Raw genomic sequence first — 54,666 nt, 5'->3', positions numbered from 1 at the left:
GGAGGATGGCTGCCGGAAAGAGAATTGACCAGCACACGTTGACCAGTCGAGGGAAATTCAATTCACAATGGTCGATATTTCATCAACAGTGCGCCTGAAGAAGAATGGCCCAGGACACCGGAGGGATGAACGCCCCCTGCCGCCCCCGAAGCGCGTCGGCCAATGGCCCGGCGCGTCCACGCCGGCGAGGACACCGCCCGCGGTGTCCTCCACAAGTTCAACGAGATCGGGGTGGCCTGCCTGGACCTCGATGGGCGGGAGGCCGTCCCCGCCTGCTCACGGTTGACGACGAGGACTACGTCATTCAGACGGCTACCGCCCGCCCCATCAAGCTCGGCAAGCCCATCACCCGCTGGTCGATCAGGAAGCTCGCCGACCATCTGCGCCGCAACGCCACACGTCCGATACGGATCGGCCGCGAAGCCCCGCGGGGTCTGCTCGCCCGTCGCGGGATCACCTTCCAGCGCACCAGAACCTGGAGGGAATCGAGCGACCCGGGCTTCGACACCAAGCTGGACCGGATCGAGTACGCACTTCATGAGCGGCCCGATCGCACCTTCGCCCTCGATGAGTTCGGGCCCCGGCCGACTGCCGGCCACCTACCACCGCACCCACGGCACCACCTACTTCCATGGCTGTTGCTCGGTCGCCGACGATCACCCTGTGGGGCGTCAACCGGCGCAGCAAGGGCATCGGCGCGACCTGGGCCGCACTTCGCTCGATCCACGCGGCCCGTCCGGACGGCGCGCCGATCCACATGGCCCTGGACAACCTTTCTGCTCACGAGAACTGGCGTATCCCCCGCTGGCGGCGAAGAACAAGGTCGAGCTGTGCTTCACGCCGACCAGCACGCGTGGGCGAACCCGATCGAGGCCCACTTCGGGCCGCTGCGGCAGTTCACCCTCGCCAACTCGAACCGCGCCAACCGCGCAGTCCAGACAAGTGAGTTGCATCGCTGACCGGGCTGGCGGAACCAGAACGCCCGGCACCCCGACAGCCTGGCCGCACAACGCCGCGAACGAGCCCGCATCCGTAGCGAGAAAGGCATACGATTCGGCGGCAGTCCCATCGCCGGGGCGGCCTGACCGTCCTTCCGAATCACAGGACGCTGGGCAGGTCACGGACGAGTGGCCACCAGCAGATCAACCACGTAGGTCTCATCAACCGCCTCGTCGGGGAACATTTCTCCCAGTCGCCTGCGCTCCTTGCGGAGAAAGGCACGCTTGTCATTCTCGGCAAGGACAAGGAACGCCGAGCGGCTGCTGATGTTGGCAAGGTGCGTGTCGAGGGAGACCATACGGCTCCACCGCACCTGGCGGCGCGCCACCCGGAGCCCAGACAGGCCCGCGAGCCGGATAGCGTCGCTGTCATCGGGACGCGCCCGAGAAGTCGGCTTCACCCCGCAGTGTTGCGCGATCCGCTGATGCTGCCCACGTATCCAGGGCACGTCGAAGGCGGTGGTGTTCCACCAGATCGCGAGCGCACCGCCCGGAAGCAGGACCCGCAGCGCTTCCGGGACCGAGCGGGTGGTGTCGGTCCACTGCCAGGACTGCGCGTAGGTGATGAGGTCGTGGGAGGCGTCCGCGAGGGGGAGAGCGTTGCCGTCACCTCTAACGATCGGCACATCCGGGAGCACGGTGCGGAACTGGGCGGCCATGGCGCCGCCCGGCTCAACGCCGATCGCGTCAGCCCCGCGTTCACGCAGCAGAGCGGTGGCGATTCCGGTGCCCGCGCCGACATCGGCGACGCGGGTTCTCGCCAGGGGACGGTTCATGAACTGTTCGATGAAGTCGAAGAGCGCGGGAGGATACGAAGGCCGGCTGGCCGCGTACTGGTCAGCGGCCGCGTTGAACGAATGGGCGCGTGAGCTGGCGGTCATCCCCACATCATTGCCCCTCTGCCCCGCTGACCGCCCACCTCGTTGATCGCTTTCGGTCACAGCTAGCGGCGTGTACGCGCCCGGAGATCGCTCTGGCCCGGGCGCATGACGAAGTCCGCCTTCCGTCCGATCACCTGTTACTGATCAATTCAGAATGAGGTTCGGAGTTGTCGCAAGCAGATGACGCTGCAGGCGAGTTGGAGGAGTCCGAGGTGGAGGTCCGCTCGTATCCCGTAGCGGATCCGGAGGCGTTTGAACCGGTGGAGCCGGGCGAAGGTCCGCTCCACGACCCATCTGGTCTTGCCCAGGCCGGATCCGTGGGCGGCGCCCTTGCGGGCGGTCTTCGGTGTGATGCCACGGGCTCTGAGCAGACGTCGGTACTTGTCGTAGTCGTAGCCACGGTCGGCGAACAGGCACCGTGGCCGGTGACTGGGCCTGCCGACCAGGCCGCGAATGCGGGGGATGGTGTCCAGCAGGGGCACGAGCTGAGTGACGTCGTGCCGGTTTCCGCTGGTCAGCGAGATGGTGAGGGGTGTTCCGTGACGGTCGGTGATCAGGTGGTGCTTGCTGCCAGGCCTCGCGCGGTCGACCGGCGAAGTTCCGGGGTGAGCCCCCCTTTCAGAGCCCGGACGTGCGAGCCGTCGATCGCGGCGTCGTCCATGTCCAGCAGGCCTGCCTTGCGGAGTTCCGCGAGGAGAATGGCGTGCAGGCGGGGCCAGACGCCGGCCTCGGTCCAGCCCCGCAGACGCCGCCAGCATGTCACCCCGCTGCAGCCGATCGTCTCGGCCGGCACGTCCGCCCAGGTCACACCCGTGCGCAGAACGTAGACGATCCCGCGCGGAGCCGCACGGTCGTCCGCCGGCAGCCGGCCCGGATACCGCCGACGCCGCGGCGGTCGAGGCGGGAGCAACGGAGCAACGGAGCAACACGATCCCCCAGGTCATCAGGCACAAGATCATCCGCGTTGCGTCGTGAGGGTGCCGACTCCCCGGGCCGGGGCCGGCCGCGGAGGCTGTCGTTGGGGGACCGGGTGCTGCTGGTTGTCGCTTACTGGCGGACGAACTTGACGATGCGGCAACTGGCCCCGCTGTTCGGGGTGTCGAAGTCGGCCGCAGATCGCCTTATCGACGACCTCGGCCCGAGGTTTGCGCTGCGTCCCCGCCAGCGGTTTGCCAAGGACGCGGTGCTGATCGTGAACGGCACCCTGGTGCCTGCCCGGGACCATAGGGTGGCCGAGCAGTCGAAGAACTATCGCTATTCCACCAATCATCAGGTGGTCATCGACGCCGACACTCGCTTGGTCGTGGTGGTCGGCCGGGCCGTTGCCGGCAATCGCAACGACTGCCGGGCCCGGGCAGAGTCCGGTGCGAAGGCCGCCGTCGGCAACACGATGTCCATCGCCGATGGCGGCTACCCGGGTACCGGGCTCGTCATGCCGCACCGCCGCCGCAAGGGAGAGGATCTGCCCGACTGGAAACAGGCACACAACAAGTCCCACAAGCAGGTTCGCGCCCGTGTCGAGCACACACCTTCGCCCGGATGAAGACCTGGAAGATCCGCGCGACTGCCGCCCGAGAGGCGATGGAGTGCAGCACGCGATGCATGGCATCGCCCGCCTGCACAACCTCGCCCTCACCGGGTAGCCCCACCACGCAGCGGAGCGGGGTCGCGGGCGGCATCGGCCGTACTCGAATGGCGTCGCACGGTGACGGTCAGTAAAGTCGGCACTCCCAGGGCTCGATTTTCGGCTCCCCAGGAGGCAGCTTCCCGGTGCAGTAGCTGTAGAGATAGGTTGCAGCCCGGCGCTCCGCGTACTTCTCATTGACCGGCTCGCCCCGCGCGTCCAGTTCGAGGACGTTGGCGAAGATCGCGACGCAGATCTCCATCTGGGAGGGCGACTCGCGCAGCTCTTCCCAGTAGTCGATCCCGTCCAACATCGGATGGCCCACCGACCCTCGAGCAAGCCATCCGGCGAAGCGTCGCAGGGCTCCCGAAGCGCCATGGCTGAGATGCAAAGACATGCCAAGGAATCTAGTCCCAGTCTTCCCGGATTGATCCTTGGCCCCCCACCTCAGGAGGGCGCCGAGGTCCCTAGGGCGTGGCGTGGATGGTTACGGGACAGCCTTCAGACGGCGAACTCTCGGCTGCCGAACCCAAAAAACTCCGCTACCGGCTCCCGCACGTCGCCGCTTCGATCACCCGGGGCGGCCGCTGCCTCCACCTTCGGATATCGGCGATCTGGCCCTGACGACATGAGCTCACGGCCGCATTCCACCGTCTGGCCACACTGCCCCGCCCCGCCGGCTGACTCGCTGCCCCCGCCCGCCTCGGCTCAAGGACCTTGGAGAACCCGACCCCGCGTCGGGCCCTCACGATGACCACCGGCCGACGCAGCCTCTGAAACGCCGAGGTTAGCCATGGAGGGACGGCAGTGTGCAGGAAGTGTCCTCCCCGGTCCGAGCAGTACCGGCCCGGCGTCCTCGGGGGATGAACGGGCGGACCGGGCCACCTCCCTGGCACACGGTCATGGCGGAAGTGGGATCGCCTGCATCCGACCGGTGACGCACTGGCGCGCGCCCGCACCCTCGCGTCGATAATTGCGGCATGATGCACATTCGCAAAGGTCGCCACCCACCGACCCCACCTGGCGCTCCGTCAGAATACTCGGCAAAGAGTCAGCATCAATACCGCGCGGAACCGCTTCGAACCGCCATGAACCGCCAAGATCAATAATTCGACCCACTCATCCTGACCTGTGAAAACCGCGCTCAACAACTTGCCCGCCAAGCTCACCAGGAGGTACCCGTGAGGATGCTGATCAACGTCCCCGAAACCGTTGTCGCGGACGCACTGCGCGGTATGGCCGCTGCCCACCCCGAGCTGACCGTGGACATCGAGAACCGGGTCGTCGTACGGCGTGACGCGCCCGTGGCCGGGAAGGTGGCGCTGGTCTCCGGCGGCGGCTCCGGGCACGAGCCGCTGCACGCGGGGTTCGTCGGGCCCGGGATGCTCTCCGCGGCCTGCCCCGGAGAGGTCTTCACCTCGCCCGTTCCGGACCAGATGGTGCGGGCCGCCACCGCGGTCGACAGCGGGGCGGGGGTTCTGTTCGTCGTCAAGAACTACACGGGCGACGTGCTGAACTTCGAGATGGCCGCGGAGCTGGCCGAGGACGAGGGCGTTCGGGTCGCCCAGGTACTGGTCAATGACGACGTGGCCGTGACCGACAGTCTCTTCACGGCGGGGCGTCGGGGCACGGGCGCCACCCTGTTCGTCGAGAAGATCGCCGGGGCCGCGGCCGACGAGGGCGCCCCGCTGGAGCGGGTGGAGGCCATCGCCCGGCAGGTGAACGAGGCCTCGCGGAGTTTCGGGGTGGCTCTCGGCGCCGTCACCACACCGGCCAAGGGATCCCCCACGTTCGATCTGCCGCCGGATGAGCTGGAGCTCGGCATCGGCATCCACGGCGAGCCGGGGCGGGAGCGCCGGCCCATGATGACCTCGCGGGAGATCGCGGACTTCGCGGTGCACGCGGTGCTGGACGACCTGCGGCCGAGCGGACCGGTGATCGTGCTGGTCAACGGCATGGGCGCGACGCCGCTGCTGGAGCTCTACGGGTTCGCTGCCGAGGTCCAGCGAGTGCTGTCCGAGCGGAGCGTCGTCGCGGCTCGTACGCTCGTGGGGAACTATGTGACCTCGCTCGACATGGCGGGCTGTTCGGTGACGGTCTGCCAGGTGGACGAGGAGCTGCTGCGGCTCTGGGACGCGCCGGTGGAGACTCCGGCGCTGCGCTGGGGCCGCTGACCCGCCCGTACCGCACTCCGTCCTGCTGGAGCGACAAGGAGATCATGTGCTCGACGCCGAATTCTTCCACCGTTGGATGACCGCGGCCGCGGCTCTGGTGAGCCGTGAGGCGGACCGCCTCACCGACCTCGACTCCGCGATCGGGGACGCCGATCACGGCAGCAACATGCAGCGCGGGTTCGCGGCGGTGACCACCGTCCTGGACAAGGAGCCGCCGCAGACCCCGGGGGCCGTACTGATGCTGGCCGGAAGGCAGTTGATCTCGACGGTCGGCGGCGCTTCGGGCCCGTTGTACGGGACGCTGCTGCGACGTACCGGAAAAGCCCTGGGCGATGCCCCCGCCGTGACGCCGGAGCAACTGGCGGAGGCGCTCGGGGTGGGCGTCGCGGCCGTGGCGCAGCTCGGTGGGGCGCAGGCCGGGGACAAGACGATGCTCGACGCGCTGCTGCCGGCCGCCGAGGCGCTGGGCACCTCGTTCGCGGCGGCCCGGGAGGCGGCCGAGGCGGGGGCGCTGGCGACGGTGCCGATGCAGGCCCGGAAGGGCAGGGCAAGTTATCTGGGTGAGCGCAGCATCGGTCATCAGGATCCCGGGGCGACGTCCTCGGCCCTGCTGATCGCCGCGCTGGCCGATACGGCGGCGGCGGACGGGAGCGGCGCATGAGCGACGGGAATCAGGTCGGGATCGTGCTGGTCTCGCACAGCGGCCCGGTGGCCGAGTCCGTGGCCGAGCTGGCCCGGGGGCTCGCGGCGGGCGGCGCCACGGCACCGGTGGCCGCCGCCGGTGGCACCCCGGCGGGTGGTCTCGGGACGAGTGCGGAACTGATCGCCGAGGCCGCCAGGTCGGTGGACTCCGGCGCGGGCGTCGCGCTGCTGGTCGATCTGGGCAGTGCGGTGCTCACGGTCAAGTCGATGCTGGCCGAGGGTGACGAGTTGCCGGACGGCTCGCGGCTGGTGGACGCGCCGTTCGTGGAGGGTGCCGTGGCCGCCGTGGTCACCGCGTCGGCGGGCGGCGACATCGCGGCGGTGGAGGCCGCGGCGTCGGAGGCGTACGCGTACCGCAAGCTGTAGCCGGGCGGTGCCGCCCGCACCCGTGTCGGGGTGCGGGCGGCACCGGTCCGGTTTCCGGTCCGTCAGGCCGCCGACGCGGTCCCGGCCGCGCCGATCGTGATCCGTACCTGCTGTGTCGTGCCGTTGACCGTCACGGCGAGGGTGATCGTGCCCGGCCGGAGCGCGGTCAGGGTGCCGGTGGACGGGTCGAGGGCCGCGGTGTGGCGGTGGCGGACGCCGCCGCGGCCACCGATGTGCAGGTTCGGCGAGCCGGTCCAGTCCGCGGCCAGGGGGAAGCCGACGGGGACGCTGCGGGATCCCTGGGTGACGGTCGCGGTGACCTTCGTACGGCTTCCGGTGCCGAGCACCGGGGGTGCGTCGATCTTCAGCGCGTCCACGTGTGCGCGGGTCTGTACGGAGATCCAGTCGGGTCCGCCCTGCCACGGCCGTTGCCGCGCCGCGGCCTGTGCTCCGTGGCCGATGCGGTCGGCGCCGATCAGCGACCAGCCGGTGAAGCCGCCTTCGTCCGAGGGCCCGGCCGGTGCCTTGCCGGAGTTGCCGTTGATCAGATACGGCACTCCGTCGACGTGCGAGGCGTGGAAGACCCCGACGTGACCGCCGATGAAGGCCGCGCCCTTGCCCGTCGTACGGCGGAAGTCGGCGAGCCACTGTTCGACCAGGGCCGCCTCCTTGCGGTCCCCGAGCTGGCTGCCCTTCTGCACGGTCGGATCGCGCGGCGGCACGTGCTCGATGAGCATCAGCGAATCGACGGTCCGGTCCTTCGCCGCCGCGTCCAGCTGGGCGCGGAGCTGCTTGATCTGGGCGAAGCCGCCGCCGCGCAGGCTGAGGCCGGAGGTGTCGAGGGTGATGACGCGGGTGCCCTTGTGGTCGAACGTCCGCTGGGCGGGCCCGAATTCGGTGATGAAGTTGTCGATCCGGCCGCCCATCACTTCATGGTTGCCCGGTACGTAGTACCAGGGCAGCGAGTCGCCGAGTTCCTCGGTGAGGACGCGGCGGGCGAAGGCCAGGTCCGCGGGCGATCCCTCGTCGACGAGGTCGCCGTTGATGACCAGGAAGTCCGGGGCCGCCGCCTTGATCTCGCGCAGGGTGCGCCGGGCCTGGGCGACGATCGGGCTGTCCGGGTCGCGGGCGACGAACTGGGCGTCGGACATCACCGCGAACCGCCAGTCCCGGCGCCCGGTCACGGCCGCCGGGTCGATCAGCGGGTCGGCGGGGGCGGCCTGTCCGGGCAGCTCGACGGTGGGCGGAACCTGGGCGGTGAGGTCGTCGATCACGATCTCGCCCGTGTACTGCTGGGCCGCCGAGGTCTCCGCGAGGTAGAAGCGGGACACGGAGAGCGGCATGGCGGCTCCCGGCGGCACCGCGAAGCTGACCTGCCGCCAGCCGTTCCAGGTGACGTACGGTCCGCGCAGCAGTTGATCGGAGCCTGCGGCGTCCTTGAGGTGCAGGGTCGGCCAGGCGCCCCTGCCGTCGCCCTTGATCCACAGTTTGAACGACTGGGGCTGGCCGGGCACGGTGACCGGCTGGGGCGGGGCGGCGTAGGCGGCGCGGGTGGCGGTGGACCGGGTGAAGTCGTAGCCGATCTTCAGTCCGGTGCCGGTGTGCCCGTCGGGCGTGGCCGTCAGCGATCCGTCCGCCCGGGCCTGGCTGAACTTCCAGGACCCGGCGTCGTCGAAGGAGGAGACGGCCTGCTCGGTGAGGCCGACGCTGACGGCGAGGACGGTGCTGGTGCCCGCGACGGTCGCCCTGATCTGTCCGGCGCCGGAGCCGGTGCGTGAGGCGACGGTGAAGGATCCCTGTCCGTCGTCCCGGATGTCGAAGAGGGCGTGGTCGTAGTCGAGCGCGATGTCGCGCGGCTCGACGGGGGCGCTGGTGCCGTGGGCGTCGAGCCCGACGATGCCGAAGGTGCCGGTGGCCCCGGCGTCGGCGAGGCCCACCCGCGCGGTGGTGGGCTGGATCCGGGCCAGCGCGTCGAGGACGGTCACGGAGGTGGTGCCGCGGGCCGGTCCGTGCTCGGCGCGTACGTCGGTGGTGCCGCTGCGGCGTGCGGTGAAGAGCCCGTTGCCGTCGACCGTGCCGACCGATCCGTGTGCGGTGCGCCAGCGCGGGGTGCCCCGCGCGGGGCCGTACGTCTCGTCGTATCCGGTCGCGGTGAGGCGTCGGGTGAGGCCGGGGAAGACCCGGTCGGGGTGGCCGCCCTTGACGGGGTCGACGCCCGGCGCGGCGTCGGCGGGCGTGCGGGGCTGCACCCAGTAGCCCTTCAGCCGTCCGCTGCCGTCGGGGGCGGTGAGGGCGAGGCCGTTGGGGACGGTGCGTTCGCTGCCGTCGGACGGGCTGTTCTCCACCCGGAGCGCGTCGCTGCCGGGCCGACGGGCGACGAGGGTCGACGATCCGCCGCCGTCCAGGTTGAGTGCGCTGTACGAGCCGGCACGCCGCATCATCAGGGCGAGTTCGGTGAGGGTCACGCCGCCGCTGTCGGCCTGCCGTCCGTCGACGGTGAGGATCTGCATGGTCCGGCCGTCCTTGGAGAAGCCGACGGCGGTGCGGGGTGCGGCGGTGTTGTTGCCCTCGCCGTCGTGGTTCTGCGCGACTCCGTCGACGACGAGGAGTTCCCGTCCGCCGACGGCGGTGCGCGGCACGGTCCCGCTGTCGGTGCGTGCCCGGTAGCTCAGGGACACCGGGTCGCCGGGCTTCAGTGCGCCGAGTGCGACGGCGCCCGCCTCACGGCCGACCAGGACCGTGGTGCCTTCGGGGACGGCCCCCGAGCCGGGCGTGGACGAGACGGAGACCACCTTGCCGTCGCGTACGAGTGCTTCGGCGACCGGGGTCGCGCTGTCCACGGTCAGGGTGCGGTCGGCGGTGCCCCAGGCGGAGGTGTACGCGCCGACTCCGCCGGCCGGCACGTTGGCGGCGTTGTACGCGGCGAGCGGCCGCGGTCCGGCGGGCAGGGTGAGCGTGCCCTCGAAGTACAGGTTCAGGATGCGGCCCGCGCTGTCGGGGCCGATGCCGACGGCGCGGTTGATCCCGGGGGCGGGCGACTGGACGGTGGCCCCGTCCTTGATGCCTATCCCCTCGGGCGCGCCGGTCTGGTTGATGTCGAAGAAGTCGGCGTTGATCGCGGCGACGGTGCGGCGGCCGCGGCCCGCGTCGTGTCCGGCGGCGAGTTCGGAGACGGTGTGCCGCTCGGAGACCTTGCCGGAGGAGAGGTAGTCGGCGCGCACGCCGCTGCCGGCGAGGTCGACCGAGAGGTTGTCGACCCGCAGCCACTTGTCGGACTCCAGCCGGTCGTACGAGCTGAGGCGGACCCCGGGGGCGATCGGGCGGGAGGTGCGCGCCGTCTCGATGCCGTCGCCGTCCGCGACCGATCCGGTGGCCCCCGCCGGGTTGCTCGCCGGTGGTGGCGCGAGGGGTCTGAGGATCTCGGCAGAGGTGAGGGGTCGTGGGTCGGGGGTCGAATCGGCGAGCGCGGGAGAGATCGCACCGATGGTCAGGGCGGTCACCGTCGCGAGCAGTACGAGCGGGCGCGCGACCGTACCGCGTCCGCGCGCCGCCCTCCCGTGCGGTCCGGTTGTCCTGCCGACTATGCCAAGGCCCACAAGTCCTCCTGGATTCCCGATGGTTGCGTGGCCCGTTACGGGCGCAGGCGCTGTCGGCGGACAGCATGGCCGCGTGCGCGGGGGCGCACCAGGGGGCATCGGGAACCTCGCGGCGAACAGGACGCGTCGGCTCGATGACGGCGATGATCAGCGCGAAAGGGGTGTCGTCGGCGGTGGTGGGCCCGGGCCGGGACGCAGACTTGACGCCATGCCATCCCAGAAACGCGCCAGGCGCAGTGCGGGTCTTCTCCTGTTCCGACGGTTGAGCGAGCCCGGTTTCGAGGTACTCATCGGGCACATGGGTGGCCCGTTCTGGGCAGCTCGCGAGAGCGCGGCCTGGTCGATCCCCAAGGGTGAGTACGGCCCCGAGGAGGAACCGGAGGCCGCCGCCCGGCGCGAGTTCGAGGAGGAGTTCGGGCATCCGGTGCCGGACGGTGAGTGGGTCGCGCTGGGCGAGGCACGTCAGTCGGGCGGCAAGACCGTGACGGTGTGGGCGCTGGAGGCGGATCTCGACGCCGCGACGGCCGTCCCGGGGACGTTCACCATGGAGTGGCCGAGGGGGTCGGGGGTGCGGCGGGAATTCCCCGAGGTCGACCGGTTCGCCTGGTGCACGCCCCCGGAGGCGGCGGACCGGCTGGTCACGGGGCAGCGGGTCTTCCTCGACCGGCTGCGGGAACACCTGGCGGACGGTCGGGTGACGCCCGATCAGGAGGGGGCCTGAGCAGGCCGCCGGAAGACCGGGCGGCGGGGATCGGTCGGTCAGTGGTGCGTGTTCTCGCCCTGTGCCGCCTCGATGCTGCTGTGCAGATCGCTCGTCGCGTCGAGCGCGGCGGCTGAGGAGGCAACCAGGCAGACCAGCAGCGCCGCGGCCGCGGCACGGCCGGCCCGGGGCCGTACGGCGTCCCGGCCGAGCAACGCGGCGACGCGGCGCGGTACGGGGCCGGCAGCGGCGGCGAGCGCCACCCGTGGGCGGGGCCGCGGGGCGCCTTCGGCGGCGCGTGCGGCGAGGGCGGCCCGGCCGATGGCCCGGGCGGCGATCCGCCGGTCGCCGACCGCATCGGCTGCCGCCTCGTCTGCTCGGCGTTCCAGGGCGTAACACATGGGGGCGCGCAGGGAACGCAGCGCCGGATGGCAGAGCGCGGCGGCCTCGATCGCGGCGATGAACAGATGGTGGCGGCCCACGAGATGGGCGCGTTCGTGCGCCAGCAGGGCATCGCGTTCGGCGGGGTCGAGAGCGCGCAGCATTCCCGTGGTGACGACGATCCGGCCGGGAGTGCCGGGCCGGCCGGGCAACGCGTAGGCGTCGGGGCGGCTGTCGCGCAGCACGGCCAGCTCGCCGTCGGCGCGCCCTTCGAGCCGTCCGGCCCGGCGCAGCTCCGCCCAGTGGCGGCGGGCCGCGCGGACGACGGCGGCGGCGCAGCCCACCAGGAGGGCCAGTGCGGTGGCGGCCAGCGGCACGGTGGCCGCCGGGACGGCGTCGGAGAGCGGCCTGACCAGCTCGCCCAGGGCAAAGACCAGGGAGAACCGGGTCGCGCCGGGCACCACCAGCAGGGCCAGGGCGAGGATGCTGCACAGGGCCAGGCCGACACCCGTCGCGGCGAGCAGTCGTACGGCACGTACCGGCGAGAGCGCGTCCGCCATACGGCGGGCCGCGGGCACCACCAGGAACGGCATCAGCAGCGGCACCCACACGGCGTAGATCACGGGACCTCCCTGCACCCGGTGTGGATCATGAGGTCTCGCCGTGGCCTGCGGGGTTCATGAGGTCTCCCCGTCGAGGAGGTCCCGGAGGAGTTGTTCGTCCTCGTCGGTGAGCTGTGAGACGAAGCGGGCCAGGGCGGTGCTTCGGTCCTCCTGCTTCCGCAGCTCGCTGTGCATGCGGCGGGCGGTCAGTCCGGGCTCGTCCTCGGTGGGCGTGTAGGCGAATCCGCGGCCGGCCCGGGTGCGGTCGACCGCACCCTTCTCGTACAGGCGCGACAGGATCGTGGTGACGGTGGTGCGGGCGAGTTCCGCGCCGATCGCGCCCTGGACCTGGCCGGGGGTGAGCGGCGTTCCGGCGGCCCAGAGCGCCGCCAGGATCGTGGACTCCAGCTCGCCGGCGGGCCGGCGCTCCACTGCTGCGGGGTGTGGTGACGGACGGTGCGGGGCCGCTTCCGGTGCCGGTTCGTCGTGCGGGCGGGGGCCGGGTCCGCCGTTCGATATCCCCTTCACCTGGGACATGGGAACTCTCCTCCCCCTTCGGGCGTCTACAGTGATGTAGACCGTCTACATCACTGTAGTCAGTCCGGGCGTTCCGTCGGGCCGCCCGCTCACCATTATGGGAGACCTTCCACCGTGTCCGTATTCTCACTGGCGTCCGCGCCACAGGCGGTGAACCTGCTGGACGCCGGGTCGCTGCTCGGAGCGTTCGGCGCGCTCGGCATCGCCGTCGTGCTCTTCGCCGAGACGGGACTGCTCGTCGGCTTCTTCCTCCCCGGCGATTCACTGCTGTTCACGGCGGGCCTGCTCTGTGTGTCCGGCGCCGACGGTCCGGTGCGGCTGTCATTGCCGCAGGTGCTGGTCGCCGCCGTGGCCGGCGCACTGCTGGGCGCCCAGGCGGGCTACTGGATCGGTGAACGGGGCGGGAGGGCCCTGCTCGCCCGCAGCCGTTCCGGACGGCTTCGCGAGGGCGCCGCCCGCGCCGAGGAGCTCCTCGGCAGATACGGTCACGCGCGGGCGATCGTGCTGGCCCGTTTCGTACCCGTCGTGCGTACGGTGCTCAACCCGCTGGCCGGGGCACTCGGCGTCCCGGCCCGGGTGTTCACGCTCTGGCAGGCCGTCGGCGGCGTGGTCTGGACCGTCGGGCTGGTCCTCGCGGGGTACGCGCTGGGTTCCTCGGTGCCGAACGTCGACCGCTATCTGCTGCCGATCGTCGCCCTCGTGGTCGTGGTCTCCCTCGTCCCGCTCGCCGTCGAGCTGCTCCGCTCCCGGGGCCGTCGCACCACCGAAGGGGAGAACAGCTGATGCCGCTCGCCTCCGTCGCCACCTCGACCGACGGTGCTCTGTACACCTGGATCACCGAGCTGGCGCAACGCTCCCCCACCGCCGTGGACTCCGCCATCCGGATCTGGTCGGACTACGGGCTCCTCGTTTTCGCCGCGCTGATGCTCGCGTCCTGGTGGCGCTCCCGCTCCGGTGATCCCGCCCGCACCGCCACGGCGCTCTGCGCCCCGCTCGTCGTGGTGGCCGCGTACCTCGCCAATGACCTGGTGAAGTCGGTCTTCCACGAGCAGCGGCCGTGCCAGACCCTCCATGTCGTCACCGTGGAGGCGTGCCCGGCGCTCGGTGACTGGTCCTTCCCCAGCAACCACGCCGCCATCGCGGCGGCCGCGGCGACGGCGGTCTGGCTGACCGACCGCAGGCTCGGAGCGATCGCGGTGCCCGCCGCCGTGCTGATGGCGGCGTCCCGGGTGTGGATCGGTGTGCATTACCCGCACGATGCGCTGGTCGGGCTGGTGACCGGCGCGCTCGTCGGCCTGCTGCTGACGGTGGCGGCACGGCGCTGCGCCCCGGCGGTGGTCCGGCTGCGCGGCACTCCGCTGCGGCCGTTGGTGGCGACGCGGTGAGCAGGGACGCTCCTGAGAGGCGGGCAGGGGCTACCGGGTGGCGCCGCCGGGGAGGCGGATGACGGCACGGCCGCCGTCGAGGTCGACGGTGGAGCGGTGGGGCGGGGCGCCGTCCTCCTCGTCGTCGCGCATCAGCAGCGCGCTCTGGCGCTCCTTGAGCTCGCTCTGCTTGCCGGGCGAGAAGCTCGCGTGCAGCTGCTCGAACCCCGTCGCCGACACCTGCCCCTGCCGTGCGCCGTTGCGCCACGGCAGCAGGCCGGCCCGGCCCGCGCGCAGCATCAGCTGGTCGAGAAACGCGACCGCGGTCAGCGCGATCACGAGTCCGGGCAGGGTCATCAGCGCGACGAATTCCATCCGCCCAGTCTCCCGAACGGGCGGCGCGCCGCACATCGGTCGGGGGTATGACAATGCGGGCCGCCGCACCGTGCGACGGCCCGCATGGCCGTGAGCGAGAAGGAGTTCCCGGCCGGTCAGCCGTTGGGGAGGATGACCGCGCGGCCGTTGATCCTGCCGTGGTGGAGTCGCTCGTACGCCAACGGCGCCTCGTCCAGGGAGTACGTCTCCACATGGACCTCGACCGCTCCGGCGCGGGCGAGGTCGAGCACCTCGGCGAGCTCGGAGCGCGATCCCCAGTAGGGCGAGGTCACCGTCGTGTTGTACGGCAGCGAGCCGAAGCCGACCGGCAGCGCACCGCCGCCGAGGCCGACGATCGTGACGTCGGAGTCGATGGCGGCAGCGGCCCCGGCGGTGGCGACGGTGGGCGGCGCTCCGACGAAGTCGAGGATGACCTGTGCGCCGGTTCCGCCGGTGAGTTCGCGGACCTTCGCCGCGGCGTCCTTGTCGGACAGCACGGTCTCGTGTGCGCCGACGGTACGGGCGAAAGCGAGCTTGTCCTCGGTGACGTCGAGGGCGATGACCCGGACGGCCGTCATGGCGCGCAACAGCTGGATCGCGACATGGCCCAGGCCGCCGGTGCCGATGACCACGGCGGTGGCGCCCGGCACCAGCTTGGGCAGCGAGCGCTTGATCGCGTGGTACGGGGTCAGACCCGCATCGGTGAGGGGAACGGTCTGCACCGGGTCGAGGCCGGCGAGGGGCACCAGGTGGCGCGGGTCGTCGACGATCATGTATTCGGCCATGGCGCCGGGCGCGCCGAGTCCGGGCGGGGCGATGCCCAGCTCCTTGGCGCGCAGGCAGTAATTCTCCTTGCCCTCGGCGCACTTGACACAGGTGCCGCAGCCCCAGGGGCCGTAGACCGCGACGGAGTCTCCGACGGTGAGCCCGCTCACCCCGTCACCGAGGGCGGCGACGGTGCCCACGCCCTCGTGACCGAGGGTGAGCGGCAGCGGGAAGGGGATCTGGTCGGCGGGCCGGCTCATCACGGCGATGTCCGAGTGACAGACGCCCGCGGCGGTGACCTTCAGCATCACCTGGCCGGGGCCGGGCTCGGGGTCGGGCACGGTGACGACCTCGGGTGCGGCGCCCACGGTGCGGTACTGAACGGCCTTCATGGAATTCTCCTCACGTTCTTTGCTCCATTACTCGCCCCCGTTCCCCCGCCCGGCGGTCAGGAGGCGGAGTAGCCGCCGTCCACCAGGTGGTAGCTGCCGTGGATGAAGGAGGCTCGGTCGGAGAGCAGGAAGGCGGCGAGTTCGGCCACTTCCTCCGCCTTGCCGAGGCGTCCGGCCGGGTGCAGCGAGACCAGGTGGTCGCGGGCCGCGCTGTCGGTGTTGCGCAGCAGCGGGGTGTCGATGAAGCCGGGGCCGACGGCGTTGACCCGGACGTTGCGGGCCGCGTATTCGAGGGCCGCCGTCTTGGTGAGGCCGACGACGCCGTGCTTGGCGGCCACGTAGGCGGGCGATCCGGCGAAGCCGTTGGTGCCGAGGATCGACGACATGTTGACGACGGCGCCACCGCCGGCCGCGACGATGGCGGGAAGCTCGTAGCGCATCGAGTAGAAGACGCCGCTGAGATTGGTGGCGACGACCCGGTTCCAGTCGTCGATGCCGTACTCACCGGTGGGGTTGCTGGGGCCACCGATGCCCGCGTTGTTGACGGCCAGGTGCAGGGCGCCGAAGGTGTCGACGGCGAACTGCACGCCCGCTTCGACGGAGGCGGGGTCGGTCACGTCCATGGCGACCGCGGCGGCCCTGGCGCCGGCGCTCTCCAGTTCGGCGACCGCCTTGCGGGCACTGGCCTCGTCGTAGTCGGCGACGACGACGGACGCGCCGCCCGCGGCCAGCCGGTGGGCCAGGGCCAGTCCGATGCCGGAGGCGCCGCCGGTGATGAGGGCGGTCCTGCCGGCGAACTCCTGCTCGGCAGGGGTGGGGGTGGTGCTCATGATTCTGTGCTTCCTTCCGTGGTGCTGTGCGGCGCCTGCCCGGCGGGAGGCTGCGCGAGCAGTTCCCCGGCGAGGGCGTCGAAGGCCTGCCTGATCAGTCGGGGCAGGCCGTCCGGTTGCCCGGCGCGTGCCCACGCGGCCTGGGCCGCGAGGAGTGCTCCGGCGCCCGCGGCGACCGTGACGGCGGGGCGGATGTCCCGCCGCGGGTCGACCCCGAGCCGGTCCGCGACGATGGCGACCGACTCCTCCTGGGCGTCCACCCGGATGTGGTGGAACGCCGCGTAGAGGGTCGGTTCCTGTTCGGCGAGGACCAGCAGGTCGAAGATCCGCTCGCGCCGGTGCCAGGCGAGCGCGCCTGGGTCTTCGAGCCAGTCGAGTACGGCCCTGCGGTAGGCGATGAGCGGGGGCTCGTCGGCGGGGCGGGCCCGCAGGGCGTCGTTGATCCGGTCACCGTCCCCCCGGAGCGAGTCCAGGACCGCGGCTTCCTTGCTCGTGAAGTACCGGCTGAAGGTGCGCCGGTCGACGTCCGCGCGTTCCGCGATCTCCTCGACCGTCACATTCCGCAGGCCCCGGTCGAGTACGAGATCGAACGCGGCCTGCGCCAGTGTGTCCCGGGTTCTGCGGGCCTTGCGGCTCCGCCGCTCCGGGGTCTTCCGTTCCGGATTCATAAGTGCACCGTACACCTGAAAATGTCCCGACGCGACATGAGTCTCGTCGGGACATTCGATCCTCATCGGGGCCGTCCTCCCAGCCCGGTCACCGGCTGCTGAACGCCACGGCCGACCGGCGGGCGCCGTGGCCGGCCGTCCCGGTCCGGTGCGGGGTGCCGGCCGGGGCCCGGCGCAGTGCGAGCACGGCGATGTCGTCACGCCGTACGCCGCCGGAGAACGTCTCCAGGTCCGCGTGGAGCTCTTCCAGGAGCTCGACCTGCCCCAGCTCCGCCCAGTGGCCCAGCCGGGTGTCCAGCGGGTAGAAGGCGCCGGACGGGTCACGGGCCTCGGTCACCCCGTCGGTGCAGAGCAGGAGCGTGGCGTCGGCCGGGAAGTCGAGCAGTTCCGCGCCCCGCGCCTCGGGGCTGAGCTCCGCCATGCCCAGCGGGACAAAGGTGCGGCGCAGCGGGAGCGCGCGGACCGCTCCCCCGTGCAGCAGCCGGGGCGACAGGTGGCCGCAGTTGACGGCCTGGACCCGGTCGCCCCCGTCGAAGCCGAGCACCAGGGCGGTGACGAAGCGTTCGATCTCGCCGGTCTGGGCGGAGAACGTGTTGTGCCGGGCGACCGCGTCCTCCAGAGCGTCGACCACCCCGGTCAGTTCGGGCTCCCGGATGGCCGCTTCCCGGAACGCTCCGAGCACGGCGAAGCCCACGCCGATCGCGGCTAGTCCCTTGCCCTGTACGTCGCCGATGATCACCCGGGTTCCGTAGGGCGACTCGACGACCTCGTAGATGTCGCCGCCGACCAGGCGGTCCTCCTCGATCGGGGTGTAGATGCCATGGGTGAGGACCTGGTCGGTCAGGATGGGCAGCGGGCGCAGGATCTGGCGCTGGAGCGCTCCGGCGGCGGAGCGCAGCCGGGCGATCTGGGTGGCGTGGCGGATCCGCAGCACGCAGGCGCCCACCCCCAGGAAACAGGCCAGCACGGTGAAGGCGACGCTGGTGACGGTGTCCCAGAAGGTGCCGCCGTCCACCAGGCGTGAGCAGGCGACGACGACCGTGACCCAGCTGGCCACGCCGATGGTCTGCCGGACCGTGCCGAAGACGGAGACCAGGGCGGGGATGACCACCAGCAGGGGGATGAGGTGCAGGTCCTCCCCGGTCCGGAAGTCCAGGAGGCCGACCAGTGCGGTCAGGAGTGCCAGGCCGCCGAACAGCGCCGGGTTCCCGACCCGCTTCCTGCCCACGGCGGCCTCCCCCGGGTCCGTGGTGCCCGGAGGCGTCACTTCACACGTCACCCGTCGGCACTGAAGCCCGATGGTCACGGCCGACCACTCCCGTCCTCGGCCGACCCGGTGCCGGCGTCCGATTCCAGTCCACCCGGTTCGCGGGGGGCGGAACACGAGGCTTACGGCCCGATGGGCACGGCCGAAGGTCCCCCGTGCGGGGCGGGTGGGGACCTTCGGCCCGGGTGTTCCGGACCGAAGGTCCCGCACCGGGGCGCGGTGCCGGGGTCAGCGCGCGGCGGTCGCGCGGGGCTCGCGGTCGCCGCCGGGGGCCGGCAGGCGCGTCGACAACCGCTTCGGTGCGAGCGCCGAGAGGAAGGACGTCCGGCGGCGGAGCACGAATCCCAGGGACTCGTAGAGCCGGACGGCGTTGGTGTTGGAGGCGGCGGCGTGCAGGAACGGCGTCTCACCGCGCTGCCTGATCTCGTGGGCGACGGCGTGCACCAGTCCGGTGCCGAGCCCCTGGCCGCGTACGGACTCGTCGGTGCAGACGGCACTGATCTCGGACCAGCCCGGCAGGTGCAGCCGTTCGCCGGCCATCGCGACCAGCACCCCGTCGCGCCGTACCCCGAGGTAGGTGCCGAGTTCGACGGTACGGGGCAGGAACGGCCCCGGCCGGGTGCGCTCGACCAGTTCGAGCATTTCGGGCACGTCGGCGGGTCCGAGCCGTACGGCCCCGGGGAAGGGCGCTGCCGCGACTTCGGCGTCGACGAGCTGGACTCCGTCGGCCCGGAAGACGATCTCCCAGTCGTCGGGCGGCGGCTCGTGAAAGGCGGTGATGGTGACGGCGCCACCGGGTCCGACGAGCGCCGCCGCGTCGTCCCAGTCCCGGGCCAGTGGGGCGTCCGGGATCGCGACCCACGGGGCCACGTCCGCCCGGTAGCGCAGGATTCGGCCGCGGCGCTCGGCGAAGTGGGCGTGCGGGCCGGTCAGCGCGGCGCGGACCGGGCTGTCCAGCGGGTGCATCTCACCGGCGGGACGCTGCGCGCTCATGCGACGACCTCGATCACGATCTTGCCGAGGGTGTGGCCGCTCTCCACGGCACGCAACGCCTCTCCCGCCCCGGTGAGCGGGAAGGCCCGGTTCACATGGGTGCGCAGGGCGCCGGTGACGACGAGCTTCGCCACCTCGTCGAGGACCGCCGCGTTGCGGGCCCGCTCGACGGCCGCCCCGCCCAGCTCCACGGCCAGCGGCTTGTCCCCGGCGCTGATCAGCGCGGCCGGGTCCGCGAGCAGCGGGGCCACGGCCCTCAGCGTGTCGCCGCCGACCAGGTCGAAGACCGCGTCCGGTCCTTCGGGGGCCGCCGCCCGCACCCGGTCGGCGAGGTCGGGGCCGGACGCGACGTGCACCGCGCCCAGCGACTCGACGAAGTCCCGCTTGGCCGCTCCGGCGACTCCGATGACCTGGACGCCCGCGTGCCGGGCGAGCTGCACCGCCGCGGCTCCCACACCGCCCCCGGCGCCGGTCACCAGCAGGGTCGATCCGGGGGCGAGGCCGAGCTGGCGCACGCCGTCGTACGCGGTGGCCGCCGCGACCGGCAGTACCGCCGCGTCGGTGAACGACAGCTCGTCCGGCTTGTGCGCGGTCACGGCGACGGGCAGCAGTGTGTACTCGGAGTAGCCGCCGGTCACCGGGTTGCCGAAGACCGCGTCCCCGATCGCGAACCCTTCGACGCCCGGGCCGATGCCCTCGACCACTCCGGCGGCCTCGCTGCCGAAAACGGTGGGGAAGGGCTGCAATTCGCTGCCGGGCCTGATGTACCCCGTGCGCAGCTTCCAGTCGACCGGGTTGACCCCGGCCGCCCGCACCGCGACGAGCAGCTCACCCGGACCGGGCACGGGTACGTCCTGTTCGATGAGTGCCTCCACCTCCGGTCCGCCGTGGCGGGTGAACACGTACGCCTTGGGCATGAGCTCCCTCTCTCCTGCTGCACGGCACCGGCGGCCTGGCCGGTCGTCGGTCTCACAGCAGCAGGAAGGCCCTGGTCCGGGCACGTATTCCCGGCCGGGTGGAGCGTTCATCGGACCGCAATGAATCGATTTGCGTCCGCGTGACCCGGAGGCCGGTGATTCAGGGGTCAGTGCCTCAGGCCCGCCATCAGGTCGCGCATGTCGCTGATCATCGCGGACTGGAACGGGGAGAGATCGGAGATGTCCGGCCCGTCGTCGGACGGGGGTTCGCTCCCGTCACCGTCGTACTCCGTATAGGCGTCGAGACTCAGCGAGAAGACCGCGCCGCCTTCCCGTACCCGTAGTTCCGCGGTGCCGCCGTACTGCGTCAGCAGGTACGCGCTGTCGCCGAGGTTCGGCACCTTCTCCACCTTCGCCTCGTCGCCGGCGGCGGATTCGGTCACCCCGCGCATCGCCTCGAACTCGGCAGCGGGGTCGGTCCTCTTGTGCAGGGCCACGGTGACTCCGACGGAGTATCCGGTGTACCAGCGGCTCCTGACCGACTTCTCGGCGCCCTTCACGGATGTCGCCCGAAGGGTGAGGAAGCACCTCGCCCGGTCCAAGGCCGGATCGTTCAGCAGCTCCGGTCCGATCCCTGGCGTTGGCTCCCTGGGTGAGATCGCCGAGCCCAGCGCCTTCAGCCGCACGGTCGGGCACGGATCCTCGTTCAGCCGGTAGCCGTGCATGTCCGGCTTCCGGTCGTCGACCGGATTCAGGTACAACGCGCCCGCCCAGACGGCCGAGGCCAGCACGGCTCCGCCCAGCGCCCACCACCACGGACGGGGCGGCCTGGGTTCCCGGGCGGGTTTCCGGTCGAAGTCGCCCACCACCTCCCCCGCCCCGACCGCACCGAACTCGTCCGCCATCTCCGGCTCGGATATCACCTGTGCCCCCTCGGCCGCGCGATCCGTCCACCACATGATGGTCCACAGAACAGCCACAGGATTCGAGGGTGCCGCACGGCAGCGGATCGCCGGCTGTACGGACGCGCTGTCCGGCCACAGCGGTGGACCTGCGAAGATGTCGCGGCCCCACGGCTGCGCGTCGCCCGGGGCAGGCCCTCGGGTGACAGTGGACGCGCGGGGCACGGGCGGGGAGAAACACATGAGGGCGTCGTTCGCCGTAATGCGCCGTGGGCTGCTGTTCGGCCTCCGGGCCGGGGCGATCCCGGCCGGGATCTGCGCGGTGCTGTGGGCGGCGATCGCGCTGTCCGGGCTGTCCGGGCAGCCGCTGGAAAGCACCTTCGAGAAGCCCGCGGCGGGACTCGTCGCCGTACTGGGTTCCCTCGCCGTCGGCGCGGCGGTGGGCCTGGTGACCGGCGCCGTACTGGCCGTCGCGCCCCCTCGCATGCTCGGCTCCGCCCTCGCCCGTGGCCTGAGCTGCTTCGTGGTGGGGACCACGTTGTCCGCGGGCGAGGTGGTGGTGATGGACGTGTCGTCGGAGGGCGGTTACGGACCCGTCGTCCTCGCAGTGCTGGCCATGCCGGTGGTGGGGGCCGTCACGGCGGCGCGCAGCCGGTCCATCGCGGCCGCGCGCCTCGGTGGTGGGGCCGTCGCCGGATACGGGGACGCGGATACGGACGGGGGTACGGGTTCGGGTTCGGGTCCGGGTTCCGGCTCCCGCTCGGCTTCCGGTTCGGGGCGATGAAGCCGGCTCCTGGTCGAAGTTGCCGTCTTTCTCCCGAACCTGCGACATCGGCGTCGGGACACCGTCGATTTCAACTCAACTACCGCTGGATATGCGCCGGTCGGTCCCCATTGCCCCCTCGGCTGTGGCAGTCTGGTCAGCGACCGCCCCACCGGGCTCCCCCGTACCGGTGGGGCGGTTCCGCGTTCCCGCACGCGCCCGGCCCGCACGAATCCCGGATGTGCCGGGGGACGGCGGGGATGACTCGGGAGCACGACGATTCCCGGCCAATCGCCGCCGTGTGACGTGATCAACTCGCGCTCCCGCGCATGGGAATTGCCTCCTGGGGCATGCGCATACACCTCATGGGATACGACCTGGGGAGCGTGACGGGATGACGGCGCACACTGCGCGGACCGCCGGTACGGAGCGAGCGGAGGGCCACAGCTCGACACAGGCGGACGTGCCGACCGAGGACCTCGGCGGGCTGCCGTGGATCGAGGACGCGGGCAAGATCGCCCCTTGTGACGCGCGCGAACTGTCCAGGCTGTTCTTCGGCCGCCTCCAGGCGCTGGAGGAGGGAACCGCCGCCCATCAGTACGCGCGCAACACCCTCATCGAGATGAACCTGTCCCTCGTGAGGTTCGCCGCGGGACGGTTCCGCAACCGGGGCGGGGGTGGCGACATGGAGGACATCGTCCAGGTCGGCACCATCGGGCTGATCAAGGCCATCGACCGGTTCGAGCTCTCCCGCGAGGTCGAGTTCACCTCCTTCGCGGTTCCGTACATCACCGGGGAGATCAAACGATTCTTCCGTGACACCACCTGGGCCGTGCATGTCCCGCGCCGGCTCCAGGAGTTGCGGGTGGACATCGCCAGGACCAAGGAATCGCTCGTCACGGAACTCGACCGCGACCCCACCGTCCCGGAGCTCGCCGAGCATATGGGGCTGAGCGAGGAAGAGGTCACCGAGGGCATCGTGGCGGCCAATGGGTACGCGGCCGGCTCGCTGGACATGCCCGCCGACCCCTCGGAAGCGGGGCGGCGCCACGCCCCGGGGCGCACCTTCGCCGATGTCCTGGGCGGTCCGGATCCCGCGCTGGAGACGGTCGAGAATCTGCACACGCTCGCGCCGCTGCTGGGATGCCTCGACGCGCGCGAGCGTCGCATCATCGACATGCGTTTCGGCCAGGAGATGACCCAGGCCAGGATCGGCGCCGAACTGGGCATCTCGCAGATGCATGTGTCGCGGCTGATCAGCAGAATTCTGCGGAAGCTCCGCAACGGGATGCTCGTCGAGGAGTAACCCGGGTACTGCGGCCGTACATTGCGGCCGAATGAATTCCGTCGCCGCCGCCGGGCCGCTGGGCGACCCGCCGCCACCGGCCTCCACCCCACGGGGCAAGAGGTGCCCGTTCGCAGGTCGGAGGCGGTCCGGCGGCGGAATCGAGGGGCGGCCGGCGGCGGCACGGCGGGTTCCGCCGGGCCGTGGCGGACCCGGCCGCCCGCACGGAAGTGCGGTTGACGCCTGCGGGAGCCGCTGACACGCTCACCGCCATGCCCGCGACTCCGGTCCTCGTCTCGCGGCGCCACGTCGATCTGGGACGCCTCGCGTCCGCCGCGTGTCGCCGCGGTTCCCGCTGCGCGCCGCTCCGTTGAGCAGCTGAGCTGCACCGGCGCCACCGCAGCGACGATTCCCCACCCGCGTCCGGCCCTTCCGCCGGACTGCCGGGCTGCGCACGCCCCCGAATCGTTCCGCTCGGAAAGGTCTCCGCCATGACCTCCGCACCCGCCGTCGAGCCTGCTTCCTCCTTCCCCGCATCCGCATCCGCGTCCACCGATCCGGCCGTCACCGTCCGCAGGCTGGGCGGCCGCATCGGCGCCGTGATCTCCGGTGTCCGCCTCGGCGGCGGACTCGACCCCGCCGTGGTCTCCGCCGTCCGCGCCGCGATCCTGGAACACAAAGTCGTCTTCTTCCGGGACCAGGACCATCTGGACGAGGCGGGCCACGAGGCGTTCGGCCGGCTGCTCGGCACGCCGGTCGCCCACCCGACCGTCCCGTCCGCGGACGGCCGCTACGCACTCCTCATCGGCTCCGAGCACGGCGGCCGGGCCAACCAGTGGCACACCGATGTCACCTTCGTGCCCGCCTATCCGGCCTTCTCCGTCCTGCGTGCCGTGACCATCCCCCCGTACGGCGGGAACACCCTGTGGTCCAACACCGCGGCCGCGTACGCCGGACTGCCCGCACCACTGCGAGCGCTCGCCGGCTCGCTGCGCGCCGTCCACTCCAACGACTACGACTACGCGGCGGTGCGCCCGAGCGCACGGCCCGAGGAATTCGCCCAGCACCGCGAGGTGTTCACCTCCATCAAGTTCCGCACCGAGCACCCGGTGGTCCGCGTCCATCCCGAGACGGGTGAACGGGCGCTGCTCCTCGGCAGCTTCGTCCAGCGGATCGAGGGTCTCACCGGCCGTGACTCCCGGGTACTGACCGAACTGTTCCAGTCCCACATCGAGCGCCCTGAGAACACCGTGCGATGGCGGTGGCGGACCGGCGACGTCGCCATCTGGGACAACCGCGCGACCCAGCACTACGGCGTGGACGACTCCGACGACCACGACCGCAGCCTGCGCCGGGTCACGATCGACGGCGACATCCCGGTCGGCACGGACGGCCGCCGCTCCGTCCTGCTCAGCCCGGACGAGGTCCCGGCACCGGGCTTCGGCATCGCATCCGGCGCCTCCACCGCCGCCTGACTCACACCCGCTCACACATCCGCGCCCACGCGCCCCGAGAGACCACCGTGCGAGGAACACCATGAGCCAGCCCGTCGACTCCGTCACCGCAGGCCACACCGCCGAGGACCCAGACCGGCAGGACGCCGGTCCCGCCTGGTCCTTCGAGACCAAGCAGATCCACTCGGGAGCCGCCCCGGATCCGGCGACCGGCGCCCGTGCGGTGCCGATCTACCAGACGTCGTCCTTCGTCTTCCGGGACACCCAGCACGCCGCGGACCTGTTCTCGCTCGCCGAGCCGGGCAACATCTACACCCGGATCCACAACCCCACCCAGGACGTGCTGGAGCAGCGGATCGCCGCCCTGGAGGGCGGGGTCGCCGCGGTGGCGCTCGCCTCCGGTCAGGCGGCCGAGACGCTCGCCCTGCTGACACTGGCCGGCGCCGGCGACCACATCGTCTCCTCCACCTCGCTGTACGGCGGCACGTACAACCTGCTGCGGCACACGCTCCCCCGGTTCGGCATCGAGGTGTCCTTCGTGGACGACCCGGACGACACCGCCGCGTGGGCCGCAGCCATCCGCCCCAACACCAAGGCCCTGTTCGCGGAGACGCTGGGCAACCCGCGCGGCGACGTGCTCGACATCCGGGCGGTCGCCGACACCGCGCACGCGGCCGGGGTGCCGCTGATCGTCGACAACACCGTGCCCACCCCGTACCTGCTGCGTCCGATCGAGCACGGCGCGGACATCGTCGTGCACTCGGCGACGAAGTTTCTCGGCGGGCACGGCACCACCATCGGCGGTGTGGTGGTGGACGGCGGGACGTTCGACTTCGGCGCGCATCCCGGGCGGTTCCCGGACTTCGCCTCCCCCGACCCGAGCTACCACGGGCTGCGCTACTGGCCGGACCTGGGGCCGGGCGCCTTCGCGGTGAAGCTCCGCGTCCAGCTGCTGCGCGACCTCGGCCCCGCCCTCTCCCCGCACTCCGCCTTCCTGCTGCTCCAGGGCGTGGAGACGCTGAGCCTCCGGCTCGAACGGCACACCGCCAATGCCCTGGCCCTGGCCGAGTGGCTGGAGCGGCGCGACGAGGTGTCGGCGGTGCACTACGCCGGTCTCGCGTCGAGCCGGTGGTACGAGGCGGGGCGCCGCTATCTGCCGCGCGGCGCCGGGGCCGTGCTCTCCTTCGAGCTGCGGGACGGGGTCGAGGCGGGCAAGCGGTTCGTGGACGCGGTCGAGCTGTTCAGCCACCTCGCCAACATCGGCGACGTACGGAGCCTGATCATCCACCCGGCGTCGACCACGCACAGCCAGCTGACCGAGGAACAGCTCGCCGCCACCGGAGCGACCGCCGGGCTGGTGCGCCTCTCGGTGGGCCTGGAGAACGTGGACGACCTCAAGGCCGATCTGGAGACCGGGTTCCGGGCGGCGAAGGCGGCGTCCTGAACCGCGCGGCCCCCTCCCCCGCGCTTCCCCTCCCGCCGGCCACCGGAGGCCGGCGGGAGGGGGATCCGCCCGGCCGCCGCTCCTGGGTGCTGTTGGACCGTCCGCTGCCGCTGGAGGCCGGCGGTGCACTGCCGGGCGTGCGCATGGCCTACGAGACCTGGGGGCGCCGGGCCCCGGACGGTTCCAACGCGGTGCTGGTGCTGCACGCCCTCACGGGTGACAGCCATGTGGCGGGGCCCGCGGGCCCCGGGCATCCCACGGCCGGCTGGTGGGACGCGCTGGTCGGCCCCGGGAAGGCGCTGGACACCGGGCGCTGGTTCGTCGTCGCGCCCAATGTGCTCGGTGGCTGCCAGGGCAGTACGGGGCCGTCCTCGCAACGCCCGGAAGGGCCCCGCTGGGGTGGCGACTTCCCGTATCTGACGATCCGTGACCAGGTGGCCGCGGAGGCCGCGCTGGCCGATGCGCTGGGCGTCGTCGGCTGGGCGGCGGTGATCGGCGGGTCGATGGGTGGTATGCGGGCGCTGGAGTGGGCGGTGAGCCGGCCGGAGCGCACCGGATCGCTGCTGGTACTCGCGGCGCCCGCGGCCGCGTCGGCGGAACAGATCGCCTGGGGGTCGCTGCAGACCTCCGCGATCCGCTCCGATCCGGGCTGGCACGGCGGTCACTACCATGACGCGCCGCCGGGCGGGGGCCCGCACCGGGGCCTCGGTCTGGCCCGCCGGATCGCCCATGTGACGTACCGCAGCGAGCCCGAACTCGGGGCCCGGTTCGGCGGCGCGGCGCAGCCGGGCGAGCAGCCCTGGCACGGTGGGCGGTACGCGGTGGAGTCGTATCTCGACCATCACGCGGCCAAGTTGGTGCACCGCTTCGACGCCGGCAGCTATGTCACACTGACGGATTCGATGAGCGGGCACGACGTCGGACGCGGGCGCGGCGGCGTCGCCCGGGCGCTCAGCCGTGCACGGATGCCGGCCCTGATCGCGGGCGTCGACTCCGACCGGCTCCATCTTCCCTCGCAGCAGTCGCAGTTGGCGGCGTTGCTGCCCGGAGCGGACCGGCTCAGGATGATTCACTCGCCCCATGGGCACGACGGGTTCCTGATCGAGACGGACCAGGTCGGGCACCTGGTCCGGGAATTGCTCTCCGTTCCACGCGATACCCGGCCCAACTGATGCACCGTCATCCACCCCGCGCTCTTGTCCGTCCCCTGGAGTCGTTCATGAGATACGTTCCGCCGTCCGAGGCCGACTACGACGGGCTGCGGCTGCGTCAGTGGTCGCGCGGTGCCGCCCGGTCCGCCGGGATCGACCGGCGTGATCTGCTGAGGCTGGTGGCGGCCGCCCCGGCGACCGGGCCTCTCGCCGGGCTCGCCGCTCCCGCGCACGCGTCGCCCGCCGGCGCCGCCCCGTCCGCCCCGTCCGCCCCGTCCGCCCCGTCCGCCCCGTCCGCCCCGTCCGCCCCGGGGATCGTGAAACCCCTGCCGTCCGAGGTGTTCACCGTGCGCGGCACCAACGCCGAGACGAACTTCGCGGCGCTGCGCCGGACCGGTCTCCTCACCCCGGCCGACCGTTTCTTCGTACGCAATCACACCGTCACCCCGCGGATCGACGCGGCGGACTGGCGGCTGACCGTGTGGGGCAGTGGGCTGACGGGCCCCGCCGCGGAGTTCACGTACGACGAACTGCGCGCCCTGCCGCCGGTCACCCGCACCGCGTTCGTCGAGTGCGCGGGCAACGCCCGCAGCTACTACGCGACCCAGCAGAACCAGCAGGTGAGCGGCACCGCCTGGACGCTGGGCGCGATCGGTACGGCCCGCTGGCGCGGGGCGCGGCTCGCCGATGTGCTCCGGCTGGCCGGCATCGGCCGAAACGCGGTCGACGTGCTGCCGCGCGGTCTGGACGACGAGGTGGTCAGCGACGGGATCGCGCTGGGGCGGGTGCGCAGGCCGCTGCCGGTGTCGAAGGCGCTGGACGACGTGGTGCTCGCGTACGAGATGAACGGCCGGCCGCTGCCACCGGATCACGGTCATCCGGTACGGCTGATCGTGCCGTCCTGGGTGGGCATCGCCAACATCAAGTGGGTCGGTGACATCGAGGTGAGCGCAGAGCCCCTGGTCTCCCCGTGGAACACCGGCCTCTACCGGCTGTTCGGCGCCGGCTATCCGCCGGAGGGCAGTGCGCCGCTGACCCGGCAGACGCTGAAGAGCGCGTTCGAGTTGGCGCCCGGGGCGTCGTTCCCGGCCGGCCGGCGCCAGGTGCTGACGGGGCGCTCGTGGTCGGGCGGGGCGCCCGTGCGCACGGTAGAGGTCAGCACCGACGGCGGTGTCCGGTGGCGGCGCGCCCGGCTGCGTGACGAGCCGAGGAGCGGGAGCTGGGTCCGCTGGTCGGCCGACTGGCTGCCGGGCGCCCCGGGGCCGTCCGTGCTGCTGGCGCGGGCGACGGACCGGACAGGCCGTACCCAGCCCGAGATCGCCGTCCACAACACGCAGGGCTATCTCTTCGATGCCGTGGTCCGGCACGAGGTGCGGGTCGTCTGACGGTTGCGGGGCCGGGGCCGCCCGCGCCACGCGGGGCGGGGCTTCAGTCGTCCTCCCGCCCCGGGGCCCGGCCCGCGTAGTAGGTGGCGATCATGTCCTCGCCGCCGTGTCCCGCCGCCTCGGCCCGTACGAAGCGGTCGGCCGACGCAGCGACCAGGTCCAGCCGCACCCCCGCCGACTGTGCCGCGTCCAGGATGAGGCGGGTGTCCTTGAGCGCGGTGGACAGGGTGAAGCTCGGGGTGAGGTCGCCGGAGAGGACGGCGGCGGACTTGCCCTGCAGATAGGCGGAGTCCATCGGGCCGCCCTTCATGACGTCGAGGAACGTCTGCGGCTCGATGCCCAGCCCTTCCGCGAGGTTGAGGCATTCCGCGATGTTGCTGACCATGGTGACCACCCAGGTGTTGACCACCAGCTTCAGCCGCGAGGCTGCTCCCGGCGCCTCACCCAGCCAGACGGTGCGCTGCCCGACCGCGTTCAGCACCGGGTCGACCGTCGCGCGGACGGCGGAGGGGCCGGAGACGAAGACCGTCAACGCGCCTTGTTCCGCGGGCTGTTTGGTGCCGGAGACCGGTGCGTCGAGATAGACCAGGCCCAGGTCCGCGGCGCGCTGGGCGAGGTCGGCGGTGGCGTCGATCCCGACCGTCGAGCTCTGGAGCAGGACCTGGCCGGCGTGCACTCCCCCGGACGCGGCGGCGAGCGCGGCGGCGACGGAGGGTCCGTCGCTGAGCATGGTGACGACGACATCCGCGCCGCGTACGGCTTCCTCGGCCGTCCCGGTGACCACTGCGCCGTCGGCGGCGAGCGGGGCCGCCCTGGACTGCGTACGGTTCCAGGCGCGTACGTCGAGTCCGGCCCGCAGCAGGCTCCGGGCCATTCCCGAGCCCATGATTCCGGTACCGAGAACGGCGACGACCGGCCGGTCCGCGGTGGCGTCCGCGGTGCTCGATGTCATGAGGGGGCTCCCTTCGTCGGCCGCGCCCGGGGCGGATCGCGGCGTGGTCTCTCAGGATTGCCGCAGCGCGCCCTCCAGGACGGCAGCGTGCACGGCCCTGGCGAGTCGCGCGCCCCACGGGGAGCGCGGTCCCGCGAAGGGTTCGGCGGGTGCCGGGCCCGGTGACGGGGCGGCGATGCAGACGGCGTCCGTGGGGGTGCCCGAGCAGTCCAGGCCCGCGTCCAGGAGCGCCTGGACCTTGGCCTCGGTGGCGGTGGCGACGGCGTTGACGAGTGCGGCGTCGGAGAGCGGGACGGGGACGGTGACGACGATGTTGACCGTGCCGGGGCACGGCGGCCCCCCGGTGCCTTCCTCGGGGGCGGCGGCCCAGCCGCGTACGCCGAGTCCGCAGGTGGCGGTCGCCGTCACGCCCGCGTCGGCGGCGACCGTGTACGCGGTGACGTCGGCGGCCGTCATCAGCCCGGAACCGGGTCCGGTGAGGTGTTCGGCGGCGGCGATCTCGGCGAGGTGCCGGTCGGGGTCCAGGCGCGGGTAGCCGCCGGGCACCTGGGCGTTGAGTATCCAGTCGCGCGGGCCGATGCCGCCGCCGAGCACGGCGCTGCCGCACACCCGCCACCCCGGCCCGAGCCGCCACACCAGATGGTGCAGCTCCGTGCCGTCCTCGTGCCGGGCCAGCAGTTCGCCGCGCTGCCCGGGCAGCCGGATGCGTTCGGAACGGATGGGGCACCCCCGGTGGCACGGCAGGACGACGGTCGGCTCTTGGCCCGTCGATCATATGTGCCGGCATATGCAACGGGCGGCGGCTGTCGTACGTGGCGGGGGGCGCGGGGCGTACGGGCGCGGGAGCTACCGGCGGAGCCGCACCGGGAGCAGGCCGGTGCTGTTGCCGACGAAGCCCGGGTGGTGGGGCAGCGTGGCCTCGGGGACGGCGAGTTCCAGTTCCGGGAAGCGGCCGAACAGCCGCTCAAGGGCGATGGTGGCCTCCATGCGGGCGAGCGGCGCGCCGAGGCAGTAGTGCGGGCCGTGGCCGAGCGAGAGGTGCCGGGCGGCGGTCCGGCGGGCGGGCCTGGTCACGTCGAACCGGTCGGCGTCGGGTCCGTGGGCGGCCTTGTCCCGCCCGGCGGCGGAGTAACCGGCGAGCACGGGGGTGCCCCGCGGGATGACGGTGCCGTCGAGGGTGAGGTCCCGGGTGGGGTAGCGGAACGGGAAGTAGCTGACCGGGCTGTCCCAGCGCAGCGTCTCCTCCACCACGTCTGCCCAGGTGACCTGGCCGGAGACGGCGAGCCGGAGCTGGTCGGGGTGGGCGCACAGCGCCCGTACGGCGTTGGTGATGAGGTTCAGCGTGGTTTCGTGCCCCGCGATGATCAGCAGGAGCAGGGTGCCGATGAGTTCGTGCTGTCCGAGCCGGCCCCCGCCCTCGTCGCGGGCGGCGATCAGTGCGCTGGTCAGGTCGTCGCCGGGCCGCTCCGCACGGGCGGCGGCGACCGCTGCGAGCAGGGCCACCAGTTCGCGGTTGGCGGCCATCGCCTCCTCGGGGCCGGTATCGGTCGCGACCACCCGGCCGGACAGGTGGTGCAGCCGGTCCTGGTGCTCGGCCTCCACACCGAGCAGTTCGCAGATGACGCCCATCGGCAGCGGCAGGGCGTACCGGGCGCGCAGATCCACCGTTCCGTCGCCCTCGGCGGCGGCGCGGTCGACGTCGTCGAGCAGTTCCGCGGTCACCGTCTCGATCCGGGGCCGCAGCTCTGCCACCCGCCGGGCGGTGAACACGTTGCCGACCAGTGAGCGCAGCCGTCGGTGGTCGTCGCCGTCGGCCGTGGTCATGCCCTGCACGGTGGCGAAGGTCCTGAGCGGCCAGCCGTCCGGGATGCGGCCCTCGGCCAGTTCGGTGAAGTGCTGTGCGCCCTTGGCCACGTCGGGGTGGGCGAGGAATTCCTTGAGCGCGTCGTGTCCGAGCACCACCGCCCCGGCCACATCGCCGGGGAGCACGACGGCTGCCACGCTTCCCCGGGCCAGCAGCACGGCGTTGTCCGCGTGCGGGCAGCCGCCGGCGGGGTTCAGGCGGTGCGGGGTGCCGGTCATCGGGGTCTCCAGACGCTGGTGGGCCGGTGGCCGGTGCCCGACGGGCCAGGTGGGCGGCAGCCTGTTCGGACGGTGCCGATCCTACGGTCGACGGCACCGGCGGGAGGGCATGTTCCCGGAGTTCACAACGGCTTGCGCACGGTGAGGAGTTCATGCGGTTACCGCTTGGTGGCACTCCCCGCGTGCCGGTCGTCGGTCAGGTGCCACGGCCGTCGGCGAGGGGCCCGGTCCGACGGCGGCCACCGCATATCCGGCCGTCGCGAGCGGGACGGTCAACTGCCCGTGCCGGGCCCGGTTTCGAGCACCCGGCTCCGCGGGGCCGGACCGGCCGGGTCCACGATCCCCGCGACCGGCTCGGACGGATGGCGCCGGCGCATCCGTCCGTGCAGTTCCGCGTCCTCGTCGGATGTGCCGCGCAATGTGTTCATGCCCGCGGAAAGCCGGCCGCATCCTCCCGGTTCCGCGGCGTGGCGGCACCCGGCCGCCCGCCGGCACACACTCCCTTCGCTTCACTCGATTGGCCTAACACGGGAACGAGGCGCCCACCGCCGTGGCAGGCGGTCACCACCGAACCGCCGAGCATGCGGCAGCCGGGCTCCGCGGCCCGGGAGGTTGCAGCGTCCATCCGGGTGAGGCGCGATGGAATGCGGACGCGCCTCCCCTGATGGCCCCCGCCACAGGACGCGCCCGGACGAGGAGGAATCGGTCATGGGAGCCGCTGACGGTTTCACGGATTCCGGAGAGCTCGACGGCCTGACGGTGTACGACACCGACGGCGAGAAGGTCGGCAGTGTGGGCCGGGTGTATGTCGACGACAACACCGGCCGGCCGGACTGGATAACGGTGAAGACCGGCCTGTTCGGCATGAAGGAGAGTTTCGTTCCGCTCGCCGGAGCCCGCCGCGTCGGATCCGATCTGCACATCTCGCATCCGAAGGAGCGGGTCAAGGACGCCCCCCGGGTGGACGCCGACGCGCATCTGTCCGTGGCGGAGGAGGAAGAGCTCTACAAGCACTACGGCCTCGCCAGGAACACCACCGCGAAGCTCGGCGACCGGCCGGGCACGGCGAGGACGACGTCCGGGACGGGCACCACGGCCATGGGTGCCGCGGGAGCAGCCGGGGCCATGGGTGCGGCCGGCGCCGGACGCGCCACCGGGTCCGACAGAACGGCCACGACCGGCACCGCCGCCTCCGGTACGGGCACGGCCCGGACCACCTCGTCCGGCATGGCCGGGACCGGGACCGGCACGGGCCAGGGCAGGCACCGCGACGCCGGGGCGGCCGCCGGCACCTCGCGTCCCCTCGTCGGCGCCGGGGCGGGCGCCGAACGGTCCGCCGCCGACCTGGGCAGCAAGGAGGAGATGATCCGCTCCGAGGAGCAACTCCACGTCGGCACCGAGGAGTACGAGAGCGGAACGGCCCGGCTGCACAAGTACGTCGTCACCGAGAACGTCACCAGGACCGTGCCGGTGACGCACGAAGAGGTGCGGCTGGTCCGCGAACCGCTCCAGCCCGGCGAGAAGGCGGCGGACCGTGCCGGCATCCGCGAGCAGGACGTCGAGGTCACCCTGCACGCGGAACGACCGACCACGCGGAAGGAGACCGTGGCCGTCGAGCGGGTACGGATGGAGACCAAGAAGGTGACCGAACAGAAGGAGGTCTCCGCCGAACTCCGCAAGGAGCAGATCGACTACGCGGACGACACCGGTATGGGCGGGAAGGGCATGGGAGGCAAGGACGCGGGAGGCGACCTCGGCCGGGGACGCCGCCGCTGACCCGTCGAGCCCCTCCCACCCCACGCACCGCGGCGAACCGCCGCATCCGGAAAAAACGGGCGGACCCACGCCATGCGGTGCCGGGTCCGCCCGCTCGCCGTAGCGGCCCCCCGCACCAGGCCCCGGCCGCTACCTCCCGGCAGGCCGCCCCGGCAGGAACCGCACCGAGGGCCGTCCGTCCGGGCCGTCCGGCGTGACGCGCGCCGCGACCCGGTAGACGTCGGCGATCAGCTCCTCGGTGATCACCTCCGAGGGGGTTCCCGCGGCCACCACCCGCCCCTCCTTCAGCACGGCGATCCGGTCGCAGAACATCGCGGCCAGATTGAGGTCGTGCAGCGCGATCACACCGGTCAGCGGAAGCGAGGCGATCAGCGCCAGGAGCTCCAGCTGGTGCTGGATGTCGAGGTGGTTCGTCGGCTCGTCGAGCAGCAGCTCACGTGGCTGCTGGGCCAGTGCGCGCGCGATCTGGACGCGTTGGCGTTCGCCCCCGGAGAGGGTGTGCCAGGACTGGTCGCCGCGGTCGGCGAGACCGGTCCGGGCGAGCGCCTCGCGTACCGCTTCGTCGTCCGCCCCGTTCGGCGCCGACCAGGCCCTGCGGTGCGGGATGCGCCCGAGCCGTACCACGTCCAGCACGCTCAGCTCGACCTGGGTGACGGCGTGCTGGTCGACCACGGCGACGCGCTGGGCGACGGTGCGGCGGCCGATCTCGGTGAGCCGCAGTCCGTCGAGGGTGACCACGCCGGTCTCCGGGGCGAGGACTCCTGCCAGCACCCGCAGCAGGGTCGACTTGCCGGATCCGTTCGGTCCGATCAGCCCCACGGTGGCGCCGGGGCCCGGGGCGAGGTCGGCCCCGTCGAGGATGAGGCGGCCGCCCGCCGACCGGCTGACCCGTTCGGCGCGCAGTCCCGGGCCGGCCGCGTCCGTCATGTGGTCCTCCGGGTGCGGTGGAGGACCAGGACGAACGCGGGCACTCCGATCAGCGCGGTGACCACTCCCACGGGCACCTCCTGCGGGTCGAGCACGGTCCTGGCGAGGGTGTCGACCCAGACCAGGAACACGGCTCCGGCCAGCGCCGTCACCGGCAGCAGCCGCCGGTGCCCGGAACCGGCGAGGGCCCGGGCTGCGTGCGGCAGCACCAGTCCGACGAAACCGATGGCACCGGCCGAACTGACCAGCGCGGCGGTCAGCAGCGCGGTCGTGCACAGCAGCACGATCCGGGTGCGCGCGACATTGACGCCGAGCGTGGCGGCGGCGTCCTGGCCGAACGCGAAGGCGTCGAGCGTACGGGCATGGCCCAGGCAGACCAGCAGCGTCACGGCGAGCACGGCGGCGCAGATCCACACATCCATCCAGCCGACCCCGCTGAGCGAGCCGAGCAGCCAGAACAGCACCCCGCGGGTCTGCTCGGCGTCGGCGGCGGTCATCACGACGAAGGAGGTGAGCGCGGAGAACAGCTGCATGGCCGCGACACCGGAGAGCACCACCCGGTCCGTCGTGCCGCCCAGGGTGTGGCTGAGCAGCAGCACCAGGGCGAACGAGCACAGCGCCCCGATGAACGCGCCGGTCGAGATCGACACCGCTCCCCCGCCGACGCCGAGGACGACGACCACGACCGCTCCGGTGGACGCGCCGGAGGAGACGCCGAGGACGAACGGATCGGCGAGCGGGTTGCGGAGCAGGGACTGCATGACGGTGCCGCAGACCGCGAGCCCGGCGCCGCACACCGCGGCGAGCAGGGTGCGCGGCATGCGCAGGTTCCAGATGATGCCGTCCCGGATCGGGGAGAGCCGCGAATCGCCTCCACCGAGGTGGGCGGCCACCGCGGACCAGACGTCGGCCACCGAGACGCGTGCGGGTCCGATGGTGACGGCGACCGCGACGGAGACGGCGAGCAGCGCGAGGCCGCAGGCCCACAGGACCCCGCCGCGCAGCCGTCGTACGCCCGTCGTGACGCTCACCGTCGTGACGGCGGCCGGTGGCGCGGTCACCCTCGTGCCGCGTTCGGTGGGCGTCACCCCGCGAGCCCGAACCTGCGCAGTTTGGCTGCGACGCGTTCGACGCCCTCGACCGTCCGGATGGACGGGTTCATGGCCTGGCCGCTCAGCAGGACGTACCGCTTGTGCCTGACGGCGTCCATGTTCTTCGTGGCGGGGTTGGACTCCAGGAACTCGATCTTCTTCGCGGCGCTCTCCGCGGTCTGGGCCTTACGGGTCAGGTCGCCGATGACCAGGACGTCGGGGTTGCGGTCGGCGACGGTCTCCCAGCTGATCTGGGGCCATTCCTCGCGGGTGTCGTCGAAGACGTTCTTCGCGCCGAGTGCTTCGGTGATGATTCCGGGGGCTCCGCAGCAGCCCGCCAGGTACGGGGCCTTGGAGTCGGAGAACCAGTACAGGAGGGTGGTGCCGGAGGCGTCGATGCCCTCGGCCGCCTTCTTCACCCGCTCCCGCAGCGTGGCCACGAGCGTGTCGCCGCGCTCCGGTACGCCGAACACCCGGGCCAGGTCGTGCACTTCGCCGTAGACGCTGTCCATGGTGAGCGGCGCGCTGCGGGCTCCGTCACCGCCGCCGCTGTTGTCCTTGCCGGTGCAGTCGGCGGGCGAGACATAGGTGGGGACGCCGAGCGATTCGAACTGTTCGCGGGGTGCGACGCCGCCCTTGGCGAGTGTCGATTCGAACGAGGCGCTGACGAAGTCCGGTTCGCGGTCGAGGACCTTCTCCGAGGACGGCCGGTTGTCCGCGATCCTGGGCACGTCGGCGTTGGCCTTCTCCAGGCCCTTCATCACCGGGTCGGTCCAGGTCGCGGTGGCGGCCATCCGGTCGGCGAGACCGAGGGAGAGCAGGATCTCCGTCGATCCCTGGTCCACCGAGACGGCGCGGTGCGGCGCGGCCTCGACGGTGACGGTGCGGCCGCAGTTCTTCAGCGTCACCGGATATCCGTCCGCGCGGCCCGGTTTCGCGCTGGAGTCACCGGCCCCGCCTCCGCAGGCGGTCAGCAGGACGAGTCCCGCCGAGAGCAGGGCGATGGTGCGGACGGAGCTGGCTATGGACGGCACGGAGTCCCTCTGCGTCTCTGGACTCATGCGCGGAGCCCGTTGTACGGAGTTCCGCGGCCCGGTGCCGGATCGCGGATGCCAGCAGGTCTTCGGACTCGGGTTCGTTCGGACGGAGCGCCTTCCCGGGCACCCGAGGGTGATCCCAGTGGCCGTGGCCCCGCCCGTCCCCCTCACCGCTGCGCGTCAGTTCCGGATTCGCACCGGATTCCCTGACCCCTACGTGGAGTTTGACTGGCCCCGGCAAGCTATCACGTGCCTCTGCGCAGCTCACGGGCGGTGTGTGGCCGGTGGTACGCCGGGCTGTCTTCCCGTCGCACCACCTGCCTGCTGTCTGCGGAGCGGCTCTCAGGGACGCTGAAGAGCGAGCACGGCGTTGTGGCCGCCGAATCCGAAGGAATGGCTGACGGCGCGCCTGATGGGCCGCCGCAGAGGTTGCTTGGTCACGCAGTCGATGTCGAACTCGGGCGCCGGGGCGTCCAGGTTGGCGATCGGTGGTACGACTCCGCGCTGGAGCGTGAGAACGGTGAGTCCGGCCTCGATCGCTCCGGCCGCCCCCATGCAGTGCCCCAGTACGCCCTTGGGCGCGGTGATGGGCGGCCGGTGCGGGTAGACCCGGGCGATCAGGGCGGCCTCGGTGGCGTCGTTGACCGGGGTCGCCGTGCCGTGCGCGTTGACGTGCTCGACGTCCTCGGCGGCCCAGCCCGCATCGCGCAGCGCGGCCTCCACCGCCGCCTGGGCGACCGCGCCGGACGGATGCGGGCTGATGGGGTGGTGGGCGTCGGTGGTGGCTCCGGTGCCGGCGAGCAGCGCCCGTGGGGCCGCGCTCCGGGCCCGGGCGTCGTCCACCCGTTCCAGCACCATGACCGCCGCGCCCTCGCCCATGACCAGGCCGGCCCGGTCGGCCGCGAAGGGCCGGCACAGCGTGGCGGGGTCGCCGCCTGTGCGTGCCCCGGCCCCGGATCTGGCGAACCCGGCCATCGCGACCGGGTAGACGATCGACTCGGTGGCTCCGGCGATCGCGATGTCGCACTGTCCGGTGACCAGCAGGTCGCGGGCCACGGACAGCGCGGTGGCGCCGGACGAGCAGGCGGTGCACGGTGCCAGGCTGGGGCCGGTGGCCCTCAGCTGGATCGCGATCTCGGCGGCGGGCATGTTCGGAATGGTGAGCAGGATGCCCGACGGCGAGGTGGCCCCGGCGCCGAGCCGGTCGAGCACGACGGCCTGTTCGGTCAGCGAGGCGGAGCCGCCACTGCTGGTGCCGACGACCACCGCGACCCGGTCTCCCTCCCACCGGGCCGGGTCGAGCCCGGCGTCGGCGACCGCCTCCCGGGCGGCGAGCACGGCGAGTTTCACGTACTTCCCCATGCGGAAGGACGCCCGGCCGCCGATCGCGGCGTCCAGGTCGATGCCGTCGACCATGCAGGCGAAGTCGATCGCGCATCCTTCGAGCTCGGCGACGGTGCGGGCCGGTGACACAGCCGCGCACACCCCCTGCCAGGTGGATTCGGTGTCGTTGCCGACCGGGGTGATCATGCCCAGTCCGGTGACGGCGACGGCCGGCCTGTTCATCGGGCGTTGCTCATCGCTGCCCCGCCCAACCGCGCCCCGCTGCCGGCCGCCGTGTCCAAGAACCGGCTGATGTCGGCCAGCGTGGCGTTCTTGGGGAGCTGGTCGAAGTCCCGGTCGCCGCCGGCCGTCTCCCTGATGAGGACGGCGAACTCGGCGACGGCGAGGGAGTCCATCTCCAGGCTGTCCATCGTGGAGCCCGGGTGGATCTCCGCATCGGGCACTTTGAAGGTGTGTGTCAGAACCTCGGTGATCTTGGGGTGAATCGCGCTCATCAGCTTTCTCTCCATCATTCGGTCCGGCTGTCGGGCCGGCGGTGACACCGTCCCGACGCCGAATCAACTGGGAGGAGTGCCTCCAGTTACGCCTTGTGCCGAACCGATTCGGCACTGTCCTCCTCACGCTCCCCGCACCAGCGGGCCAGGACGGACGCCGTACCCCAGAAGGCCAGCAGGACAACACGCACCCCGAGGGCCCCGGCGGCCTCCCGGACCCGACGGCTCCGCACAACTGTTCCTTTCCTCGTCGTGGCCATCACCGCTCGCCCCGAGCCGCGTCCCGGGCCCCGCCGGTGTGCCAGAAAGCCCCCGGATCGTCGTACGCGGCCACGTAGTCGGCGCCCGCGATCGGCCAGTCGGCGAGCAGTTCCGGCGGCAGCGCGAAGGAGTCGACGAGGTCGGGCAGATGGGCGGCGACGGTGGTGATGAGCTCCTCGACCCTGCCCGGCAGGCCGTTGACCTGGTCGGCCGTCAGCAGACCCGCCGCCAGCAGATCACCGCTGTTGCGGGCGATCCGGTCGAGCGCGAAGAGCCGTTCCAGCTCGCCGAGCCGGTCGCGGGCGGGCCCCTCGGGCAGCACGGCCACCGCTTCCGCGTACGCCTCGGCCGCCTGCCGCTGGGCATGGGCCTCGACGCCGCGCAGGGCGGGCCCGGACGCCGCGTTCCACCGCCCCAGCGGGTCACCGTGCGGTGCGAGTCCCATCCGCTCCCGGGCCCGGACGAACCAGATCCGCTCCAGCTCCGCGAGCAGCCCGCCGAGGAAGCCTGGGTCGTCGAGATCACCGGGGCCGTCGGACGAAGCCCCGGCGGCGGGTGCGGCGGCGAAGAGCATTTCCGCGGCCGCCTTGACGTGGATGGCCAGATTGTCACCCTCCGCGGTGATGGCTCCCTCCACCCCGGTGACGAGCTCACTCATCCCGTTGTGTTCCAGGAGTGCCTGGGCGCCGCAGCGTTCCCGGCATTCGACGATCACCGACCGGGCCTGCCAGGTGATCCACCCCTTGGCGACGGCGACCAGCCGCTCGGCGTCCTCCCGTCGCTCGCCCCGCTCCCAGCGGTCCAGGGCCCGGCGGTGCAGCAGGCTCATCGCGAAGACGGTGGCCATGGCCGCGGCGAGCGGTCCGTGGTGGCTGCGGTGGGCGATCACCGGCACCCGGTGCGAGCCCCGGGGCCCCGAGATGTACCGGTGGCCCCCGTAGCGGACGGCGATGGCGAGCGTCGCGCGCGCACAGCCGACCGCGCAGGCCGTCATCGAGATCTTCCCGGAGGTGACGCGTCCGATCGACGCGAGGAAGCGCCGCCTGCGGTTGTCGATGGCGCTGACGAACTCCCCGTCCGCACCGATCCGTCCGTGGTCCCCGTCGAGCAGCGCGGCGCGCCCCACGAAGACCCGGTCGAAGGAGGTCAGGCAGTGGTCCACCGGGCTGCCCGTGCGGGTGGGCAGCCTGCGGATGTGCACTCCGGGCAGCGGCTGCCCCTCGTCGGTGAGCGGTACGAGGAAGAGGAAGACCCCGTGGTCGGCGCCGTCGACGAGCAGCCGCGCGGCCACCAGCCCGGCTTTGGGGCCGCCGGCCGGGCTGGTGTTGGGCATGAATTTCTGCGCCCCGGCGTGCGGGGTGCGCAGCACGAATCCGTCGCGCTCGCGGTCGTACTCGGCCGTGGTCTCGACGGCCGCGGCGTCATTGCCGTGGGCCACCTCCGTACAGAGAAAGGTGCCGATGCGCCGCAGCCGCAGGAAGTCCGACAGATCTCGGTGGCCGTCGCCCCCGTGGTCGAGGAGGCTGCCGAGGAAGAGGTTGTAGTGGATACCCGCCACCGTGGTGAGCGCCGGGTCCACCGGACCGAGCCATTCGTGCAGGGCGGCGAGGGCGCGGGGGTCGGCGGCCAGCCGGGCCCCGCTGTCCAGGCAGTCGTTGAGGACGCGCAGCCGCTCGTACGCGAGAGCCAGGCGCTCCTCGGTGGTGCGGTGGTCCGGGCGGCGGAAGGGTTCGGTGCTGATCAGCCGCTGCCAGAAGCCGTGCTCCCGGCGATGGTTGCCGCCGAGGAGCACACCGGTGAGAAGGTCCGTGGATCGTTCTGCGGAGGGGCTGTCGATCGTTGCGGTCATGGAAAATAAAACGATCAAGCAACGGCGAGGACACCCGGATCCGTCCTCGGCGGGCCGTACGCACCGGCGCGCTGGAAGGCGAGTACGACATTGTGTCCGCCGAACCCGAAGGAGTGGCTCAGCGCCCGCTCGACCGGCTGGGTCCGGGGCTCCTCGACCACACAGTCGAGGTCGAACCCGTCCGGCAGCGAGTCCAGGTTGGCGATCGGCGGCACGAGGCCCTGCTCCAGGGTCAGTACGGTGGCGACCGCCTCGATCGCCCCGGCGGCCGCGAGGGTGTGCCCGAGAACGCCCTTCGGCGCCGTCACCGACGGCCGGTGCGGGAAGATCTTGGAGATCAGCGCGGTCTCCATCGCGTCGTTGAGCTGCGTCGATGTGCCGTGCGCGTTGATGTGGTCGACCTCGTGGGCCGCCCAGCCCGCCTCGCGCAGCGCCGCCCCGACTGCCTTGCGCGCACCGCCGCCCGCCGGGTCCGGGGCGGTGGGGTGGTGGGCGTCGGTGGCGGAACCCGCACCGGTCAGCAGGGCGCGCGCCCGTCCGCCCCGGGCGTACGCGTCGGCCGTCCGTTCCAGTACGAGCACGGCGGCGCCCTCGCCGATCACGAACCCGTCCCGGTCCGCGGCGAACGGCCGCGAGGCCCCCGCCGGGTCGCCGGTGCGCAACGAGAGCGCGCCCATCCCCGCGAAGGCGCTCACCACCAGCGGAGTCAGTACGGCCTCCGCACCGCCCGCCACCACTACGTCGCACTGGTCGCTCAGCAGCAGGTCGCGGGCGACGGCGATGGCCGTGGCCCCGGACGCGCAGGCGGTCGCCGGGGCCAGACTGGGGCCGTGGGCCCGCAGGGCGATGGCCAGCTCCCCGGCGGCCGCGTTGGGCATCATCATCGGGACCAGCAGCGGTGACACGGCCTCCGCTCCGCCGTCGTCGAGCCTGCGCACGTTGTCGACGAGCACGGACACCCCGCCCACCCCGACGCCGAGCACCACGGCGACCCGGTCGCCGTCCCATCGCTGTGGGGACAGCCCGGCGTCCGCCACTGCCTGGCGGGCGGCGACCAGCGCCATCTTCACGAACCGCGCCATCCGCCACACCGAACGCCCGCCGACCGCCGCGTCCAGATCGATCCCCTCCACCGGGCAGCCGAAGTCGACCGGCAGCCCGGCCAGTTCCTCGCAGCCGCGGGCCGTGGAAACACCGGCGCACAGCCCCTCCCAGAAGGTGTACTCGTCCGCGCCCGCGGGAGTCACCACCCCCAGCCCGGTCACCGCGACGCCCCTGTCGGCCATCGTCATGTCCGCCCCCTCCTCCGTAATCGATCAGGCCTACTGGTTGTCGAACGGCAGTAGCCCCGGCGAGGATGCGGACAATGAGCCGAAAGGGTCACCGATACCTCCGGCGGGCCGAACGGTGCCGCACGCCACGGTGACCGTGTTCACCCGTCCGCAGCAGTCCGCCGCGCCGTGCGCGACGGGCGGCCGTCCCCTGGGGGAATGGCAGCGGACCACGATCAGTCGAAGCCCCCGGGCGAGCATGACGAGCTGGAAGCACTGCGCGCCAGGGTGGCCGTGCTGGAGACCCGGGCCCCGGCCCGGCACCGGCCCCGGGCCCGCTCGTTCCTCGCCGTGCTGCTCGTCGTCGTCGCGGCCGTCCTCACACCGCTGAGCATCGTGTCGACCTGGGCGAAGAACCAGATCGGCGACACCGACAACTATGTGGCGATGATGGCGCCGCTCGCCTCCGACGCCGATGTGCGGACCGCGGTGGCCGATCGCGTCACCGGTGCCGTCATGGGCCACCTGGATGTGAAGGCCCTGCTGGCCGACGTCTCGCCCACGGACCGGCCGGTGCTCGACAAGGCGCTGTCGAAGCTGAGCGGCCCCCTCACCACGGGCATTTCGAACTTCGTGCGCGGGACCACGGAGAAGTTCGTCTCCAGCGACGCCTTCGCGACGATCTGGACCGACCTCAACCGGTCCGCCCAGTCCGCCACGCTGAAGGCGCTGTCCGGAAGCGGCGGTGGGGCCGTGGAGCTCACCGGTGACACCGTCACCATCGACCTCGCACCCGTCGTCGACCGGGTCAAGCAACGCCTCGTCGACCGGGGGCTGGGTGTCGCGGCGAAGATCCCCGAGGTCCACACCGACTTCACGGTGCTGACCTCCGACTCGGTCGGCAAGGCCAAGAAGTGGTTCCGGGCACTCCAGGTCATCGGCTTCTGGCTGCCGTTGGTGGCGCTGGTGCTGGCCGCGGGCGGCGTGCTCCTCGCGGTGCGCCGCCGTCGCGCACTGGTCACGACGGCGCTCGCCGTCGCGGCCGGTGCCGCGGTGCTCGGCCTGGCCATGTGGGTGGGCCGGGCGTTCTATCTCGACAGCCTGCCGTCCGGGGTGTCGCAGCCCGCGGCCGGTGCGGTCTTCGACGCCCTGGCCGGCCCGATGCGGGTCCTGGTCCGGATGGTCGTCACGCTCGGCATCGTGGTGGCGCTCGCCGCCTGGCTGACCGGTGGAGGCCGCGCCGCCGGCCGGGTCATGGCGATGTGGAGCGGCGGCATCGGCGCCGTGCGGGACGCGGCCGGGTTCACCGGCGGCCCGGTCGGCCGGTGGGTGCACCGCGCCCGGCGCCCGCTGAACTGGACGGTCGTCGTGGTGGCCGCCGCCGTCCTGGTGGCCTGGGACCGGCCGACCGGGATGGTCACGGTGTGGATCGCGCTGTGTGCGCTGATCGTCCTCGCCGTCGTCGAGTTCCTCGACGACGACAGCAGCCCGCATCTGGCGGTGCCCGGGTGACGGAGGCTCCCGGGCACCGCCAGATGCGGCCGGGGCGTCTTCAGCTCCGGCCGAGTGCCGCCTTCAGCTCCGCCCCGTCCGGCGGGTTGGCGCCGGCCCGGGCCACGGTCACCGCTGCGGAGGCCGCCGCGTGCCGCAGGACATCGGCTGCCCGGGTCCGGTCCAGCGAGCGCAGCAGCTCCCGGCCGTCCTCGCCGAGCAGCCCCTGCCCGGCGAGGGCGTGCAGGGTGCCCGACATGAAGGCGTCGCCCGCCCCCACCGTGTCGACGACGTCGGTGGGCAGCGCGTCGACCGTCACCCGTCCCCCGGGCAGTACGGCCAGCGCACCGTCGCCGCCCCGGGTGACGAGGACGATTGCCGGGCCGGTGCCGAGCCACCGCTCGGCGACCCGCTCAGGATCCTGGCCCGGGTAGAGCCACTCGAGGTCCTCGTCGCTGGCCTTGACCACATCACTGAGCGCGACGCACCGCTCGACCCGGCGGACGGCCGATTCGCGGTCCCCCATCAGCTCGGGCCGCACATTGGGGTCGTAGCTGACGGTCGCGGACGTCCGCAGCGACTCCACGGCGCCCAGGACGGTGGCCGCCCCCGGTTCCATCACCGCCGCGATGGAACCGGTGTGCACGTGCCGGGGCGTCCGGTCCAGGGCGACCGGTCCCAGCGTCCAGGTGATCTCGAAGGTGTACGCGGCCCGGCCGTCGCCGTCCAGGGTGACGGCGGCCGACGGGGTGGCGGCGGTGGCACCGTCGGTGCGGACCTCGACGCCGGCACCGGCGAGATGGTCCCTGATCAGCCGGCCGTTGTCGTCGGGACCGAGCTGGGTGAGCAGGGTGGTGCCGTGCCCGAGCCGGGCCAGGCCGTACGCGACGTTGGCCGGGCTGCCGCCCGGGTGGACCTGATCGGCCGCACCCGGCAGCCGGACGATGTCGGCGACGCATTCGCCGATGACCAGCAGGTCGAGTCTGTCGAGCATGGGGTGAGGTCTCCTACCGTGCGGTGACGAAGGTGTCCTGGTAGGCGGCGCGGCCTCCGAACACATTGAGCCCGATCCTGCCGCGTGTGTGGTGGGTATCGGTCACATCGACGACGGGCCGCCGTCGATGAACGCCTCGATCCGACCGCCCCGGGCCCTGATCCGCGGCGCCGGGCCGACGCCGGTGCGAACCAGCAGGGGGGCTTCGGCGAGCACGGTCGCCCGCCCCGCGTCCTTGCGGAAGAACCTGACCGTCCGCGGGTTCGGGTCGAGGTCGAGGGCGTACCCGTCGGCCGTGTGGGGTGAGGCGCGCGGCAGTACCGATCCCGCGCCGCTGGTCCCGTCGGGGCCCCCGAGGCGGACGAGGGAGGTCAGTTCCGGATCGGTGCACTCGGTGCTGGAGACGGCGGTCGAGTCCCGGTCGAAGACTCCGGTACGGCCGGCGCCGGTGGTCGTCCAGTGCCCGGCCGGCACGACGGTCACCTCGCCGAGCCACGCTCCTCGTTGGAGCCCGGATACGCAGCCGGGTCTCCTCGGGGATTGCTGCGTCGGCGCGCTCGTTCAGGACGAAGGAGACGGTGGTGCGCGGGACTCCGGCGTGGCGGGAGACATCGCTCATCGTCACGCGTCGCGCCTTGTTCGTGGCCACTTCGATCACCCCTGCGTCCCGCGGGCAGCGGGCCGTGCTCCGGCTACGCGCTTCAGTACGACGTTGCGGGCAGGTTACGAGGGGTTGGCCCACGGTGCCGAGAGAGGTGGCGGAGCAAGTCCCCCGCGCCTCGGGACAGGGGCGGGGGACTCGGGTCCGTACGCGGGTCAGGAGGCGTCCTCGCCCCCGTACCGGCGCTCGAACTTGGCGACCTGACCCTCCGAGTCGACGACGCGCGCCTTCCCGGTGAAGAAGGGGTGGCTCTCGGCGGAGATCTCCACGTCGATGACGGGATAGCTGTTGCCGTCGTCCCAGTCGATCGTCTGCTCGCTCGACGCGGTGGACCGGGTCAGAAAGGCGTAGCCCGCCGAACGGTCACGGAAGACGACGGGACGGTAGGAAGGGTGCTTGTCCTGCTGCATGCCTGCTCCTGGGGACGTACGGGGTCGGCGCGGGATGGTCCCGACCAGCCTGGCGAACCGGTACGGCCCGCGCGATCGGACACGTCCGTACGGGCGTCGTCGCGCGGGCGCACCGGTTCGGGATCCCCACCGCCCGGCATGCGGCGATCCCCGCCGCGTGCCGGGCGTGCGTCTCCGCCCGTGCTCAGCGTCCGGCCGCCTCCACCGCGTCGGCCACGAGGTTCAGGAAGGCCGCGTGGGCCCGCGCGCTGCACACCGGCTCCGGGTTCCACGGCACCACCCGGGCGGCCCCCTCGATCGCCGACCAGTCGGCGTTGTCCCGCAGCTCGTCGAGCGGTGTGGCGTTGGCCCTGATGTCGGCGAGAACCACCGCCGGGCGCAGAGCCGCCGCTTCCGCCCAGCCGACCGTGGACCAGTTCGCGCCGGGGCCCTCGGACGGCTCCACGAGGTCGACGCCGAGTTCGGCCAGCACCCGCAGCTCCGGCCACATCCGGGGGCGGGCGAGGTGTGTCTGTTCCTGGCAGGCCGGGGAGAGCGCGACGACCCGGGGACCGTCCGCACCGGCGACGAGCGTGCGCAGCCGCTGCCGCGCGGTGTCCAGGTCCTGGGTCGCCGCCCCGGGCTCCTCGGCCCCGAGCGAGCGGGCGAGCAGGGCGAAACGGTCGCCGATCCCGGCGAGGCTGCGCGCTTGCCCCACGTCGATGACGACGACCGGGACGTGCTCCTCCAGATGCTTGGCGGTCTCCGCGGCGAGCCCGTAGACATGGCCGCCGCCGTAGCTGACCGCCACGACGAGGTCCGGCTCGCCGCTCAGCAGGGTGTCCACGTCCAGGGTGCTGCCCGCGCCGAGGTAGCCGACCTCGGCCAAGGGGAGCGAACCGGTCTTCGCCGCGTCCGGCACGGTCCGGTCGTCGTGATCGGAGCCGAATATCGCGCTGGGGCGTATGCCGTGGTCCCACAGGGTCGCTCCGGCCTGGACGTAGGCGAGCACCCGCGCCGGGCGCCGCTCGGCCGTCGACAACTGCCCACGATCGTCGGAGAACTGCCACACGGTCTGCTCCCTCACGTCACACGCCCCTCGCCACCGGTAGCCGCACCCCGCTTCCCGGGGTCGTACACCAGTACCTGCCCAGCAGACTCCGGTGCCACCCCATCCGTCGGCCGGTCGGCGGGGATGGCGCGAAGACGCCCGCGCACGACCGGTCGATCGGCGAACGGTTCCTCAGCTCGGGTCGGCCAGCTGCCGGGAGAGCCAGGCCAGGGCCGGCGGCATCCGGTATTCGACGGCGTGGTGCCCTCCGTCGAACAGCTCGAAGCGTATGACCGCGTCGTCCACCCCGGCCTCGGTCAGGGCATCGCGGAACGCCTGCGCCCCCAGATCGAGGAACCATTCGTCGCGGGTGCCCGCGTCGATCCAGATCGCGCGCTGGGACCGCAGCGCCTCGGCGTGCGCCGGCGCCATCCGGACCGGATCCCAGTCCAGCCAGCGCTGCCAGATCTCCGGCAGGAGCGCGCCCGTTCGCGGGTCGAACGGCAGCTGTGGCGTGCCGTCCGGAGCGGGCGAGAAGCAGGACGAGACGCCGAGCAGTTCGAGCAGCCGCAGATCCTCGTCCCTGGTGAAGGCCACGCGTGAGCGGAAGTCCTCCCACCAGCGGAAGATGTCGCCGCCGTAGGCCCTCAAGTGCCGTGCCGCCATGAGGAAATGGGGGATGTACTGGGCCTCCGACAGCGAGTCGCCCGAGTGGGTCGCGAAGGCGCCGAACAGGTCGGGCCGGAGCATCGGCGTGATCATCGCGCCGAGCCCGCCGCTCGACTTCCCCGCCAGCGCCCGGTGGTCGCGGTCGGCGACCGTGCGGTAGTGGGCGTCGACCCACGGCACGATCTCCTCGCAGAGGTACGAGTGGTAGCGGCCGGTGCCCGGCGAGTCGACGTACTGGCTGCCGCCGTACGTGGTCCAGGCGTCCACGAACACCAGCACCATCGGCGGGGCCTCGCCACGGGCGAAGATCCCGTCCACGAGTTCGGGCACCGGCTGACGGTAGGGAGTGCGGTTGCGCCAGACCAGGAGGGTGCCGGCGTAGCCGAGCAGGAGGTACGTGACGGGGTACCGGCGCCCGGGATCGCTGTCGTAGCCGGGTGGGGTGTAGACCCACAGCGGCCGCTGCGACGGGTCACCCAGCGGGTTGTCCCGCAACAGCGCGCTGTCGATGACGTGCTCGTCGATACGGCCTGCGAGCGCGGTGGGCCATGGGGCCATCGGAACCTCCTCGGGAGCGGAAGCCCGATGTTATTACGATTTCAAAATATATGAATTGGAAATACTTATTGCCCGGGAGTCGAGGTCACGCCCTCCGGTCACCGGGACGGAACGCCTGCACCGGTCACCGCGCCGGGATCGACCCCGAGCCCCGTGAGGAACGCCGCGGCGGCCGGAGTGGGGCGGAAGCGGCTCCAGACCAGGCGCTCGGTGCGCGCGGGGGCGTCGCGGACGGTCAGTACGTGTACGCCGATCAGCTCCGCCGCGAAAGCGGCCGGCAGCATGGCGATGCCGAGCCCGCTGCGTACCAGCCGGACGATGAAGTCGGTGCCGCTGACCTCGAAGGCCACCTCGCGGGTGAGCCCCATCGCCGCGAACGCCTCCTCCGACTGCGCCCGCGCGGCGGTGCCGTCCGGGTAGTCGACGAACATCTCCTGAGCCAGCCGGTCAAGGCCCACCTCCGCCTGAGCGGCCAGGGCGTGGGTGGGTGCCACGACGGCTACCAGTTCGCCCGTGGCGAGTTCGTGATCGCTCACGCCCTTGGGCCGGTAGCTGGGCAGCACCCCCAGGAAGGCCACGTCGAGCGTCCCTTCCCTGACCTCCTGGGCCAGGTCCTTGCTCGCTCCGTCCCGCAGCACGATGTGCACCTTCGGGTAGCGGAGGTGGAAGGCCCGCAGCGCGGCCGGGATGTCGACCGCGGAGACGGTCGGGATGGAGCCGACCGCGAGGCGGCCGCGTACCTCCCCCGCCGCCGCGGCGACCTCGGAGCGGGCCCGCTCCGCCGCGTCCAGCGCCTGCCGGGCCTCCGGCAGGAACACCTCGCCCGCCGCGGTGAGCCGTACCCGGCGGCTGGTGCGGTCGAAGAGCCTGGCCCCCAGCTCCTTCTCCAGCCGGGCGATCTGATGGCTCAACGCGGACTGGACGACCAGGCACCGCTTCGCGGCGCGGGTGAAGCTGCCCAGTTCCGCCACCGCGACGACGTACCGCATCTGCTGAAGTTCCATCCACCCATCGTGAACCACGATCGATGGAATGAAAAACATGTGTTGGACTCATGGATGGCCGGTCCATGAGGCTGGGACACATGGCTCACACCACTCACGAAACCCGCAGCCGGGCCGTGCCCCGCACCGTGCCCCCGCAGCCCGCGCTCGGGCGCGGTCTGGTTCTGCTGATGGCTCTCGCCGCCGCCCTCTCCTGCGCCGGGAACTACTTCGCGCAGCCGCTCCTGGACGTCATCGAGGTGAATCTGCACATAGGCGTCACCGCGGCGGGGCTGATCGTGACCGCCGCCCAGGCCGGGTACGCGCTGGGGCTGATCCTGCTCGTCCCGCTCGGGGACGTCATGGACCGGCGGCGGCTCGCCGTGGGCCTGTTCGCCCTGACCGCCTTCTTCCTCCTGGCGACGGCCGCCGCCCCCACCGGCCCGCTGCTGATCGCCGGCACGCTGCTGACCGCGCTGACCTCCGTCGGGGCCCAGGTCGTGGTGCCGTTCGCGGCGGCCCTCGCGGCTCCGGCCGAGCGCGGCAGGATCGTCGGCGTCGTCATGTCCGGCGTGCTCCTGGGCGGGCTGTTCGGCCGGCTGGCCGCCGGCGCGCTCTCCGAGTTCGGCGGCTGGCGGACCGTGTACTGGGTCAACGCGCTGCTGATGGCCGTCATGGCGGTACTCCTGTACAAGCGCCTCCCCCGCCTGCCCCGGTCGGGCGACGCCGCCACCATGTCGTACACCGGGCTGCTGCGCTCCACGCTGGCCCTGCTGCGGCAGGAGCCCCTGCTGCGCCGGCGGGCGGCCATCGGCGCGTTCTCCATGGCCTCGTACAGCGTGCAGCTGACCGCGCTGACGTTCCTGCTGACCCGGCCGCCCTTCCGGTGGAACGCGGCCGCCATCGGGCTCTTCGGCCTGGTGGGCGTCATCGGCGTGGTGGGCATGAACATCGGGGCCCGGCTGAGCGACCGCGGCCGGGTGCAGGCGGTGTCGGGAACGGCGGCCGCGCTCCTCACGCTCGCCTGGCTGCCGCTGCTGGCCGGTGAAACGTCGCTGCTGTGGCTGACGGTCGGCGTGATCCTGCTGAACATCGCCCAGCAGGCGGGGCTCAACAGCAGCCAGAACGTGATCTACGCGCTCCGCCCGGAGGCTCGCAACCGGATCAACTCCGCCTTCATGACGCTCTTCTTCATGGGCGGGGCGGCCGGCGCGGCGCTGGCCTCGGTGGTCTGGTCCCGGGCGGGCTGGAGCGGCATCTGCCTCCTGGGCGGCGCACTCGCCGCGGGCAGCCTCGTGCTGTGGCTCCTGGAGCGCACCCGGGCGGCCTCCGCCACGCGCACCGGCAACGGGACCGGGGCCGGCCCCGTCAGTCGTTGACGGCGGTCAACAGCACCACGGCGTCCTCCAGTGCCAGCAGTCCGTGCCGCTCCTGGGGGATCGGGTGGAGCCCTCCGGCACCCAGCTCCACATCGCCCGAGGCCGCCGTGAGCCGGACCCTGCCGCGCAGCACCTGGAGGGAGGCCGCGGCGGGGGCGTTGTGCTCGTCGAGGGCGGAGCCCGAGGTGAGGGCGATGACGGTCTGCCTCAGGGGTTCCTCGTGCAGCAGGCGGTGGGCGCTGCGGCCGTGCGCGGAGGCTCGGGCCGCGGCCAGATGCTCGTCGGCGAGGGCATTCAGATCGTCCATGTGCCCACTGTGCCGCAGTGCCCGTCCGCCCGCGATCCTGGCACCGGCCCGGTGGGCGGATCATCCGCCCACCCGACCGGGCGGCCCTACGGCCGCAACCAGGCCGCGGTGTCCTGCGGGAGCCGTCCCTGCCCGTCCAGCGGTCCGCTGAGGAGAAGGATGTCCGTGTGCTCGGGCAGTTCCACGGCCCCCTCCCCCAGATTGACCACACAGACCGGTCCGCCGGTCCGGGCGAAGGCGAGCACACCGGGTGCGGAGGGCAGCCAGGTCAGCTGCCGGCCCCCGGCCCCCGCCGTGCGGAAGCCGGGCTCGGTCCGGCGCAGCCGCAGCGCCTCGCGGTAGAGGCTGAGCACCGACTCCGGGTCGGTGCGCTGCCGGTCGGCGGCGTACGAACTCCAGCCGGGCGGCTGCGGAAGCCATGGCTCCGTGGTGCAGCCGAATCCGGCGTACGGTGCCCGCGCCGACCACGGCAGCGGTACCCGGCATCCGTCGCGTCCCGGATCGGTACCGCCCGAGCGCAGGTGCATCGGGTCCTGGATCCGGTCGCGCGGGATGTCGGCCTCCGGAAGTCCCAGTTCCTCGCCCTGGTAGAGGTAGACCACGCCGGGCAGGGCGAGCGACAGCAGTGCCGCGGCGCGGGCCCGTCGGCCGCCCAGTGCCAGGTCCGTCGGCGTGCCGAAGGTCTTGGTGCGGAAGGCGAATCCGGTGTCCTCGCGGCCGTACCTGGTGGCGGTCCGGGTCACGTCGTGGTTGCACAGGACCCAGGTGGCGGGAGCGCCGACCGCGGCGTGTTCGGCGAGCGTGTCGTCGATCGTGGAGCGCAGCCGCCCGGCGTCCCAGGGGCAGGCCAGGAAGTTGAGGTTGAAGGCGGTGTGCAGTTCGTCCGGGCGCAGATAGCGGGCGAAGCGCTCGCTGTCCGGGAGCCAGACCTCACCGACGAAGACCGCCCCGTACTCGTCGGCGATGGCCCGCCAGGAGCGGTAGATGTCATGGAGTTCGTCGCGGTCGGAGAACGGGTGGGGGTCGCGGCCCTCGACGAAGTCGGGCAGCGCGGGGTCCTTGGCGAGCAGGGCCGCCGAGTCGATCCGTACGCCCGACACGCCCCGCTCGAACCAGAAGCGGAGCACGTCCTCGTGTTCCTGGCGGACCGTCGGGTGTGCCCAGTTGAGGTCGGGCTGCTGCGCGGCGAACAGGTGCAGGTACCACTCGCCGTCCGCGAGCCTGGTCCATGGGACGCCGCCGAATTCGGAGACCCAGTCGTTGGGCGGCAGTTCGCCGTCCGGGCCGCGCCCGGTCCGGAAGTGGAAGAGTTCCCGCTCGGGGCTGCCCGGCCCGGCGGCGAGGGCCGCGCGGAACCACGCGTGCTGGTCGGAGACATGGTTGGGGACGATGTCGACAATCGTGCGGATGCCCAGTTCACGGGCGTCCGCGATCAGTCCCTCGGCCTCGGTGAGGCTGCCGAACGCGGGGTCGATGGCGCGGTAGTCGGCCACGTCGTATCCGCCGTCGGCGAGCGGCGACAGATACCAGGGGGTGAACCAGATCGCGTCCACACCCAGTTCTACGAGGTGGGGCAGTTTGGCGCGTACTCCCGCGAGATCGCCGGTTCCGTCTCCGTCACCGTCGGCGAAGCTGCGTACGTAGATCTGGTAGATGGCGGCGTCCCGCCACCAGTCCGCTGTGACCTGGGGCGCGGGGGCGGCTGCCACGTGGGCCTTCCTTTCGCGGGGAGTTGGCACGGAGGCCTCGGCCGGAACTCCGCCGGGGCGTGCCACACTCAACCACCGCACACGGTGAAGATCAACGTCTCGCGTGGATCACGCGCGATCGGCCGTCCACCGGTACCGGACGTCCGGTTCCCGCTCCTCGTTGCGGCTGCCGTCGTCGAACTCGACGGCGGTGAATCCGTGCCGTTCGTAGAAAGCCCTGGCGTCCGCGTTGCGCTGGAAGACGTACAGCGTGAGCTCGCCGGCCGCGAGCCGGCGCGCCTCGGCCAGGAGCAGCGAGCCGATGCCCCGGTGCCGGGCGTCGGGGCGCAGGTAAAGGTGTTCCAGCTCGGTTCCGTCGAGGGAGGCGAAGCCCAGCAGCTCCCCGGTGCCGGTCTCGGCGACCCGGACCGTCGTGCCGGGCAGCACCACATGGGTCATCCAGGCGAGTGTGTCCTCGTCGCTGTGCACCTTCGGCAGATACGGCATCGACGTGGCGCGCGAGTCGAGGAAGAGCCGGGTCAGCGGTCCGGCGTCCGCCCCGGTGGCCTCGCGCAGCAGTACCCGGCCGTGCGGTCCGGAATCGTCTCGTGACATCTCGTCTCTCCTGGTCCGGCCGGAAACCCGCCGTCGTACGCGATCCGCGGTGAACCGCTCGTGGTCGCGGACGAACCTATGCCGGGGCCCGCCGCGGCCGCCAGCGGTATTCGGCGGGGCAGTCACGGACCGGCGCGGGCCACCCGCGAAAATGTGACGGGGGAACACCGAACGACCGATACGGAGGAGTGGGCAGATGCCGCACGAACGAGCTGGACAGCCGGCCCGGCCGGAGGATCTCATCGATGTGGCCCGGCTGGTGACGTCGTATTACGCGCTGCACCCGGACCCGGCCGAGCCGGACCAGCGGGTGGCGTTCGGCACTTCCGGCCACCGCGGGTCGTCCACGGCCACCGCGTTCAACGAGGACCACATCGCCGCCACCAGCCAGGCCATCAGCGAGTACCGGGCGATGCGGGGCACCGACGGGCCGCTCTTCCTCGGCGCCGACACCCATGCGCTGTCGGAGCCGGCCCGGATCACCGCCGTCGAGGTGTTCGCCGCCAATGACGTGACCGTGCTCATCGATCCGGACGACGGCTACACCCCGACCCCGGCCGTCTCGCACGCGATCCTCGGGCACAACCGGGGCCGGACGGCCCGGCCGGCCGACGGTGTGGTGGTCACCCCGTCCCACAACCCGCCCGGTGACGGCGGGTTCAAGTACAACCCGCCGAACGGCGGCCCGGCCGGGTCCGATGCCACGGGCTGGATCCAGGAGCGGGCCAACGAGATCATCGCCGCCGGGATGAAGGACGTGCGCCGGCTGCCGTACGCCCGCGCACGGGCGGCGTCGACCACCGGGACGTACGACTTCCTCGGCAACTACGTGGCCGACCTGCCGTCCGTGCTCGACCTGGACGCGGTCCGGGCGGCCGGGGTACGCATCGGCGCCGACCCGCTGGGCGGCGCGTCGGTGGCGTACTGGGGGCGGATCGCCGAGCAGCACCGGCTCGATCTGACGGTCGTCAATCCGCTGACCGATCCCACCTGGCGGTTCATGACGCTGGACTGGGACGGAAAGATCCGGATGGACTGCTCGTCGCCGTACGCGATGGCCTCGCTGATCGGGCAGCGCGACCGCTACCAGATCGCGACCGGGAACGACGCCGACGCCGACCGGCACGGCATCGTGACACCGGACGCCGGGCTGATGAACCCGAACCACTACCTCGCCGTCGCCATCAACTACCTGTACGCCCACCGGGATCAGTGGCCGGCGGCCGCGGGGGTCGGCAAGACGCTGGTGTCCTCGGGAATGATCGACCGGGTCGCCGCCGGTCTCGGCCGTGAGCTGGTCGAGGTGCCGGTCGGTTTCAAGTGGTTCGTGGACGGCCTGGTCGACGGTTCGCTCGGGTTCGGCGGCGAGGAGTCCGCCGGGGCCTCGTTCCTGCGCCGCGACGGTTCGGTGTGGACGACCGACAAGGACGGCATCATCCTGGCGCTGCTCGCCTCGGAGATCCTCGCGGTGACCGGTGAGTCGCCGTCCGAGCACTACGCCGCGCTCACCGCCCGGTTCGGTGAGCCGGCGTACGCCCGGATCGACGCTCCCGCCGACCGCGCGCAGAAGGCGGTGCTCGCGCGCCTCTCCCCCGAGCAGGTCACCGCGGACACGCTGGCCGGTGAGCCGGTCACCGCCGTGCTGACGGAAGCGCCCGGCAACGGCGCGCCGATCGGCGGCATCAAGGTGACCACCGAGAACGCCTGGTTCGCGGCGCGCCCCTCGGGCACCGAGGACGTGTACAAGATCTACGCGGAGTCGTTCCTGGGCACCGACCATCTCGGCCGGGTGCAGGAGGAGGCCAAGGCCGTGGTCTCCGCTGCCCTGGGGGCCTGAGCACGGCCGGGGCCGCCCGGGGCCGGTCGCACGGCCTTGGCCGCCCGGGGCCCGGTCGCACGACCGGCCCCGGGCGGCTGTGGGCGGGCGGATTCAGCGGACGACGTCCACGAAGACCGGGTTGGTGTAGAACCAGGTGTCGAGCCACGGGTTGCCCTGCCCCGGCTCGTGCGGCAGCGGTCCGTGCGGGTCGATCGCCGCGCCGAGGAAGCCCGCCCCGTGGCGCTTGCCGTCGCTGCCGCGCAGCCGCAGGTAGAACGGCTCGTCCGCGCGCCCGACCGGGATGCGCAGGTTGTACGTGCCCCGGCGGCCCGAGACATCGGCGGTGTGGGCGAGCCGGGTGTCGGGGGCGTGCCAGTCGTGGCGGGGCCCGGGCCGGCCCCCGGCCCCGCCCCCGGATGACTCCAACTGGGGAACGCGCCGGCGCCCACCCGCACGGGTTGG

The 54,666-nt window shown here is 72.3% G+C and carries 51 protein-coding genes, 4 pseudogenes and 1 riboswitch; of the genes and pseudogenes, 19 read left to right on the top strand and 36 right to left on the bottom strand.

The window, feature by feature from the left end; all coding sequences use genetic code 11:
- The first annotated feature begins 162 nt into the window (after positions 1–162).
- A pseudogene (locus ACFVH0_RS20950) lies at positions 163–1,085 on the top strand (helix-turn-helix domain-containing protein).
- Positions 1,086–1,117: 32 nt separating this feature from the next.
- On the opposite strand, the gene ACFVH0_RS20945 reads toward ACFVH0_RS20950, so the two are convergent.
- Both ACFVH0_RS20945 and ACFVH0_RS20940 read right to left on the bottom strand, forming a co-directional pair.
- Positions 1,118–1,879 carry a class I SAM-dependent methyltransferase gene (locus tag ACFVH0_RS20945; RefSeq protein ID WP_385822179.1) on the bottom strand — a complete coding sequence of 254 codons (762 nt, stop codon included), beginning with the start codon at positions 1,877–1,879 and terminating at the stop codon, positions 1,118–1,120.
- 149 nt (positions 1,880–2,028) lie between these two features.
- A protein-coding gene (locus ACFVH0_RS20940) for an IS5 family transposase (RefSeq protein WP_385822177.1) occupies positions 2,029–2,789 on the bottom strand; the annotation gives its coding sequence in 2 pieces (ribosomal slippage) (positions 2,029–2,498 and positions 2,498–2,789; 762 coding nt in all).
- Between ACFVH0_RS20940 and ACFVH0_RS20935 the strand changes: the two are divergent.
- Positions 2,754–3,522 (top strand): annotated as a pseudogene (locus tag ACFVH0_RS20935) (transposase). The gene ACFVH0_RS20940 and the pseudogene ACFVH0_RS20935 overlap by 36 nt on opposite strands.
- A 69-nt stretch (positions 3,523–3,591) precedes the next feature.
- On the opposite strand, the gene ACFVH0_RS20930 reads toward ACFVH0_RS20935, so the two are convergent.
- Positions 3,592–3,900: a hypothetical protein gene (locus ACFVH0_RS20930; RefSeq protein ID WP_385822175.1), complete on the bottom strand. Its 309-nt coding sequence runs from the start codon at positions 3,898–3,900 to the stop codon at positions 3,592–3,594.
- Positions 3,901–4,684: 784 nt separating this feature from the next.
- Here ACFVH0_RS20930 and dhaK point away from each other — a divergent pair.
- From dhaK to ACFVH0_RS20915, 3 genes are read left to right on the top strand one after another with little or no spacing between them, the layout of a single operon-like run.
- Positions 4,685–5,677: a dihydroxyacetone kinase subunit DhaK gene (gene dhaK / locus ACFVH0_RS20925; RefSeq protein ID WP_385822173.1), complete on the top strand. Its 993-nt coding sequence runs from the start codon at positions 4,685–4,687 to the stop codon at positions 5,675–5,677.
- A gap of 46 nt (positions 5,678–5,723) precedes the next feature.
- The gene (dhaL, locus tag ACFVH0_RS20920; protein WP_385822171.1) at positions 5,724–6,338 is read left to right on the top strand and encodes a dihydroxyacetone kinase subunit DhaL; all 615 of its coding nucleotides are present in this window, start codon (positions 5,724–5,726) and stop codon (positions 6,336–6,338) included.
- Positions 6,335–6,745: a PTS-dependent dihydroxyacetone kinase phosphotransferase subunit DhaM gene (locus ACFVH0_RS20915; protein ID WP_385822170.1), complete on the top strand. Its 411-nt coding sequence runs from the start codon at positions 6,335–6,337 to the stop codon at positions 6,743–6,745. Before dhaL ends, ACFVH0_RS20915 begins: the two co-directional genes overlap by 4 nt.
- A 62-nt stretch (positions 6,746–6,807) precedes the next feature.
- On the opposite strand, the gene ACFVH0_RS20910 is transcribed toward ACFVH0_RS20915, so the two are convergent.
- Positions 6,808–10,257 (bottom strand): phosphodiester glycosidase family protein, encoded by a 3,450-nt coding sequence (locus ACFVH0_RS20910; protein ID WP_385822194.1) that lies wholly within the window; start codon positions 10,255–10,257, stop codon positions 6,808–6,810.
- Positions 10,258–10,549: 292 nt separating this feature from the next.
- Between ACFVH0_RS20910 and ACFVH0_RS20905 the strand changes: the two genes are divergently transcribed.
- Positions 10,550–11,062, top strand: coding sequence for an NUDIX domain-containing protein (locus tag ACFVH0_RS20905; protein ID WP_385822168.1), 513 nt, complete (start codon positions 10,550–10,552; stop codon positions 11,060–11,062).
- Between the two features lie 38 nt (positions 11,063–11,100).
- On the opposite strand, the gene ACFVH0_RS20900 is transcribed toward ACFVH0_RS20905, so the two are convergent.
- Both ACFVH0_RS20900 and ACFVH0_RS20895 read right to left on the bottom strand, forming a co-directional pair.
- A complete protein-coding gene (locus tag ACFVH0_RS20900; RefSeq protein ID WP_385822167.1) occupies positions 11,101–12,045 on the bottom strand; it encodes a M48 family metalloprotease in 945 nt (314 codons plus the stop codon).
- A 54-nt stretch (positions 12,046–12,099) separates the two neighbouring features.
- On the bottom strand, positions 12,100–12,561 hold the full coding sequence (locus ACFVH0_RS20895; RefSeq protein WP_385822165.1) for a BlaI/MecI/CopY family transcriptional regulator: 462 nt from the start codon (positions 12,559–12,561) through the stop codon (positions 12,100–12,102).
- A 114-nt stretch (positions 12,562–12,675) separates the two neighbouring features.
- Between ACFVH0_RS20895 and ACFVH0_RS20890 the strand changes: the two genes are divergently transcribed.
- Both ACFVH0_RS20890 and ACFVH0_RS20885 read left to right on the top strand, forming a co-directional pair.
- Positions 12,676–13,344: a DedA family protein gene (locus tag ACFVH0_RS20890; RefSeq protein ID WP_385822164.1), complete on the top strand. Its 669-nt coding sequence runs from the start codon at positions 12,676–12,678 to the stop codon at positions 13,342–13,344.
- Complete coding sequence (locus ACFVH0_RS20885) at positions 13,344–13,946, top strand: phosphatase PAP2 family protein (protein ID WP_385822161.1); 603 nt, start codon at positions 13,344–13,346, stop codon at positions 13,944–13,946. Before ACFVH0_RS20890 ends, ACFVH0_RS20885 begins: the two co-directional genes overlap by 1 nt.
- Positions 13,947–13,976: 30 nt before the next feature.
- On the opposite strand, the gene ACFVH0_RS20880 is transcribed toward ACFVH0_RS20885, so the two are convergent.
- From ACFVH0_RS20880 to ACFVH0_RS20845, 8 genes are all read right to left on the bottom strand, one after another.
- Positions 13,977–14,300, bottom strand: a complete 324-nt coding sequence (locus ACFVH0_RS20880) for a DUF6191 domain-containing protein (protein WP_385822159.1) — start codon at positions 14,298–14,300, stop codon at positions 13,977–13,979.
- Between the two features lie 116 nt (positions 14,301–14,416).
- Positions 14,417–15,457: an NAD(P)-dependent alcohol dehydrogenase gene (locus ACFVH0_RS20875; RefSeq protein WP_385822158.1), complete on the bottom strand. Its 1,041-nt coding sequence runs from the start codon at positions 15,455–15,457 to the stop codon at positions 14,417–14,419.
- 56 nt (positions 15,458–15,513) lie between these two features.
- On the bottom strand, positions 15,514–16,287 hold the full coding sequence (locus tag ACFVH0_RS20870; RefSeq protein ID WP_385822156.1) for an SDR family NAD(P)-dependent oxidoreductase: 774 nt from the start codon (positions 16,285–16,287) through the stop codon (positions 15,514–15,516).
- Positions 16,284–16,955, bottom strand: a complete 672-nt coding sequence (locus ACFVH0_RS20865; protein WP_385822154.1) for a TetR family transcriptional regulator — start codon at positions 16,953–16,955, stop codon at positions 16,284–16,286. Before ACFVH0_RS20865 ends, ACFVH0_RS20870 begins: the two co-directional genes overlap by 4 nt.
- Before the next feature lie 88 nt (positions 16,956–17,043).
- The gene (locus ACFVH0_RS20860; protein WP_385822152.1) at positions 17,044–18,261 is read right to left on the bottom strand and encodes a PP2C family protein-serine/threonine phosphatase; all 1,218 of its coding nucleotides are present in this window, start codon (positions 18,259–18,261) and stop codon (positions 17,044–17,046) included.
- Positions 18,262–18,450: 189 nt separating this feature from the next.
- On the bottom strand, positions 18,451–19,215 hold the full coding sequence (locus ACFVH0_RS20855) for a GNAT family N-acetyltransferase (RefSeq protein WP_385822150.1): 765 nt from the start codon (positions 19,213–19,215) through the stop codon (positions 18,451–18,453).
- Complete coding sequence (locus tag ACFVH0_RS20850; protein WP_385822149.1) at positions 19,212–20,132, bottom strand: zinc-binding alcohol dehydrogenase family protein; 921 nt, start codon at positions 20,130–20,132, stop codon at positions 19,212–19,214. The genes ACFVH0_RS20855 and ACFVH0_RS20850 overlap by 4 nt, the downstream gene beginning before the upstream one ends.
- 167 nt (positions 20,133–20,299) lie before the next feature.
- On the bottom strand, positions 20,300–21,112 hold the full coding sequence (locus tag ACFVH0_RS20845; protein ID WP_385822147.1) for a hypothetical protein: 813 nt from the start codon (positions 21,110–21,112) through the stop codon (positions 20,300–20,302).
- Between the two features lie 163 nt (positions 21,113–21,275).
- Here ACFVH0_RS20845 and ACFVH0_RS20840 point away from each other — a divergent pair, with 163 nt between their 5' ends.
- From ACFVH0_RS20840 to ACFVH0_RS20810, 7 genes are all read left to right on the top strand, one after another.
- Positions 21,276–21,818 carry a hypothetical protein gene (locus ACFVH0_RS20840; RefSeq protein ID WP_385822146.1) on the top strand — a complete coding sequence of 181 codons (543 nt, stop codon included), beginning with the start codon at positions 21,276–21,278 and terminating at the stop codon, positions 21,816–21,818.
- 373 nt (positions 21,819–22,191) lie between these two features.
- Positions 22,192–23,103, top strand: a complete 912-nt coding sequence (locus ACFVH0_RS20835; protein ID WP_385822144.1) for a SigB/SigF/SigG family RNA polymerase sigma factor — start codon at positions 22,192–22,194, stop codon at positions 23,101–23,103.
- A 251-nt stretch (positions 23,104–23,354) separates the two neighbouring features.
- Entirely contained in the window at positions 23,355–23,456 is a 102-nt protein-coding gene (locus ACFVH0_RS20830) for a putative leader peptide (RefSeq protein ID WP_385822142.1), read from the top strand.
- A 117-nt stretch (positions 23,457–23,573) separates the two neighbouring features.
- Positions 23,574–24,557 carry a TauD/TfdA dioxygenase family protein gene (locus tag ACFVH0_RS20825; protein ID WP_385822141.1) on the top strand — a complete coding sequence of 328 codons (984 nt, stop codon included), beginning with the start codon at positions 23,574–23,576 and terminating at the stop codon, positions 24,555–24,557.
- Between the two features lie 61 nt (positions 24,558–24,618).
- Positions 24,619–25,980, top strand: coding sequence for a bifunctional o-acetylhomoserine/o-acetylserine sulfhydrylase (locus ACFVH0_RS20820; RefSeq protein ID WP_385822139.1), 1,362 nt, complete (start codon positions 24,619–24,621; stop codon positions 25,978–25,980).
- A complete protein-coding gene (locus ACFVH0_RS20815; protein WP_385822192.1) occupies positions 25,977–27,152 on the top strand; it encodes a homoserine O-acetyltransferase in 1,176 nt (391 codons plus the stop codon). The genes ACFVH0_RS20820 and ACFVH0_RS20815 overlap by 4 nt, the downstream gene beginning before the upstream one ends.
- A gap of 47 nt (positions 27,153–27,199) precedes the next feature.
- Complete coding sequence (locus tag ACFVH0_RS20810; protein ID WP_385822137.1) at positions 27,200–28,516, top strand: sulfite oxidase; 1,317 nt, start codon at positions 27,200–27,202, stop codon at positions 28,514–28,516.
- A 43-nt stretch (positions 28,517–28,559) separates the two neighbouring features.
- Here the strand turns inward: ACFVH0_RS20810 and ACFVH0_RS20805 are convergent, their stop codons facing one another.
- The 4 genes from ACFVH0_RS20805 to ACFVH0_RS20790 all read right to left on the bottom strand — a co-directional run bounded on the left by ACFVH0_RS20805 (position 28,560) and on the right by ACFVH0_RS20790 (position 31,978).
- On the bottom strand, positions 28,560–29,468 hold the full coding sequence (locus ACFVH0_RS20805; RefSeq protein ID WP_385822136.1) for an NAD(P)-dependent oxidoreductase: 909 nt from the start codon (positions 29,466–29,468) through the stop codon (positions 28,560–28,562).
- Positions 29,469–29,519: 51 nt separating this feature from the next.
- Entirely contained in the window at positions 29,520–30,104 is a 585-nt protein-coding gene (locus tag ACFVH0_RS20800) for an adenosylcobinamide amidohydrolase (protein WP_385822134.1), read from the bottom strand.
- A 210-nt stretch (positions 30,105–30,314) separates the two neighbouring features.
- Positions 30,315–31,550: a cytochrome P450 gene (locus tag ACFVH0_RS20795; RefSeq protein WP_385822133.1), complete on the bottom strand. Its 1,236-nt coding sequence runs from the start codon at positions 31,548–31,550 to the stop codon at positions 30,315–30,317.
- A 272-nt stretch (positions 31,551–31,822) separates the two neighbouring features.
- Positions 31,823–31,978, bottom strand: a complete 156-nt coding sequence (locus ACFVH0_RS20790; protein WP_385822131.1) for a hypothetical protein — start codon at positions 31,976–31,978, stop codon at positions 31,823–31,825.
- 280 nt (positions 31,979–32,258) lie between these two features.
- Here ACFVH0_RS20790 and ACFVH0_RS20785 point away from each other — a divergent pair, with 280 nt between their 5' ends.
- Positions 32,259–33,326 (top strand): PRC and DUF2382 domain-containing protein, encoded by a 1,068-nt coding sequence (locus ACFVH0_RS20785; RefSeq protein WP_385822130.1) that lies wholly within the window; start codon positions 32,259–32,261, stop codon positions 33,324–33,326.
- Between the two features lie 129 nt (positions 33,327–33,455).
- Here ACFVH0_RS20785 and ACFVH0_RS20780 read toward each other — a convergent pair whose 3' ends face one another.
- The 7 genes from ACFVH0_RS20780 to ACFVH0_RS20750 form a co-directional block, all read right to left on the bottom strand.
- A complete protein-coding gene (locus ACFVH0_RS20780) occupies positions 33,456–34,253 on the bottom strand; it encodes an ABC transporter ATP-binding protein (RefSeq protein ID WP_385822128.1) in 798 nt (265 codons plus the stop codon).
- A complete protein-coding gene (locus tag ACFVH0_RS20775) occupies positions 34,250–35,284 on the bottom strand; it encodes a FecCD family ABC transporter permease (RefSeq protein WP_385822127.1) in 1,035 nt (344 codons plus the stop codon). Before ACFVH0_RS20775 ends, ACFVH0_RS20780 begins: the two co-directional genes overlap by 4 nt.
- A 53-nt stretch (positions 35,285–35,337) precedes the next feature.
- Complete coding sequence (locus ACFVH0_RS20770; RefSeq protein WP_385822124.1) at positions 35,338–36,405, bottom strand: ABC transporter substrate-binding protein; 1,068 nt, start codon at positions 36,403–36,405, stop codon at positions 35,338–35,340.
- 35 nt (positions 36,406–36,440) lie between these two features.
- Positions 36,441–36,629: riboswitch (cobalamin riboswitch) on the bottom strand.
- 94 nt (positions 36,630–36,723) lie between these two features.
- Positions 36,724–37,947 carry a beta-ketoacyl-[acyl-carrier-protein] synthase family protein gene (locus tag ACFVH0_RS20765; protein ID WP_385822123.1) on the bottom strand — a complete coding sequence of 408 codons (1,224 nt, stop codon included), beginning with the start codon at positions 37,945–37,947 and terminating at the stop codon, positions 36,724–36,726.
- A complete protein-coding gene (locus tag ACFVH0_RS20760; RefSeq protein WP_385822121.1) occupies positions 37,944–38,219 on the bottom strand; it encodes an acyl carrier protein in 276 nt (91 codons plus the stop codon). The genes ACFVH0_RS20765 and ACFVH0_RS20760 overlap by 4 nt, the downstream gene beginning before the upstream one ends.
- 259 nt (positions 38,220–38,478) lie before the next feature.
- Complete coding sequence (locus ACFVH0_RS20755) at positions 38,479–40,329, bottom strand: acyl-CoA dehydrogenase (protein ID WP_385822119.1); 1,851 nt, start codon at positions 40,327–40,329, stop codon at positions 38,479–38,481.
- A gap of 14 nt (positions 40,330–40,343) precedes the next feature.
- A complete protein-coding gene (locus ACFVH0_RS20750) occupies positions 40,344–41,615 on the bottom strand; it encodes a beta-ketoacyl-[acyl-carrier-protein] synthase family protein (RefSeq protein ID WP_385822191.1) in 1,272 nt (423 codons plus the stop codon).
- 204 nt (positions 41,616–41,819) lie between these two features.
- Here ACFVH0_RS20750 and ACFVH0_RS20745 point away from each other — a divergent pair, with 204 nt between their 5' ends.
- Positions 41,820–43,112: a hypothetical protein gene (locus ACFVH0_RS20745; protein WP_385822117.1), complete on the top strand. Its 1,293-nt coding sequence runs from the start codon at positions 41,820–41,822 to the stop codon at positions 43,110–43,112.
- A 40-nt stretch (positions 43,113–43,152) separates the two neighbouring features.
- Here ACFVH0_RS20745 and ACFVH0_RS20740 read toward each other — a convergent pair whose 3' ends face one another.
- From ACFVH0_RS20740 to ACFVH0_RS20710, 7 genes and pseudogenes are all read right to left on the bottom strand, one after another.
- On the bottom strand, positions 43,153–44,085 hold the full coding sequence (locus tag ACFVH0_RS20740) for a carbohydrate kinase (RefSeq protein ID WP_385822115.1): 933 nt from the start codon (positions 44,083–44,085) through the stop codon (positions 43,153–43,155).
- Positions 44,086–44,187: 102 nt separating this feature from the next.
- Positions 44,188–44,568, bottom strand: coding sequence for a hypothetical protein (locus tag ACFVH0_RS20735; protein WP_385822196.1), 381 nt, complete (start codon positions 44,566–44,568; stop codon positions 44,188–44,190).
- 37 nt (positions 44,569–44,605) lie between these two features.
- Positions 44,606–44,704 (bottom strand): annotated as a pseudogene (locus tag ACFVH0_RS20730) (hypothetical protein); the annotation flags it as partial.
- Positions 44,705–44,901: 197 nt separating this feature from the next.
- Complete coding sequence (locus ACFVH0_RS20725; RefSeq protein ID WP_093540855.1) at positions 44,902–45,156, bottom strand: type B 50S ribosomal protein L31; 255 nt, start codon at positions 45,154–45,156, stop codon at positions 44,902–44,904.
- Between the two features lie 184 nt (positions 45,157–45,340).
- The gene (locus ACFVH0_RS20720) at positions 45,341–46,222 is read right to left on the bottom strand and encodes an ABC transporter substrate-binding protein (RefSeq protein ID WP_385822113.1); all 882 of its coding nucleotides are present in this window, start codon (positions 46,220–46,222) and stop codon (positions 45,341–45,343) included.
- 156 nt (positions 46,223–46,378) lie between these two features.
- Positions 46,379–47,413, bottom strand: a complete 1,035-nt coding sequence (locus tag ACFVH0_RS20715) for an alpha/beta hydrolase (protein WP_385822112.1) — start codon at positions 47,411–47,413, stop codon at positions 46,379–46,381.
- A gap of 98 nt (positions 47,414–47,511) precedes the next feature.
- Positions 47,512–48,417 carry a LysR family transcriptional regulator gene (locus ACFVH0_RS20710; protein WP_385822111.1) on the bottom strand — a complete coding sequence of 302 codons (906 nt, stop codon included), beginning with the start codon at positions 48,415–48,417 and terminating at the stop codon, positions 47,512–47,514.
- 80 nt (positions 48,418–48,497) lie between these two features.
- On the opposite strand from ACFVH0_RS20710, the gene ACFVH0_RS20705 reads away from it, so the two are divergent.
- Positions 48,498–49,775: an MFS transporter gene (locus ACFVH0_RS20705; RefSeq protein ID WP_385822109.1), complete on the top strand. Its 1,278-nt coding sequence runs from the start codon at positions 48,498–48,500 to the stop codon at positions 49,773–49,775.
- Here the strand turns inward: ACFVH0_RS20705 and ACFVH0_RS20700 are convergent.
- The 3 genes from ACFVH0_RS20700 to ACFVH0_RS20690 form a co-directional block, all read right to left on the bottom strand.
- Entirely contained in the window at positions 49,765–50,082 is a 318-nt protein-coding gene (locus ACFVH0_RS20700) for a cupin (protein WP_124722085.1), read from the bottom strand. The two genes, ACFVH0_RS20705 and ACFVH0_RS20700, sit on opposite strands and share 11 nt — an antisense overlap.
- 86 nt (positions 50,083–50,168) lie before the next feature.
- Positions 50,169–51,791 (bottom strand): glycoside hydrolase family 13 protein, encoded by a 1,623-nt coding sequence (locus ACFVH0_RS20695; protein WP_385822107.1) that lies wholly within the window; start codon positions 51,789–51,791, stop codon positions 50,169–50,171.
- Positions 51,792–51,899: 108 nt separating this feature from the next.
- A complete protein-coding gene (locus ACFVH0_RS20690; RefSeq protein WP_385822105.1) occupies positions 51,900–52,385 on the bottom strand; it encodes a GNAT family N-acetyltransferase in 486 nt (161 codons plus the stop codon).
- 196 nt (positions 52,386–52,581) lie between these two features.
- Between ACFVH0_RS20690 and pgm the strand changes: the two genes are divergently transcribed.
- A complete protein-coding gene (gene pgm, locus ACFVH0_RS20685; protein WP_385822102.1) occupies positions 52,582–54,222 on the top strand; it encodes a phosphoglucomutase (alpha-D-glucose-1,6-bisphosphate-dependent) in 1,641 nt (546 codons plus the stop codon).
- Between the two features lie 93 nt (positions 54,223–54,315).
- Here pgm and ACFVH0_RS20680 read toward each other — a convergent pair.
- Positions 54,316–54,666: pseudogene (locus ACFVH0_RS20680) on the bottom strand (histidinol-phosphatase); the annotation flags it as partial.

The sequence above is a fragment of the Streptomyces sp. NPDC127117 genome (assembly GCF_042677325.1).
GTDB lineage: Bacteria > Actinomycetota > Actinomycetes > Streptomycetales > Streptomycetaceae > Streptomyces.
Note: the sequence above shows the minus strand (reverse complement) of the source record. Positions and strands in the feature narration are given on the sequence as shown.

What these genes read in the sequence shown, in the direction of transcription:
- ACFVH0_RS20945 (WP_385822179.1), bottom strand. Translation starts at nt 1,879, where the DNA reads ATGACCGCCAGCTCACGCGCCCATTCGTTCAACGCGGCCGCTGACCAG.
- ACFVH0_RS20930 (WP_385822175.1), bottom strand. Translation starts at nt 3,900, where the DNA reads ATGTCTTTGCATCTCAGCCATGGCGCTTCGGGAGCCCTGCGACGCTTC.
- ACFVH0_RS20915 (WP_385822170.1), top strand. Translation starts at nt 6,335, where the DNA reads ATGAGCGACGGGAATCAGGTCGGGATCGTGCTGGTCTCGCACAGCGGC.
- ACFVH0_RS20905 (WP_385822168.1), top strand. Translation starts at nt 10,550, where the DNA reads ATGCCATCCCAGAAACGCGCCAGGCGCAGTGCGGGTCTTCTCCTGTTC.
- ACFVH0_RS20895 (WP_385822165.1), bottom strand. Translation starts at nt 12,561, where the DNA reads ATGTCCCAGGTGAAGGGGATATCGAACGGCGGACCCGGCCCCCGCCCG.
- ACFVH0_RS20885 (WP_385822161.1), top strand. Translation starts at nt 13,344, where the DNA reads ATGCCGCTCGCCTCCGTCGCCACCTCGACCGACGGTGCTCTGTACACC.
- ACFVH0_RS20880 (WP_385822159.1), bottom strand. Translation starts at nt 14,300, where the DNA reads ATGGAATTCGTCGCGCTGATGACCCTGCCCGGACTCGTGATCGCGCTG.
- ACFVH0_RS20875 (WP_385822158.1), bottom strand. Translation starts at nt 15,457, where the DNA reads ATGAAGGCCGTTCAGTACCGCACCGTGGGCGCCGCACCCGAGGTCGTC.
- ACFVH0_RS20870 (WP_385822156.1), bottom strand. Translation starts at nt 16,287, where the DNA reads ATGAGCACCACCCCCACCCCTGCCGAGCAGGAGTTCGCCGGCAGGACC.
- ACFVH0_RS20865 (WP_385822154.1), bottom strand. Translation starts at nt 16,955, where the DNA reads ATGAATCCGGAACGGAAGACCCCGGAGCGGCGGAGCCGCAAGGCCCGC.
- ACFVH0_RS20855 (WP_385822150.1), bottom strand. Translation starts at nt 19,215, where the DNA reads ATGAGCGCGCAGCGTCCCGCCGGTGAGATGCACCCGCTGGACAGCCCG.
- ACFVH0_RS20850 (WP_385822149.1), bottom strand. Translation starts at nt 20,132, where the DNA reads ATGCCCAAGGCGTACGTGTTCACCCGCCACGGCGGACCGGAGGTGGAG.
- ACFVH0_RS20840 (WP_385822146.1), top strand. Translation starts at nt 21,276, where the DNA reads ATGAGGGCGTCGTTCGCCGTAATGCGCCGTGGGCTGCTGTTCGGCCTC.
- ACFVH0_RS20835 (WP_385822144.1), top strand. Translation starts at nt 22,192, where the DNA reads ATGACGGCGCACACTGCGCGGACCGCCGGTACGGAGCGAGCGGAGGGC.
- ACFVH0_RS20830 (WP_385822142.1), top strand. Translation starts at nt 23,355, where the DNA reads ATGCCCGCGACTCCGGTCCTCGTCTCGCGGCGCCACGTCGATCTGGGA.
- ACFVH0_RS20825 (WP_385822141.1), top strand. Translation starts at nt 23,574, where the DNA reads ATGACCTCCGCACCCGCCGTCGAGCCTGCTTCCTCCTTCCCCGCATCC.
- ACFVH0_RS20820 (WP_385822139.1), top strand. Translation starts at nt 24,619, where the DNA reads ATGAGCCAGCCCGTCGACTCCGTCACCGCAGGCCACACCGCCGAGGAC.
- ACFVH0_RS20810 (WP_385822137.1), top strand. Translation starts at nt 27,200, where the DNA reads ATGAGATACGTTCCGCCGTCCGAGGCCGACTACGACGGGCTGCGGCTG.
- ACFVH0_RS20805 (WP_385822136.1), bottom strand. Translation starts at nt 29,468, where the DNA reads ATGACATCGAGCACCGCGGACGCCACCGCGGACCGGCCGGTCGTCGCC.
- ACFVH0_RS20795 (WP_385822133.1), bottom strand. Translation starts at nt 31,550, where the DNA reads ATGACCGGCACCCCGCACCGCCTGAACCCCGCCGGCGGCTGCCCGCAC.
- ACFVH0_RS20790 (WP_385822131.1), bottom strand. Translation starts at nt 31,978, where the DNA reads ATGAACACATTGCGCGGCACATCCGACGAGGACGCGGAACTGCACGGA.
- ACFVH0_RS20785 (WP_385822130.1), top strand. Translation starts at nt 32,259, where the DNA reads ATGGGAGCCGCTGACGGTTTCACGGATTCCGGAGAGCTCGACGGCCTG.
- ACFVH0_RS20780 (WP_385822128.1), bottom strand. Translation starts at nt 34,253, where the DNA reads ATGACGGACGCGGCCGGCCCGGGACTGCGCGCCGAACGGGTCAGCCGG.
- ACFVH0_RS20770 (WP_385822124.1), bottom strand. Translation starts at nt 36,405, where the DNA reads ATGAGTCCAGAGACGCAGAGGGACTCCGTGCCGTCCATAGCCAGCTCC.
- ACFVH0_RS20765 (WP_385822123.1), bottom strand. Translation starts at nt 37,947, where the DNA reads ATGAACAGGCCGGCCGTCGCCGTCACCGGACTGGGCATGATCACCCCG.
- ACFVH0_RS20760 (WP_385822121.1), bottom strand. Translation starts at nt 38,219, where the DNA reads ATGAGCGCGATTCACCCCAAGATCACCGAGGTTCTGACACACACCTTC.
- ACFVH0_RS20755 (WP_385822119.1), bottom strand. Translation starts at nt 40,329, where the DNA reads ATGACCGCAACGATCGACAGCCCCTCCGCAGAACGATCCACGGACCTT.
- ACFVH0_RS20750 (WP_385822191.1), bottom strand. Translation starts at nt 41,615, where the DNA reads ATGGCCGACAGGGGCGTCGCGGTGACCGGGCTGGGGGTGGTGACTCCC.
- ACFVH0_RS20745 (WP_385822117.1), top strand. Translation starts at nt 41,820, where the DNA reads ATGGCAGCGGACCACGATCAGTCGAAGCCCCCGGGCGAGCATGACGAG.
- ACFVH0_RS20740 (WP_385822115.1), bottom strand. Translation starts at nt 44,085, where the DNA reads ATGCTCGACAGACTCGACCTGCTGGTCATCGGCGAATGCGTCGCCGAC.
- ACFVH0_RS20725 (WP_093540855.1), bottom strand. Translation starts at nt 45,156, where the DNA reads ATGCAGCAGGACAAGCACCCTTCCTACCGTCCCGTCGTCTTCCGTGAC.
- ACFVH0_RS20715 (WP_385822112.1), bottom strand. Translation starts at nt 47,413, where the DNA reads ATGGCCCCATGGCCCACCGCGCTCGCAGGCCGTATCGACGAGCACGTC.
- ACFVH0_RS20710 (WP_385822111.1), bottom strand. Translation starts at nt 48,417, where the DNA reads ATGGAACTTCAGCAGATGCGGTACGTCGTCGCGGTGGCGGAACTGGGC.
- ACFVH0_RS20705 (WP_385822109.1), top strand. Translation starts at nt 48,498, where the DNA reads ATGGCTCACACCACTCACGAAACCCGCAGCCGGGCCGTGCCCCGCACC.
- ACFVH0_RS20700 (WP_124722085.1), bottom strand. Translation starts at nt 50,082, where the DNA reads ATGGACGATCTGAATGCCCTCGCCGACGAGCATCTGGCCGCGGCCCGA.
- ACFVH0_RS20690 (WP_385822105.1), bottom strand. Translation starts at nt 52,385, where the DNA reads ATGTCACGAGACGATTCCGGACCGCACGGCCGGGTACTGCTGCGCGAG.
- pgm (WP_385822102.1), top strand. Translation starts at nt 52,582, where the DNA reads ATGCCGCACGAACGAGCTGGACAGCCGGCCCGGCCGGAGGATCTCATC.